We start from the raw sequence: 55,229 nt of genomic DNA on the forward strand, positions 1-55,229 counted from the left end.
TCAACGTCCTGCACGCCATCTTGCGCACCCGCAAGCCCTACGACCCCGGGCACCAGATCCGCACCGCAGCTTGACAGAAGCATTAGGCAGCCGCCGATCTCGGCGAAGACGTCCTCGCGCAGCGGCAGGTAGCGCAGGGTCCGCGCGAGGCCGACCATGCGCAGGTCGGGCCGGGTGGGCCGGACGCCTTCGATGAAGTGGTGGTCGATGCCGCGCCGGCGGAGCTGCGCGGAGAGCGTGGCGGTGGAGACCGTCCGCAGCGCCGCGATCGTCGGATCGTCCAGGGGGTACGGCGCCGCCGCCCGCCCCCGCCCGACCGCGGCGGCCCGGCTCTCCTCGTCGGCCCTCGGCTGCGCGCCCCACGCGGCAGGGGCGGCCCGGGGCTCGGCGACGACCTCGTTGCGCAGCCGTCCGGCGTCTTCGAGCTCGACCTCGACCACGTCGCCCGGCTTCACGACGGTCGAGCCGGCGGGTGTGCCGGCGAGGATGAGGTCGCCGGGCTCCAGCGTCATGTACCGCGACAGGTCGGCGATGAGCAGGTCGAAGCCGAACAGCAGTTCGCCGGTGTCGGCCTCCTGCGCGAGCTCGCCGTTGACGTAGGTCCGCAGCCGCAGGGCCCCGGGGTCCACGCCGGTGAGGATGGCGGGGCCGACGGGCGTGTAGCCGTCCTGGCCCTTGGCGCGCAGGTTGGATCCCCGGTCGGCGTGCCGGAAGTCGTACACCCCGAAGTCGTTGGCGGCGGTGTAGCCCGCGACGTGCTCCAGCGCCCGCTGCGGCGGCACGCACCGGGCGCGCGCGCCGATGACGACGGCGATCTCGCCCTCGAAGGTGAGCAGCTCGCACCCGGCCGGGCGCACGACGGGCCGGCCCGACCAGGACAGCGAGGAGGGTGGCTTGAGGAAGTAGGAGGGCGCCGAGGGGAGGCGTCCCCGTTCGGCGGCCCGGCCGCGGTAGTTGAGGTGAACGGCGATGATCTTCCCCGGCGCCAGGCCGAGCGGGTGATCCATGGCGACTCCAGATCATATACGACATCGTGGATGATAGCGGATCCGAAGGATGGAGTACTATAGACAAAGATATCTGAGTTCGTACATGATTTTGCGATGCCGGGGGGTGGAACAGGCCCCCCGCCCTTCGGCATACTCAGTGAGCCGATGCCGGGCCTGGGAGGATGCGCATGGGAGAGATCGTCCTGGCAGCCAAGATCACACACGTCCCGTCCATCTGGCTGTCCATCCAGCCGGGCAAGCACTACGGCATCCGCCGGCCGGCCGAGATGGCGCTGACGGAGATCGGCAGGCGCGCCCGCGAACTCGGCGCCGAGACCTTCCTGGTGGCCGACACCCACTGGATGAACAGCATCGGCTTCCACCTCAACGGCAAGGAGCGCCACCGCGCCTCCTACGCCAGCCACGAGCTCCCGCACTTCATCCACGACCTCAAGTACGACTACGACGGCGACCCCGAGCTGGCCGAGCTCATCGGCGAGGAGATCGTCGCCGGCGGCCAGAAGGCGCACGTGCACACCTACAAGGACCTCGGCCTGGAGTACGCCACGCTCGTGCCCATGTACTTCGTCAACGGCGACGCCGCCATCAGGGTGCTGCCGATCGGGTGCAACATCTACTCCTCCATCGACGAGAACCGCCGGATCGGCGAGGCGCTGCGCCGCGCGATCCTGCGCAGCGGGCGCAAGGTGGCCTTCCTGGCCAGTGGCTCGCTCTCGCACGCCTTCCCGCCCAACGAGATCGCCGAGACCCTGCTCAACGAGGTCAGCAGCGCGTTCAACCGCAAGACCGACATGGCGGTGCTCGACCTGTGGACCGAGGGGCGGATCGCGGAGTTCCTGGAGATGCTGCCCGACTACAACCTGCGGTGCACGGGCGAGGGCGCCATGGCCGACACCGCCATGCTCTTCGGGCTGCTCGGCTGGGACGAGTACACGGGCAAGGGCGAGCAGCTCTGCCCGTACTTCGGCAGCAGCGGCACCGGGCAGGTGGTGGTCGACTTCCCGGTGCCCTCGTGGAGTAACATCTGAAATCGTATGTGAAAGGTGCTGGAGTCATGGGAGAGCCGGCCGTACGCGTGTTCGCCGCCGAGGTGACGGCCGGTCCCCCGGTGCTGCTTCTGCACGGGTTCGCCTCCGACGGGCAGCGCGACTGGGTGGGGACCGGGATGGCGGACGCGCTGGCCGCGACCGGCCGCCGGGTCGTCGTCGCCGACCTGCCGGGGCACGGGGACAGCGCGGCGCCGGTCGGCCCGGCGGAGGCGGGGGCCCGCCGGATCGCCGAGGCGCTGGTCGCGGTGATGGACGACGGGGTGTTCGACGTCGTCGGGTACTCGCTGGGGGCCAGGATCGCCTGGGAACTGCCCGGCGCGGCGCCCGGCCGGGTGCGCAGGGCGGTGCTGGGCGGGCTCAGCCCGTCCGACCCGTTCACCGCCGTCGACGTCGAGGCGCTGCGCCGGGCCGTCGCGGGCGGTCCCGCGCCCGCCGACCCGCTCACCGCCATGATCGCTGATATGGTCCTCGCCCAGGGCCATCGGGCGGCCGGGCTGGTGACCTGCGTGGAAGGGTTGCGCGCCACCCCGTTCGAGCCGGGGGCGTGGACCGGCGCCGAGCCTCCGGTGTTCGTCGCGGGGCGGGAGGACGTGGTCGTGGCCGGAATCGAGCGTATCGTCGGGCAGGTGACGGGTGCCCGGCTGGTCACCGTCGCGGGCGACCACGTCGAGGCGTTGTCCGGTCCCGGCCTGCGCGAGGTCGTGACGACGACGCTGGCGCCTTGACAACGAGGGGGATCCCGGACATGAGAGGGATCTCGACATGAGGGGAGAGCGGTGAGTACCGCGAAGGGGTCCACGCGGGCCAATGCGTCCAAGGCCGAGATCAGCTACGAGCTGCTGCGCTCGCGCATCCTCGACGGCACCTACGGGCCCGGCTACCGGCTGGTGATGGACCAGCTCGCCCGCGAGACCGGGGTCAGCACCATCCCGCTGCGCGAAGCCGTACGGCGGTTGCAGTCCGACGGGCTCGTCGAGGTGGTGCGCAACATCGGCGCCCGGGTGGCCGTCTTCGACGCCGCCCAGGTCGAGCACGCGCTGCAGGTGCTGGCCCGGCTGGAGGGGTACGCCACGGCCATCTCGGCGCCGCTCATGACCCCGGAGCAGCTCGCGCGGGCCCGCGCGGTCAACGACCGGATGGTCGAGGCGCTGGAGGAGTTCGACCCGGTGTCGTTCACCGCGCTGAACAGGGAGTTCCACTTCGCCATCTACGCGCAGTGCCCGGACGAGCACCTGCTGGCGCTGCTGGAGGCGGAGTGGGCCAGGCTGGACCACATGAGGCGCTCCACCTTCAGCCACGTGCCGGGGCGGGCGCGCCGTTCCGTGGAGGAGCACGAGCACATGCTCGACCTGATCCAGGCGGGAGCGCAGGCCCAGGAGATCGAGCGGGTGGCCTGCGCCCACAAGATCGCCACCGCCGACGCACTCCACAAGGCCCAGGCCAAACACCTCAAGACCAGCTGAGCCACCCCACCACCGGCCGGACGCCACCGCTCAGCTCAGCGGCGACCTCATGGGCACGCGCGTGAGGCTGTCCTTCGCGTGGGAGACGACCCACGGCACCACAAGCGGAGGGCGCTCACTGGACGGCCTCGTGGCTCGCTCTGCCGGGAGGTCCTTCGCGGGAGACCGGGCGTGGTTCAGGTGAGGAGCTGCCCGCCGTCCACCTGGATGACGGTGCCGGTGATGTGGCGGGCGGCGGGCGAGGCGAGGAAGAGGACCAGCGGCGTGATGTCGCCGGTCCCGGCGATCCTGCCGAGCGGGATGCGCGACTCCCAGGCGGCGCGGGCCGCGGGGTCGGACATGAGGCCGGCGGTCATCGGGGTCAGCACCGGGCCGGGCGCGACCCCGTTGGCCCTGATCCCGTGGGGGGCCAGCTCCAGGGCGGCGGTCCTGGTCAGGGCGTCCACGGCGGCCTTGGTGGCCTCGTAGTGACCCAGGCCGGCGGTGGGCTGGCGGGCGCCGATCGAGCTGATGTTGACGACGCAGCCCCCGCGCCCGGCCGCGATCATGGCGGCGGCGACCGCCCGGGTGACGGTGAACGTGCCGCGCAGGTTGACCGCGACGACCCGGTCGAAGACCTCCAGCGGCAGCTCCACCAGCGGGCCGCCACCGGCGACGACTCCGGCGTTGTTGACCAGGACGTCGATCGTGTCCCCCACACCGGCCAGCGCGGCGTCCACCGACGCGGCGTCGGTGACGTCCATGGTCACCGACGCGGCCCCGATCTCGGCGGCGGCCTTCTCCCCCGCCTCCCCGTCCACGTCGGCGATCACCACCCGGTCCCCCGCCCGCCTGAACGCCCGCGCCACCGCCTTCCCGATCCCACTGGCCCCGCCGGTGACCAGCACCAGCCGTCCGGAGCGGCCCTGCTCACCGGAGAGGTCGTGGTCCGGCCCGCCAGATGCCGCGGGATCGGCGTGCGGGCTCATCGGGCGTACGCCACGATCACGCGGGGGCAGCCGGGCAGGCACAGGGTCGGGCCGGGTTCCCAGCCCGCCTCGGTGAGCCAGCCGCGTACCTCGTCCTCGGGATAGACCGTGGTGCCGTCGATGACCAGGTACTCGGCGGCGTGCAGGGCGTCCACGACCCGCTGCACGGGGTCGGCGTCGAGGAAGAAGTCCAGCAGGAGCAGCGTGGCGCCGGGTGAGGCGAGTTCGCGGGCGCGTTCGGCGTAGCGGATGTTCCGTTCCGGGCCGAAGCGGTGCACGACGTGCTCCAGCAGGACGAGGTCGTAGCCGGTGGTCAGGTCAGCGGTGAACGGGTCGGCGGCGGCCAGTTCGGCGCGGTCGCCGACGCCCGCCTCGTCCAGCGTCCGCTTCGCGAAGGCGGCCAGGTCGCCCTCGGCGCAGAACGTGCCGCGCAGTTCCGGAGCCACGTTCAGGGCCTGGGCCAGGAACGCCCCGGACAGTCCGCCCAGGTCCAGGGCGCGGCGGTGCGGGGTGAAGTCGTAGTGCGCGGCGAGCGTCTTGGCGTGCAGGGAGTTGTAGGTCATCACGCCGGTGAGGAACACCTCCATCCGCTCGCCTTCCAGGTCCAGCGGCGCGGGCTCCCCCGTACGGGCGCTGGCGCCGAAACCCAGCCAGTGCGGGTAGCTGACGGCCTCCAGGAAGGTGAGGAAGGGGCGCAGGTCGAGCTCCCCCGCCGCGCCGGTCAGGTGGCGGGCGGTGGCGGGCGTGTTGGTGTAGACGCCGCCGGTCCTGGTGAGCAGGCCGAGGCCGGACATGGCGTCGGCGAGGATGCGCACGGTGCGCTCCGGGAGGCCGGTGCGCCGGGCCAGGTCGGGCGCGCTCGCCGGGCCGGTGGCCAGCGCGGCGAACAGGCCGAGCTCGCCGGCCGCGAAGAGCTGTTTGGCGGCCATGTATCCGGTGGCCACCTCCACGATGCGCGCCGCGCCGCTGCTGTCCTGGTAAAGCGACATGTGACACCCCTTCAGGAGCGAACAGTATCGGGAATGCTATACGATTCTTGGGCGTGGCCGCCAGGCCCGTCGTCGCTCGGCTCAGGAGGTGTGCGGTGCGATACTCCGGTGCGGTGCCCAGGCGCAGGCTCGGCGTACGGGGGCCCTTGGTCCCCATGGCCGGGCTCGGCTCGTGGAACACCTGGGATCGGATGGAGTTCGGCGCGGCGGTCGAGCTGATCGGCGCCGCCGTACGCCATGGGGTGAGCCTGTTCGACGTCGCCCACTACAACGCCGGGCCGCACGCCGAGGACGCGACGACCGACGTGATCTTCGGCAAGGCGGTCAGGGAGGCGGGGATCGCGCGCGAGGAGTACACGCTGTGCGGGAAGCTCTGGCTCTGGGACTACCCCGCCAGCTCCTTCGCCGCGCAGATCGAGACGTCGCTGGAGCGGATCGGCACCGACCGGGCCGACCTCGTGGTCGTCGGCGACTTCCTGGGTGAGCTCGACCTGCGCGCGGTGCTGGCCGACGTGTCGGAGCTGGTGCGGGCGGGGCGGTTCGCGGCCTGGGGGGTCAACAACTGGGCGGCGCGCGATCTCGGGCGGGCGTGCGCGCTGGCGGCCGCCGAGGGGTTCACGCCGCCGTCGTTCGCCCAGCTCAAGTACAGTCTGGCCCGGCGTTCGGTGCCCGAGGGCCTGCCGTACGGCCGGCTGCTGTCGCAGGCGGGTCTCGGGCTGCAGGCCTCCGACGTGTTCGAGGGCGGCATCCTGGCGGGCCGGCTGCACCCGCGGCGCAAGATCGGCGCGGACCCGGGCGGCATCCGCGAGCGGATCCGCGCCTCGTTCCCGCTGGTCATGCGGGCCGCCGAGCGCTTCGGCGCCACCCCGGCGCAGCTGGCCGTCGCCTTCTGCTTCACGCACCCGGCGGTCGCGACCGTGCTGTTCGGGGCGAGCGGCCTGCGCCAGCTCGAGGAGAACCTGGGCGCCCTCACCCTTCTCGAACGGCACGGCCCCGAACTGCGCGAAGCCGTGGCCGAGCTGTGGCTGGACCGGGGCGTGGTCGACCCCGAGGCCTCCTGGGGAACCGCCTAGGCCTGGTGCACGACGCGCCCGTCCACCATCGTCAGCGCGACGGGCACCCCGGGCAGCGCGGCGGGCTCGACCGCGCGCAGGTCGCCGCCGAGCACGCACAGGTCGGCCACCTTGCCCGCCTCCAGCGTCCCCTTCCAGTCCTGCGCGCCGTCCTGCCGGGCCGGGACGACGGTGTACGCGCGCAGCGCCTCGTTCATGGGCAGTCCCGCCTGGGCCACGCCCACCCGCCAGTCGGGCGTGAGCACGGGCGCGTCCGAACTGAGGCAGAGCCGTACCCCCGCCGCCAGCGCCTCGCGCAGGGGCCAGGCGCCCGCGAGCGCCTCCGGCCCCAGCGCGGCGGCGAGCATGTCCCCGGTGGCCGCCGCGATGCCCGGCTGGGTGTTGAGCCCGATCCCCGAGGCGGCCATCGCCGCGAGCGTCCGCGGCGCGACCAGGTCGCCGTGGATGACGTAGTGGCGCCGGTCTCTGCCGTCGCGGGCGGCGGCGGCCCGCATGGCCTCGACCGCGGCGTGCACGGCCCTGCCGCCGGTGGCGTGCACGCCGACCTGGTACCCGGCCGCGTGCGCCGCGGCGATCATCTCGGTCAGCGCGGCCGCGCGGGCCTCGGGTGAGGAGCCTTCGACCAGGAGCCCGCCGTGGCCGCCGTGCGTGTAGGGCTGGTCCGTCCACGCGGTGCCCATCGGCGGGATGCCGTCGGCGAAGATCTTGACCCCCGCCACGTTCAGCCATCCCGGCACCTCGGCGGGCGGCCGGAAGCCGCGCAGCCCCTCCCGCAGGTCCGCCAGGGTGCTGGGCCCGTCGAGCTCCCCGAACAACATCAGCGCGGTGACCCTCGCCGTGAGCCGCCCGTCCGCGGCCAGCCGCGCGTAGTCGCGCAGCGCCGCCGACCCGAAGCAGCCGGTACGGCCGGCGTCCTCCCCCGGCCCCAGCCCCGGCTCGGTGTAGCTGGTGACGCCCAGCGAGGCCAGCAGCCGCCCGGTGCGCAGGATGGCGGCGCGGCGCTGCCGTCCGTTCTCCAGCCGGACCGGCGCGCCGTCGTGCCCGCCCGCGGCCAGCTGGTCCATGAGCAGTTCCGGCCACATCGCGCCGAGCCACACGCCGTGCAGGTGCGAGTCGTTGATGCCCGGCAGCACCGACCGGCCGCGCAGGTCGATCACCCGGGTGCCGGGTCCGATGAGCGGCGCGACCTCGCGGGCGGAGCCGGCGCGGGCGATGAGCCGGCCGCGTACCGCGAGCGCCTCGACGACACGATCTTCCTGGTCGAGCGTGTGCACCACTCCGCCCGTGAGCACCGTGTCGGCGGGCCGGGAACCGTTGCGCAACATCTTCCTCCCCACTCTGGACACCACTGCGTGGATGCCCATAACGTACACGGAATCAGATACGATTCGAGTTCTGAACCCCGGGTGCGTCTCTCACCCAGGCGAGCGGAGGTAGGCATGCCTTTGCATCCCGACGCGCAGGCGATCATCGACCGCACTCCCGCCGTAGAAGCAGGCCGGCCCGTCGTGCTGGACCCCCAGACCATGCGCGAGCAGTTCCGCACCACCTGGCGGCTGCCCGACATCCTGCCCGCTGTGCACCGGGTGCGCGACACCGCGATCCCCGGCCCGGCCGGTGAGATCCCCGTGCGCGTCTACACCCCGGAGGGCGCCGGGCCCTTTCCGGCCTTCGTGTGGTTCCACGGCGGCGGGTGGACGATCGGCAGCCTTGAGGAGAACGAGTACGCCTGCCGTACCGTCTGCGCGCAGGCGGGTGTCGTCGTGGTCTCGGTGGACTACCGGCTCGCGCCCGAGAACCCCTATCCGGCCGCGGCCGACGACTGCTTCGCGGCCGTTCGCTGGGTGCACGGGCACGGGGCGGAGATCTCGGCCGATCCGGAGAGGATCGCGGTCGGCGGGGAGAGCGCGGGCGGCAACCTGGCCGCCGTGGCCGCGCTGAAGGCCCGCGACCTGGGCGGACCGCGGCTGGGGCTGCAGGTGCTGGTCTCGCCGGTGCTCGGGCATCCCGACGACGGGCGCGCCTCCTACCGGGAGTTCGCCGAGGGCTACTTCCTGTCACGGGCGAGCATGGAGTGGTTTTTCACCCTTTATCCGCGTGATCCCACGAACCTGCGCGACCCCTACCTGCTGCCGCTGCGGGCCGATGACCTGTCGGGCCTGGCCCCGGCGCTGGTGCTGGGGGCGGAGTACGACGTGCTGCGCGACGAGGGCGAGGAGTACGCGGCCCGGCTGCGCGCGGCGGGGGTGCCGGTGGAGGTGGTCCGCTACGACGGGCTGATCCACGGCTTCTTCGGCCTGCTGGCCACCGAACTGCCCGCCGCGGGCGCTGCGCACGACCGGGTCGTCCAGGCGCTGCGGGCGGCGTTCGGCGGAGGCGGGCGGTGAGCGGCAGCACCCCCGGCCCGGACCCCGGCCCGGACACGGCCCTCAACCCGGACCCGCACGGAAACCCGGACGCGCACGGAAACCCCGACCCGCACCCCAGCCCCGGCCCGCACCTCAGCCCCGGCCCGCACCTCAGCCCGGACGCGCACCCCAGCTCGGACGCGATCCTCCGGCTGGAGGCGGTCGGCGTCAACCGGGGCGAGGCCGAGATCGTCCACGAGGTCTCGCTGGAGGTCGGGCCCGGGACGGTGACCGTCGTCCTGGGCTCGAACGGGGCCGGGAAGACCACGCTCATGGACGGCATCGCCGGCGTCGCCCGGGTGTCGTCGGGCGCCATCCGGCTCGGCGGCAGCCCGATCGAGAAGCTGCCGGCCTACCGGCGGGCCCGCGCCGGCCTCGGCTACGTCGAGCAGTCACGCACCGTCTTCCGCACGCTCACCGTCGAGCAGAACCTGCTGGTCTCGCGCAGCGGGCAGGGCGAGCTGGGCCGCGTGTTCACGCTCTTCCCCGAGCTGGAGCGCCGCAGGAACCTGCAGGCCGGGCACCTGTCGGGCGGCGAGCAGCAGATGCTCGTGCTCGGCCGCGCGCTGGTCGGCGACCCGCGGGTCATGCTCATCGACGAGATGTCCATGGGCCTGGCGCCCGTGGTGGTGCGCCGGCTGATGGGGGCGGTGGGCGACATGGTCGGCCTCGGCATCTCGGTCCTGCTCATCGAGCAGTTCGCGGCGCTGGCGCTGGAGATCGGCACCCGCGCGTACGTGCTGCGCAAGGGGCGGGTGGTCTACGCCGGCTCGTGCGCGGAGCTGAGGCGGGACCCGGACCTGCTGCACGAGTCCTACTTCGGGGTGGCGCCGGCATGAACCCGCGCTCCCTGGCGATCGGGCTCGGCCTGGCCGTGGCGGCCTGCGTCGCCGTGCCCGCCCTGTTCTCCGCCCACTGGGTCTTCCTGGCGATCACCGCCGTCGTCGTCTCGGTCATCATGCAGAGCTACGGCGTGATCGTCGGCAGGGCCGGGATGATGTCGCTGTGCCAGATGTCGTTCGCGGCCATCGGCGCCTGGGTGGTGCTGAAACTCAACCTGCACGACGCCCCCGGCGGGTTCCTGCTCTGGCTCGTGCTGGGCGGGCTCGCGGCGGTCCCGGTGGGGGTGCTGATCGGCCTGCCCGCGCTGCGCATCCGCGGCGTCAACCTGGCCGTGGTCACGTTCGGGTTCGCGGTCTCGACCGACATCGTGCTCAACGCCAACCAGTTCCCCGGCACCGGTGAGCTGAAGACGGTCGTGCGGCCGGCGCTGTTCTCGGGCGACCGGGCCTACTTCGTGCTCACGGTGATCGTCTTCTGCCTCGTGGCGATCGGGCTGGCTCTGTTCAACCGCACCCGGCTCGGCATGTCCTGGCTGGAGCTGAAGCACTCCGAGCGGGCCGCGGCCGCGCACGGGGTCTCGGTGGCGCGCAGCAAGCTGGCCGCGTTCGCCATCAGCGCGTTCGTCGCGGCCGTCGGCGGCGGGCTGATGGCCGGTCAGCTCGGCCTGGTGGTCGCGCAGAACTTCTCGATGGGACAGTCGCTGGCCTTCTTCGCGGTCGCGATCCTCATCGGGCCGCACCACGTGGACGGCGCGATCATGGGCGGCCTCTTCGGCGCGATCATGGCCACGATCCTGGAGCGGCTCCACCTGCCGCAGGACCTGGGCGGCATGCTGTTCGGCGTCTTCGCCGTGCTCGCGCTGCGCTCCGGCGTGAGCCAGACCGACTTCGTCCAGGCCCGCAGGCGCGAGCGGGCGGCGCGGCCCCTGCTCGAAGGGCGCGGCGAGGTTCACGCGGCGGTGGTGCCGGCGCCCGTGCCGCCGTCCGGGCCGCCGGGTCCCCCGCTGCTGGAGGTCAGCGGCCTCACCGTGCGCTTCGGCGAGGTCACCGCGCTGCACGAGGTGGACCTCACCGTGCCGGAGGGCGCGGTGGCGGGTCTCATCGGGCCCAATGGGGCGGGCAAGAGCACGTTCATCGCCGCCGTGACCGGTTTCCTCGGCGGCTACCGGGGCTCGATCGTGCTCGCCGGCCGGCCGCTGGACGGGCTGCGGCCCGAGGTGCGGGCCGGGCGCGGGCTGCGCCGTACCTTCCAGACCACCACGATCCCGGCCGAGCTGACCCAGTACGAGTACCTGACGATCGGGGCCGGGCGCCGCCTGGACCGGGGCGAGGCAGGGGAGCTGCTGGAGTTCTTCGGCTGCCCGCCGGCGGACGTGCCGGTGTCGCTGCTGGACGCCGGGACCCGGCGGCTGCTCGACGTGGCCGCCGCCGTCGCCGCCCGGCCCAAGGTGGCGCTGCTCGACGAGCCTGCGGCCGGCCAGTCGGGCGCGGAGTCGATGCGCTTCGCGGCGCGGCTGGCCGAGGTGCCGGCCCGCTTCGGCGTCGCCGTCCTGCTGGTCGAGCACGACATGGAACTCGTCTCCGCGGCCTGCTCGCAACTCACCGTCCTCGACTTCGGGCGGGTCATCGCCTCCGGCCCCACCAGGGACGTCATGGAGGACCCCGCCGTCGTCAACGCCTACCTCGGCATAGCGGCTGCCCCGCTGGCCTGATCTCCCTGAGGAGGAAGCACGCACATGCAGCTTTCACACAGGCTCGCCGCCGCGTCCGGGGCCGCGGCGCTCGCGCTGACCGGATGCGCCGCCGGCGGCGGCACCGACGGGCCCATCAAGGTCGGCTCGATCAACGGCGTCACGGGCCAGTTCCAGGCGCCCGAGGTGCCCAAGGCCGTGCAGGCCGTCTTCGACGAGGTCAACGCGGCGGGCGGGATCGGCGGCCGCACGATCGAGTTCATCAGCAAGGACGACGCCATGAACCCGCAGCGCTCCACCGAGGCGGCCGTGGAGCTGATCGAGTCCGAAGGCGTGGTGGCGCTCGTCGGCTCCTCCAGCGCCGTCGACTGCGGCCTGAACCGGGCCAAGTACGGCAGCGCCGGCATCGTCTCCATCCCGGCCGTCGGCGTCGACCCCGCCTGCTTCACCAGCCCGAACATCGCCCCCGTCAACCCGGGCCCCTACAAGCTGCTCACCGCCGCCCTGTACTTCCTGTCGCAGACCAAGAAGCACGAGAAGGTCTGCGCCTACCTGACGGTCCTGCCCGGCAGCGGCGACGGCATCGAGAACGCCATCAAGGAGTGGTCCACGGTCACCGGCAAGCAGCTGACCGTCAAGGAGACCTCCGTCGGCACCGGCGACCCGACCCCCTACCTGGTCAAGGCCAAGGAGGCGGGCTGCACGGGCATCGTCTACAACTCCCAGGTCGGCCCCTGGTTCGCCCAGGCCAAGACCCAGGGCATGACCGCCGTCGACTTCGCCATGCTGGCCAACAGCTACACCGACGCCAACGCCCAGGCGATCCCCGAGGGCCTCAACGTGTACTCGGCCACCGAGTGGCAGCCCTACACCGACGAGAGCCTGCCGGGCAACGACAGGTGGGCCAAGATCGTCGGCGCCAAGGGAATTCCGAAGACGGCCTTCAGCCAGGGGGCGGTCATGGCGGCCGACGTCTTCGTCCAGGTGCTCAAGGGCATCCGGGGGCCGATCACGCGCGAGTCGGTCACCAAGGCCTTCAAGGAGATGAAGCCGGTGGACTATCCCATGGTCGGCACGCCGTACGTGTTCGGGCCGGGCGAGGCGCACAACCCGGTCGAGGGCGCCAGGTTCGTGAAGGCGGAGAACCGCGCGTGGCGGGTGCTGCCCGAGGGGTTCGTCGTCCCCGGCAAGGGCTGAGCGATGCTCAACTCCCTGATCGCCGGGCTGACGAGCGGCGGCGTGTACGCGCTGCTCGGGCTGTGCGTGGTGCTGACCTACCGGCTGGTCGCCGTGGTGAACTTCGCCATGGCGGCCACGGGGGCGGTGGGCGCGTACGTGATGGTGTCGCTGATCGGCGCGGGCGTGCACGGGGCGCTCGCACTGGCCGCGGGGGTCGTGGCGGGCGCCGCGCTGTCGGCGCTCGTCGGCGCGGTGCTCGTGCGGTGGTTCGGCGAGCACAGCGAGCGGACCAAGGCGGCGGTGACCGTCGCGCTCTACGTGGCCGTCATGGCGATCGGGCTGCGCGTGTTCGGCAGCGCCACCACGGGCACCCGGCGCTTCCCCGCGCCGCTGGACGGGCCCGCGTTCGTGCTGGGCGACGTGGTGGTGCCGGTCTCCACGCTGGTCTCGCTGGCCTTCGCCGCGCTCATCACCGCCGGGGTGGGGCTGCTGTTCAGCCGGACCCTGCTGGGCCTGCGGCTGCAGGCGCTGTCGGAGCGTCCGACGACCGCGCAGGTGGTCGGCATCGCCGTGCCGCGCCTGGCCATGGCGGTGTGGGCGGTCATCGGCGGGCTCAGCACGCTCGTCATCGTCCTGGTCGCGCCCCGGCTGGGCGGCGACTTCGCCACGCTCGGCAACCTCATCACCACCGCGCTGGCCGTGGCCATGGTGGGCGCGTTCCGCAGCCTGCCCATGACGCTGGCCGGCGGGCTGATCCTCGGGCTGCTGGAAGGCGTCGCCGTGTCGCTGAGCGGCCTGCAGGCCTACCGCGGCGTGGTGCCCTTCCTGGTGATCCTGGTGCTGCTGTGGTGGCGCAGCAGGAACGAGGTCTGGGACACCGCCCACACCCGCTGAGAAAGGACCCCGATCGTGCCTGTCCCGACCGCCACCCGCGCCGCCGTGCTCCGCGAGCACGGCGAGCCGCTGGTCATCGAGGAGCTCCCGCTGCCCGGGGAGGTGGAGCCGGGCGCGGCCGTCGTCAGGATCGGCTGCGCCACCCTGTGCGCCACCGACGTGCACATCTGGTCCGGGGCGATGTCCTGGCCGGGAATGCTGCCCATGGTGCTCGGCCACGAGATGTCGGGGACGGTCGCCGCCGCCGGACCGGGCACCCTGGACGCGCTGGGCCGGCCGGTGCGGGCCGGGGACCGGATCGGCTGGTCGGAGTCGACGTGCGGGCACTGTCACGGCTGTACCGTGCTGCGCGCCCCGGTCGCCTGCGCCCAGCGGGGGTACGGGTTCACGCAGCGCGCGGACGCGTGGCCGTACTCCACCTGCGGTCTGGCCGAGTACGCCTACGTCAGGCCGGGCGCGCTGAAGCTCCTGCTGCCCGACGACGTCCCCGACACCTGGGCCGCCGCGGCGGGCTGCGCCGTCAAGACCGTCGTGCACGCGTACGGCAGAGCCGGCGGCATCCGTCCCGGCGCCGCGGTCGTCGTCCAGGGCGCCGGCGCCCTCGGCCTGGTGGCCACGGCCATGGCCGCCGCCTCGGGGGCGGGCACCGTCATCACCGTCGGCGCCCCGGCGGCCCGGCTGGAGCTGGCCCGCGGCTTCGGCGCCGACGTCGTGATCGGCCTGGACGGCACGCCGCCGGAACGCCTCGGCCAGGTCCTGGAGGCCACCGACGGGCGCGGCGCCGAACTCGTGCTCGACCTGGCCGGCGCGCCCGGCGTGGCGGCGGAGGCGGTGGACATGGCCGCCTGGGGCGGCACGTTCGTGGTCGTCGGCAGCACCGGCCCGCGCCCCGACCCGGTTCCCATGGGCACGGTCATGGGCAAGGAGCTGACCGTTCTCGGCTCGCTCAACGGCGACATCGGCGACTACCACCGCGCCCTGGAGTTCCTGCGCGCCTTCCGCACGCGCTTCGACTGGAACGCCATGTTCGGCGCCCCCGCCGGGCTGGGCGCGGCCACCGGCGCGCTCCGGTCGATGTCGAGGCTCGACGAGGTCAAAGCCGTCATCCACCCGTGGCTACCGTGACGAGGAGTCCCATGCACACCGTTCCCCGCCGCACGATCGGCACGCACGGGCCCGAGGCGTCGGTCCTGTCCCTGGGCTCCTGGCACATCTACGACCGCATGGACTTCGCCGAGGCCGTCGCCATGGTCCGCCACGCCGTCGACCTGGGCGTCAACCTGTTCGACGTCGGCGTCTACGGCATGCCGGGGCACCCGCCGGTCTTCACCGACGTCCTGTTCTCGGCCATCGTGCGCGCCGCGGGCGTGGCCAGGGAGGACTACCTGCTGTCGGAGAAGCTCTGGCTGGAGCGCTACCCCGAGCAGCCGTTGCGCGAGCAGCTGGAGCACGCCCTGTTCCGGGCCGGCGCCGACCGGGCCGACCTGGTCGTCCTCGGCGACGTCCGGCGCGCCGACCTCGATCTGGAACGGCTGGCCGGCGACCTGGCCGAACTGGAGCGCGACGGGATCATCGGCTGCTGGGGCGTCAACAACTGGTCGGCGAGCACGATCAGGACGATCCGCGGGCACGCCCAGGCCGCCGGCTCCCCCGGGCCCCAGCTCGCGCAGCTCAAGTACAGCCCGTGCCGCCGCTCGATCCCGGACGGCGGGCCGTTCGCGCCGCTGTTCGCCGAGGGCCTGTCGCTGCAGGCCTCCGACGTCATGGAGGGCGGTATCCTGGCGGGCAGGACCAGCCCCTCCCGGCAGGTCGGCCGCGACCCCGGCGGCGTGCGCGAGCAGATCGTCCGGGCCGCCCCCGGTCTCGCCGAGGCCGCCGCGGGCGTGGGGGCGACCGCGGCCCAGCTCTGCGTCGCCTTCGCGCTGTCGCACCCCGCGACCGGCACCGTGCTGTTCGGCGCCAGCAGTACCCGGCAGCTCGTGTGCAACGTCGGCGCGCTGGCCGTGCTGGAGCGCGTCGGCGCGCAGGAGATCAGGCGGCTCGTGGAGCCGTTCTGGGCCGACCGGGACGCGGTCGACCCAGAGGGTCCCTAGCCGCCTGCCCTAATGGGTGTCGCAGTACGGCCCCGGCGGCACGCCGGGGGCGTAGAACGACATGCACACCACGTCGCCAGGCACCAGTGCCGGTGTCGGGTAGTAGGTGCCCTGCAGGTAGGTGGGCGTGGTCCACGTGGAGATCGACCCGCCGCGGGGCGTTCCGTTGACCGTGGCCTGCATCGACAGGGTGGACGGCGGCGGCTTGATGGTGAAGACGAAGCGCCCGTTGTCGAGGCCCGCGCACACCGGGGCCTCGGGGATACAGATGGGCCCTGCCGCCTGGGCGGGCGCGGCGGTGAGGGCGAAGGTGAGGGACAACGACAAACCCAGAATGATCCGTACTGCGCTGATGACGCACCCCCTGCGGGTCCGCGGGATGACTTCGGGCGTGCCGTTCCGACGGTAACCCGGCCGGGCGGGCGGGTCCAGCGCCCGGCAGCGAGCCTGCTGGGAAACGGGGCGGGGCCTGCCTAGGGTTGTGCGGTGAGCGCGGATCAGGTCCTTGAGGTGGCGACCAAGCTTTTCGCCGAACTGGGTTACGACGAAACGGATGTCGGGCTCATCGCGCGGGCGGCCGGGGTCGAGCCGGGCTTCATCGGCCGGGAGTTCGGCGGCAAGGCGGACTTGTACAAGACCGTCATGCTCAAGGCCGACGAGGCGGAACACGCCGCGATCTCGGCGGCTCTCGCGCAGTTCACGGGCACGCCCGAGGCGCTGCACCGCATGGTGGACGCCTATCTCGACTTCTTCGCCGCCAATCCGATGCTGGTGCTGCTGTGGATGCACCGCTGGATGGGCGACGCGGCGGACATTCCGGAACTCGAGGAGGCCTACACCCGGCCGCTGCTGGACGAGATTCTCCGGGCGATCTCGCCTTTGCTGCCGCCCGGGGTCGAGACCCGTTACTTCGTCTGGATGATCGTGTGGTGCGTTTATGGGTTTCTCACCGGCGGCGTTCTCGAACGGCGGCGGAGCGAGCGCACGGTGAAACCCGCGGAACTGGCGCGCTTCCGCGCCTACCTGCACTGGGTGATCGGGCGGCTGGTCGCCTGAGCGAGGGGGGCCTGGCGGGTGGGGAACCCCCATAGTGCCCACGCCGCCGGCCCCAGCACAGCATAGAGTGATTGGGTGGCCACCGAGGGTGGTTTCACGCCCTGATTTCACACCCCCGGCGCAGGGGACAGAATTGGCTGAATGCGGCCATGTGCCAGATGGCCGTAAGGGGTTCGCGATCATAGCGTGGGCTCATGAGCGCTTGGTATGCGATGGACGCCGCCGAGACGGCCGAGCGGCTGCGCGTCGACCCGGCCGGCGGGCTGAGCGGGGCGGAAGCCGTACGGCGGAGGGAGGAGCACGGCGCCAACCGGCTGCCCGAGGCGCCGCGCGAGCCGCGCTGGCACGCCTACCTGCGGCAGTTCCAGGACCTGCTGATCGTGACGCTGATCGGCGCGGCCCTGGTGAGCTTCGCGGTGACCCGTGAGTGGGAGACGCCGGCGATCATCGTGCTGGTCGTGATCCTGAACGCGACGATCGGGTTCGTGCAGGAGTCGCGGGCGGAGGCGTCGCTGGAGGCGCTGCGCAAGATGCTCCACACCGAGGCGACCGTGCTGCGGGGCGGGGCGGCCATGCGGCTCGACGCGGCCGAGCTGGTGCCGGGTGACGTCGTGGACCTGGAGGCGGGCGACCGCGTACCCGCCGATGGGCGGCTGGTGTCCTCGGCGTCGCTGGAGGTGCAGGAGTCGGCGCTGACGGGCGAGGCGGAGCCGTCCGCCAAGTCCGCCGGCGCGGTCGTGGCGCCGGACGCGCCCCTGGCCGAGCGCGGCAGCGCGGTGTTCATGAACACCACGGTCACCCGCGGCCACGCCCGCATGATCGTGACCGCGACCGGCGCCTCGACCGAGATCGGGCAGATCGCCGGGCTGCTCCAGCAGACCAAGCAGGCGCCGACCCCGCTGCAGCGCCAGATCGACACGCTCGGCAAGACCCTCGCGCTGATCGCGCTCGCGGTGATCGCGGTCGTGTTCGTCCTGGGCCTGCTGCGCGGGCAGCCGATCGGCGATCTGTTCACGACCGCCGTCTCACTGGCGGTGGCCACGGTCCCGGAAGGGCTGCCCGCCGTCGTGGCCTTCACCCTCGCCATGGGTACGGCCCGCCTGGCCCGCAGAGGCGCCATCGTCAAGCGGCTGGCCTCGGTGGAGACCCTGGGCAGCACCTCCCAGATCTGCACCGACAAGACCGGCACGCTGACGCTCAACCAGATGACCGCCCGCGAGGTGTACCTGGCCGACCGCCGCTTCACCGTCTCCGGCCACGGCTACGCGGTGGAGGGACGCATCCGCAGCACCGACGACGACCCGCCCGACAGCCAGACGCTGCACGTCGCGCTCGTCGCCATGGCGCTGTGCACCGACGCCGTGGTACGCGCCGCCGACGACGTGGTCGGCGATCCCACCGAGCTGGCCATGGTCGTGCTGGCCGAGAAGGGCGGGGTCGACGTGGCCGCCCTGCGGCGCAGGCATCCGCGCATCGCCGAGGTGCCCTTCGACTCCGACGACAAGTTCATGGCCACCTTCCACGAGGAGGACGGCCGGGTGCGCTGCTTCGTCAAGGGCGCGCCGGACGTGCTGGCCGCCCGCGCCGACCGCTACCTGACCGCCGGCGGCCGGCGGCCCTTCGACGCGGCGGCCCGCGAGGACTACGCCGCCGCCAACGGCGAGCTGGCCGAGCAGGGGCTGCGCGTGCTGGCCGTCGGCGTGAAGGACTTCCCCGCCCTGCCCGAGGAGGCCGATCTCAAGGCGATGCTCGACGGCATCGTGCTGATGGCGCTGGTCGGCATCGTCGACCCGGCGCGGCCCGAGGCGGCGGCCGCCATCGAGCAGTGCCACCGGGCGGGCGTCCAGGTACGGATGATCACCGGCGACCATGCCGTCACCGCCGCGGCCATCGCCCGCGAGCTGGACATCCCCGGCAAGGCGGTGACCGGCGCCGAGCTGGACGAGCTCTCCGACGAGGAACTGGCCAGGCAGCTGCCGGACATCGGGGTCGTGGCCCGGGTCACGCCGCAGCACAAGATCCGGATCGTGCGCGCGCTGCAGGACAACGGCGCCGTGGTGGCGATGACCGGTGACGGCGTCAACGACGCCCCGGCCCTGCGCCGGGCCGACATCGGCGTCGCCATGGGCGTCACCGGGACCGAGGTGAGCAAGGAAGCCGCCACGATGATCCTCACCGACGACAACTTCGCGACCGTGGTCGACGCGGTCCGCGAGGGACGCGGCATCTACGCCAACATCGTGAAGTTCACCCGCTTCCAGCTCTCGACGGCGTTCGGGTTCGTGCTCACGTTCCTGGCGGCCTCGATCACCGGGCTGGCGGGCGGCGCGCCGTTCACCGCCGTGCAGATCCTCTTCGTGAACCTCATCATGGACGGCCCGCCCGCGCTGTCGCTCGGCGTCGACCCGGCGGGGCCCGACGTCATGTCGCGCCCGCCGCGCGCGCGGGACGAGCGCATCCTCACCACCGCGCGGCTGCTGCGGATCCTGCTGGCCGGGACGACGATGGCCGCGGGCACGCTGGCCGTGCTCGCGCTGGCTCCCCCGCCGGTCGCCGCGACGATGGCCTTCGTCACCTTCGTCTTCTTCCAGATCTTCAACCTGGTCAACGTCCGCAACGACCTGCGCAGCGCCTTCCACCGCGACACCTTCTCCAACCGCTCGACGTTCGTGGCGATCGGCGTCGTGCTCGTCCTGCTGGCGGCCATGGTGGAGTGGAAGGGGTTGCACGCCTTCTTCTCCGTCACCAACCTCACCGCGGGCCAGTGGCTGACCTGCGCGGGCGTGGGCTCGGTGATCCTGTGGCTGGGCGAGCTGGTCAAGATGATCCTGCGCCGCGCAGGCGCCCGCCCCTGAAGCCCGCCTTCGACGATCACAGCCAGTTCTCGCGGGCGGCGTGCCAGGCCAGCTGCATCCGGGTCTGGGCGCCCGCCCGCTCCATCAGGTGGGTGATGCGGCGCTGGACGGTGCGCTGCGACACCTTCAGCTGCGTGGCGATCGACTTGTCGGGCACCCCCGCCAGCAGCAGCGACAGCAGGTAGAGGTGGTCGGCGTCCAGCGGGCTGCCCGGGGTGGTGAGGTTGACGGGGGTGGCCCGCTCCCACAGGGTCTCGAACAGCGCCTTGAGCGCGTCGAGGAGGCTGCTCGGCCGTACCAGGGCGGCGGTGAGCTGGGTCAGCCCGCCGGTGTGCTGGACCAGCGGGAGCACCCCCAGCTCGCCGTCGGCGATCATCATCCGCACCGGCAGCTCGGGGAACGCGCGCGCCTCCTCCCCGAGCATGATCCCTTCGGCCAGGTTGACCAGCATGCCGGGTTCTTCGAGCAGGGCCCGCTCGTACAGCACCCGGAAGCTCACCCCGCGCCGCAGCGCGGCCAGCTCCTCGGTGTTCTCCTGCGAGGTCATCGCCACGTGCCCGGCCCTGCACAGGCTCACGACCTCGTGCCGGGCGTTGTCCTGCATCAGCCGCAGCTGCTCGCGCAGCACCGTCCTGCTGCTGATCACCTCGATCAGCTGCGCGGCCTCACGCCGCCTGGAATGGGCCAGGTACTCCCCCGTGAGCTGCTCCACGGCCTGCCGGGCCCGGTCCACTTCCTCCTGGCGCCGGTGCAGCCGCGCCGCGAGCGCGACGTCGGGGGCGACCGCGGTGAACGTGTCGCTTTCTCCGGGTACGGCACGCGCCAGCCCCTTGGCCAGCAACGACCCGAGCGCCCGGCGCGCCGCCTCGTCGGCCACGCCCAGCTCGCCCGCCAGCTCGGCGACCTCGACCTCGGCGGTCCTGACCAGGAGCCGGTAGGCCGCCTCCTCCTCGGCGCCCAGGCCCGCTGCGCTCAGCACGTCGCCGGGGAGATCCGGCCGGTGATCTCCCAGGGTCCACCACGTCGTGCTTTACGGCCATATATCGGCAACATGTGGTTCACGTGCTCATTGTAGGGATGGCCATCCAGGGAGCCGCCCGCTCCCGGGGAGGCATCCGCTAGGACGGGGTGTGGCGCTGGCGGAAGGCGCCGTACAGGCCGCCGGCCACGCACAGGCCCACGATGGCGGCGAGCCTGATCGCGTCCATGCCGCCCGACACCACCAGCTCACCGGCCGGATCGATGAGGAAACCGGTGGCCATCGTCCAGGCCAGCGCCCCGGTCGCGGCGGAGGCGATCAGGTCGGCGGTGAGGCCGGCGTAGAGGGCGGCGATCAGGCCCACGACGGCGAAGCGGATCTCGACCTGGGCGTGCGGGACCAGTAGGGCGACCAGCGCGCAGGCGGCGATCACGACGAAGAACCCGATGCCGATCAGCAGACCGGTCGGTCGCGAGGAGGGAAGGTGCGGGCTGCGGAGAAACATGGGCCTCTCAGACGGCGACGAAGGAACGGCGTTGATGTTCATCAAAGTACGCCCGAATGGCCAGGTTGGCATCCGCACCCTCCTGACTTTGGGTCTTGCGCGTTTCCTCATCGGTAGTTAACTATTAGGAAACTTTCTTAAGCATTACACCCCCCAAGGAAGTGATCACGTGCGAAAACTCCTGGCCCCGTTAGCCGCGCTGCTCATGGCGATGGGCGTGCTGGCGGTAGTCCTGCCGTCGGCCGCCAGCGCCGCGGCGTGCGCCACGGCATGGAGCTCCTCGGCCGTATACAACGGAGGCGCCGTCGTGTCGCACAACGGACGCAACTGGTCCGCCAAGTGGTGGACCCAGAACGAGAGTCCGGGCAGCGCCGCCGTCTGGGCCGACCAGGGCGCCTGCTCGGGAGGCGGCGGCGGTGGCACGCAGTGCAACTACCCGAACTGGGCCGCCGGGACGTTCTACGCGGTGGGCAGCATCGTCCGCTACACCGACGGCAACCACTACATCGCCGTCCACGAGAACCCCGGGTACGACCCGGTGATCAGCCACTGGTACTGGGACCCCTACGCCTGCGACGGCGGCCCCGGCCCGACCGACCCGCCGGACCCGTCGGGGTTCGTGGTGAGCCAGGCGCAGTTCAACCAGATGTTCCCGAGCCGGAACTCCTTCTACACCTACAGCGGCCTGACCGCCGCCCTCAGCGCCTACCCCGCCTTCGCCAAGACGGGCAGCGACACCGTCAAGAAGCAGGAGGCCGCGGCCTTCCTGGCCAACGTCAACCACGAGACCGGCGGCCTCGTCCACATCGTGGAGCAGAACACCGCCAACTACCCGCACTACTGCGACGCGAGCCAGCCGTACGGCTGCCCCGCCGGGCAGGCCGCGTACTACGGCCGCGGCCCCATCCAGCTGAGCTGGAACTTCAACTACAAGGCGGCCGGTGACGCGCTGGGCCTGCCGCTGCTGACCAACCCGTGGCTGGTGCAGCAGGACGCGTCCGTGGCCTGGAAGACCGCGATCTGGTACTGGATGACCCAGAACGGCCCCGGCACCATGACCCCGCACAACGCGATGGTCAACGGCCGCGGCTTCGGCGAGACCATCCGCAGCATCAACGGCAGCCTGGAGTGCAACGGGCGCAACCCCGCCCAGGTGCAGAGCCGGATCAACGCCTACCAGCGCTTCACCCAGATCCTCGGCGTCGCCCCCGGCGGCAACCTGTCCTGCTGAGGGACCCCTCACCCCGCCTCCGCGCCGTCCGTTCCCCCCGGTGGGACGGCGCGGAGGCTATGGCCCGGGTGAGGGTCGCGGCCTCTACTGCTCGTACGGCGCCGGCGGCTGCAACGACGCGCACCCCGCGAAGACCTGCTTCTCCGCCGCCGAGCCCGGCTTGACCTGCTTGAACCCGGCCGGCTTCGCCTCCTTGCCGAGCGGCTGCCAGACGCCGCCCTTCTGCAGGCACCTCGCCCAGGCGGCGAACTTGGCCTCCTCCTCGGGCGAGGCCGGCTCGCTGCTGCCGAGGATGACCGAGTCCCACTCCTTGCACGCCTTCATGGCGGCGTCGAGCTTGGCCTGGGTGACCTTGGAGACCGCGCCGGTGTCGAGGTCCTGGCCCTTGACCGGGTCGGGGATGTCGATGCCGTTGTCCCGCATGCAGGCCGCGAACTTCAGCGCGGTCTCGTGCCAGCTCGGCTTGGCGGACGCGGACGCGGAAGCCGCGGGGCCCTGGCTCCCGGCGTCGGCGAAGCTCTGCGCTCCGCAGGCCGCGCTCAGGGCCAGCGCGGGCAGGGCGGCCATGACGGCCAGACGTCGCCTGCTGATGATCACAATGTCCTCCTGGAGGTGGCTGCTGACTGCCCCTGAGACTCTGGCCCGGCACTGTGCACAACCGGTCCGCACGATGTCATGAACGTGTAATAGCTCTTGAGACCGGACAAAGCGCACGTCAGCGCGGCCGATACTGGGACGCATGGCTCGCGTGTTGCTGATCGAGGACGACCCGGCCGTCAGGGACGGTCTGACGCTCGCTCTGAAGGGCCGCGATCACGAGGTCGAGGCGGCGGCGTCCGGCGAGGAGGGCCTGGAGCGGCTGGCGGAGTTCGCCGCCGACGTGGTCGTGCTCGACCTCATGCTGCCCGGCATCGACGGGTTCGAGGTCTGCCGGCGGATCCGCGCGGGCGCCGCCACCTCGATCGTGATGCTGAGCGCGCGGGGCGACGACTTCGACGTGGTCGGCGGGCTGGAGGCCGGGGCCGACGACTACGTGGTCAAGCCGGTGCGCCCGCAGGTGCTGGAGGCCCGGATCAGGGCGGTGCTGCGCCGTACCGAGAGTGTGCAGTCGCCCGTCGAGACCTACGGCGCGCTGCGCGTCGACCGCGCCTCCCTCACCGTGAGCAGGGACGGGCGCGAGGTCGCGCTGCCGCCGATGGAGCTGCGGCTGCTGCTGTACCTGTCGGCGGCGCCCGGCCGGGTGTTCACCAGGCAGCAGCTGCTGGAGTCGGTGTGGGAGCACGACTACCTGGGCGACTCCCGGCTGGTGGACGCCTGCGTGCAGCGGCTGCGCGCCAAGATCGAGGACGTGCCGGCCGAGCCCCGGTACGTGCGGACCGTGCGCGGGTTCGGTTACCGGTTCGGGCCGGTATGACCTGGCTGCGGGGCTTGCGGGCCCGGCTGGTGATCACGTTCGTGCTGGTCGGCGGGGTGTGCGCGGTGGCCGCGGCCGGGCTGACCTATCTGCAGGCGCGCGAGGATCTGGTGGGCGGGGTGCAGGACCGGCTGCTCGACGACTTCAGGAACCGGGTGCTGCTGCTGTCGCGCGACGTCGCGCTGCCCGCCGACGACGGCGAGCTGGCCCTGCTCGCCGAGGACCTCGAGGTGGGCGACCGCAAGGTGTACGTGGTCAGGGACGGCGCCATCCCCAGCGACGCCCGCATCACCGCCGCCCTGCGGCGGACCGTGGCGAGCCGGCCCGAGCTGGCCTGGCAGCGGGTCAGCCGGGACGGCGTGCCGTACCTGGTGGGAGGGAGCAGGGTCATGCTGCGTGCGGGCGGCACGCCGTCCGGGATCACCGTCTACCTCGTGGAGTCGCTCGCGCAGGCCGCCGCCGACGAGGCGGCCGTGCTGCGCGCGGCGCGGACGGCGGCGGCGCCGGTCGTGCTGGTGGCGGTGCTGGCCGGGCTGCTGGCAGCGCGCGGTGTGCTGCGCCCGGTCGCCGACCTGGACCGCGCCGCGCGCCGCCTGGGCGAGGGGCGGCTGGAGACGCGGCTGCCGGTACGCGGCGGCGACGAGCTGGCGCGGCTGGCGGGACGGTTCAACGAGACCGCCGCCGCGCTCGAACGCTCGGTCGGCGAGCTGCGCGAGATGGAGGCCAGGTCGCGCCGGTTCGTCGCCGACGTCTCGCACGAGCTGCGCACCCCGCTGGCCGCCGCGACCGCCGTCACCGACGTGCTCGAAGCCGGGGCCGACCGGCTGGACACCGACGCGGGCACCGCCGCCCGCATGGTCACCGCCGAGGTCGCCCGGCTCACCCGGCTCGTGGACGACCTGATGGAGATCTCCCGGTTCGACGCGGGCGCGGCCGTGCTCAACCTCAACGAGATGGACGTGGGCAAGGCGGTCGCCGCCTGCCTGCGTACGCGCGGCTGGACCGGCGCGGTCACCGCCGACCTGCCCGAGGGCGTCCACCTCGCGCTGGACCCGCGCCGCCTGGACGTCATCGTCGCCAACCTCGTCGGCAACGCGCTGCGCCACGGCGCGCCGCCGGTCACGCTCACGCTGCGCGCCGATGAACGGGCGCTCACCCTCAAAGTGGCCGACCACGGCCCCGGCCTGCCCGAAGACGTCCTGCCGCACGTGTTCGAACGCTTCTACAAGGCCGACGCCGCCCGCGCCCGCTCCGAGGGCAGCGGGCTCGGCCTGGCCATCGCCCGCGAGAACGCCCTGCTGCACGGCGGCGACCTGTCCGTGGGCCCGGGGCCCGGCGCCGTCTTCATCCTCACGCTGCCGAGGACCCGCCCGTGACCGGCCGGTCCCTGCTCCTGCTGCTCCTGCTCGTCGCCACGGCCTGTGGCACCGGGCCCACGGACGTGGTCGGCGCCGGCGAACCGGCCCGCGGGTTCACCCAGGGCACCCGCCTGTACTTCGTGCGGAGCGGCGGCCTGGCCTCCGTCGGCCGGCCCGAGGGCCCGCTGGACGCCGCCGGGGCGGTCGAACTGCTGACCGGCGGCCCCACCGCCAAGGAACGTCAGCGCGACTTCGACACGGTCCTGCCCAGGAACCTGGCCGTCCGGGTGAGCGACGACGGCTTCGCCCTGGAGAAGGGCTCGTCGATGCTGGTCGGCGGCGCGTGGCTGCCGCCGGTCGAGCGGCTGTCGCGCATGGCCACCGGCCAGCTCGTCTGCACGATCGCCGCCGCCACCGCCGCCGGGCGGGGCGTGGACGTGGACGAGGTGCGGGTGACCGTACCGGAGAAGGGCGCGGTCCGCTGCGCGGACTACCGCTGAGACCCGCAGTGCTGGACAAATGCGGGCGTCCATGGTCATCGTTGGCCGCATGCGACAGGAAGAGATCTGGGACGAGGAGGCCGCGCGCGGCTATGACACGCCGGGCACCGGCATGTTCGCGCCCGAGGTCCTGAAGCCGGCCGTGGACCGGCTCGCGGAGCTCGCGGGCGGCGGGCGGGCGCTGGAGTTCGCGATCGGGACGGGCCGGGTCGCCCTGCCGCTGGCCGGGCTGGGGGTGCCGGTCACCGGCATCGAGCTGTCGCGGCCGATGATCGAGCGGCTGCGGACGAAGGCGGACGAGGCGGCGATCCCCGTGATCGCCGGGGACATGTCGGCCGCGACGGCCCCCGGGGAGTTCTCGCTCGTCTACCTCGTCTACAACACGATCTCCAACCTGCTCACCCAGGCCGGGCAGGTGGCGTGCTTCCGCAACGCCGCCCGCCACCTCGGGCCCGGCGGCCGGTTCGTGATCGAGCTGTGGGTGCCCGAACTGCGCACGCTGCCGCCGGGCAGGCAGGCGACCGTCTGGCACCAGGAGCCCGGCTACATCGGCCTGGACACCTACGACGTGCTGGGGCAGCAGGTCGTCTCCCACCACTTCAGGTTCGGCGAGGACGGGCAGGGCCGGGTGTTCCGCAGCCCGCACCGCTACATCTGGCCGAGCGAGCTCGACCTGATGGGGCAGCTGGCCGGGTTCGAGCTGGAGAGCAGGCACGCCGACTGGTCGGGGGCCGAGTTCACCGCCGAGTCGCGTTCGCACGTGTCGGTGTACCGCCTCCCGCCGTCGCCGTGAGCCGCGCCCGCCCGGCCGGCGGGCGCGGCCCCGGAGCCTAAGGCCGCCGCGCCACCAGGAGCAGCCTGGGACTGCCCAGCCGGTACGGCGTGCCGTCGGGCCCGCCGTACAGCTCGGCACCGGCGAACCCGGCCTCGGTGACCAGCCGGACGACCTCGGCCGTGGTGTACACGTGCTGGACTGAGGTCCCGCGGTGCACCTGCTCGCCCCTGCGGAAGGTGAACGAGGTGAGCCAGCGGCCGGCGGCCACGTCGTACTCGTTGACCGAGACCGCCTCGACGCCGCCGAACGTCATCGGCTCCTCCTCCAGGCTCAGCCCGGGAAGCAGCGACTCGGCCACGAACCCGTAGTCCAGGACGAGCGCGCCGCCGGGCACGAGGAGCGCGGCCAGCCCGGCCAGGAACTCCCGGGTGGCGGCGTGCTCCAGGTAGCCGAAGGCGTTGCCCATGCAGATGGCCGCCTCGGCCCGGACGTCGGCGGGCAGTGCCCGCATGTCGCCCTGGCGCAGGTCGAGGTCGAGCCCTTCGGCCCCGGCCGCGGCTCTGGCGTGGGCGACGGCCTCGGCCGAGACGTCGAGACCGATGACCCGGCAGCCGCGCCGGGCCAGTTCGAGCGCGTGCCGCCCGCTGCCGCAGGGCACGTCCAGCACCCGGGAGCCGGGCCGGAGCCCGGCCGCGCGGACGACGAAGGCGACCTCGTCGCCGGTCAGCTCCTCGGGTACGGCCGCGCGCCAGAAGGCGTTGGGCAGCTCGGTGAAGAAGTCCGCGTACCACGCGGACAGGGAGTCATGCGACATTTCGTGAATGCTCCAGATCAGGAGTATGCGAAGACGGGCTGCGTGACCCGGGGCATGGCGAGGACACCTGTCCGTCCGCCCCGGGATGACCGGGGGGCGACCATGGCATCGCCTTCTCGTGATCGGCCGGGCGGTACCCGGCGGGAGCATCTTCCGCCCAGGCTACAGGCCGCCGCCCTACGCTGGACAGGTGGAGACGGGTCGCTGTTACGGGTGCAAGCGGGAGTTCAGCTTCGATCCGGCGGAGGTCGAGACCTTCCTGGTCGATCCGGAGACCGGCCTGCCGCCGGGCCTCACCGTCCTGGCCTCCCTGCGCCCGGCCACCCCGGAGGCCGTCGCCAGGTCGGTGGACCTGCCCGTCTGCCCGGACTGCATCGAACGGGCCAAGCGCTTCCAGCCCTAACCCTTCTCATATCGTTTTTCGATGCTATCGTTTCTCGATAACATCGAAAATCGATATGTCCAGGAGAGCCTGATGGCCACCGCACAACCCAGCGTCCTCGGCAGGGCGCGACGCCCCGCGATCTTCGCGCTCCTCCTCGCCGCGACCGGCGCGATCACCGGCATGGTCCTCTACTCCCAGGCCGGACTCTTCGGCCTGGGCAGCCGGCTCGCCGTCGCCCGATCCCCCCACGGCTTCGGCATCAGCCTCGACGGCGACCCCGCCTTCACGCAGGGCGCCCTGCCGGGCGTCCACGTCTCCGCCGGGTCCGTCGAGTTCTTCACGGGCTCCCCGGACCTCGCCCAGTACATCTGGCAGGCCCTCACCACCCTCCCGACCTTCCTGGTGACGGCCGTGGCCTTCTTCCTGGTGTGGCGGCTGCTGTGGCGGGCCCGCCAGGGGGTCTATCTGCCGCAGGTCGTCGGCCGGGTACGCCTGCTCGGCTGGTGGCTGCTGATCGGCGGCCTGCTGGCTCCCCAGCTCGAACACGTCGCGATGATGCGACTGCTGGACACACTCGCGCGGAACGAGTCCTTCTACGGCCCGGCGAACGCCTCGCTGCTCGTCCCGCTCCTCGCCCTGGGCCTGCTGGCCGTGGCGAGCGTCCTGCGCGACGGCGTGCGCATGCGCGACGACCTCGAAGGCACGGTGTGATGTCGCCGGCCGAGGCCGACACCAACGCCATCAGCGTGCATCTCGACCGGCTGCTGACCGAGCGCGGCATGACACTCACGGACCTCGCCGACCGCGTGGGAGTGACCGTCGTCAACCTGTCCATCCTGAAGAACGGCAGAGCCAAGGCCATCAGGTTCACCACGCTCACCAAGATCTGCGAGGTCCTCGGCTGCCAGCCCGGCGACCTGCTCACCTACGCCCCGCAGAAGCGGCTCCCCCGTGAGGGGGAGGCGGATCGCCCGGCAGGGTGATCACCGGGCCGGGACGTGCGCGACAGGCTCGGGACCATGCAGAACCTCACCAGGCCGTGGGCGGGCGCGGTCGTGATCTCGCTGGCCGCGCTGGCCGTCGCCGCGTTGTGGCTGGCCGTCCCCGGCTCCTACCCCTACGGCGCCGCCGGCCGTGTCACCGTGGGCGTCAACCACTGGATCGAGCGCGGCCCCGGCGCCGCGCTGCTGCTGGGCTCCGGCGTCCTGGGGCTGCTGCTGGCCGGCGTCCGGCGATCATGGCCCAGGGTCGCGGCGGCCGGGGCGGTGGTGGAGGCGGCGTTCTTCCTGCTGGTGATGTCGGACGCGGCCGTCCTGTCCTCGCTCGGGTACGCGCTGATCCCGCTGTCGGCCGCCGCGCTGCTCGGGCTGATCGTGGTGGGGTGCCTGCGGCGGCATCCGGCGGGGTACACCGCTGCCGCCCTGGTCGCGGCGGTGGCGGCGGGGCTGGTGACCGGGCTGATCGACGCGGGGCCGGTCGCCGGCTATCTGGGGAACCTGGGCAAGGGGTTCGGCGACTTCGGGGTCAGGATCGCGTGGTCGTGGGGCATGGCGGCGGGGGCCGCCGGGTGGGCGTGGGTGGCGTTCGCGGCGCTGCTTCCCGTCTCCACCGCCGTCGCGGGGCCACGGCGGTGGGGGCGGGTGGTGACCGTGCTGGCCGCGCTCGGCGCCGCGCCGTACGCGCTGGCGCGGATCTCGTGGGCGACGCCGTGGCCGTTGCTCGGGTTCGACCCGCGCACCGACCGGATGGTGGTGCTCATCTCCGGGATGGACGCGGCGACCAGGCTGCAGGGCTTCCTGATCGGCCTGGGCTCCGTGGCGGCGGTGGTGCTGACGTTCGGGCTGATCAGCCGGTGGGGCGAGGTGTTCCCGCGGTGGCTGCCCGTGGTGGGCGGGCGCGAGGTGCCCGTGAGGCCGGCGGTCGGGGCGGGAGCGGCCGGGGCGGCGGCGCTGTGCGTGTCGGCGCCGGGGGTGCTGGCGGGCGCGGTCCAGCACAGCGCGTGGCTGGACGGGGTGCTGTTCGTGGTGCTGTTCCCCTGCCCGGTCTGGGGGCCGCTCCTGGCCGCCGCCGTCTACGCCTACTGGGTGCGCCGCCGTACCGCAACTAAACCCCTTTAGCGGCCGGGGCCGTGCTCTCGCGGACGGTCAGGCGCGGCGTCGGCGTCTTGACGTCGCGCGGCCGCGACGGCTCCTCCAGCGTCTCCAGCAGGGTCTCGGCGACCTTCTCCCCCAGCGTGAACGTGTCGCGCGAGAGCGCCGTCAGCGCGGGGTGCACGATGCGGTTGAGCACCGAGTCGTCGAAGGCCACGATGGACAGCTCCCGCGGCACCTTGACCCCCATCTCGGCGGCCACCCCGAGCCCGGCCACCGCCATCACGTCGGAGTCGTAGACGATCGCCGACGGGCGCGTGGCGCGCGACAGCAGGGAGCGGGTGGCCGCGGCGCCCTCGGCGTCGCTGAAGTCGGTGGGCACCGACAGCACCTCGGCGAGACCGAGCCGCCGGGAGGCGTCGCGCAGGGCGCGGATGCGGCGCTGGGTGTGACGGAATCCGGGCAGCCCGGCCACGTGGGCGACGCGGGTGTGACCGAGGGCGGCCAGGTAGTCGGCGATCGACAGCATGGCCTCGCGGTCGTCGGCCCACACGCTCGACAGCGTGCCGTGCCTGCCGGGGCCGCCCAGCACCACCGCGGGCACGCCCAGCTCCTCGATGACCGCGATGCGCGGGTCGGACACCTGCAGGTCGACCAGGATGAAGCCGTCGACGCGGTGCTCGCGGGCCCAGCCGCGGTAGACCTCGATCTCGGCGGCTGTGTCCTCCACGACGAGCAGGTGCAGCGCCACGCCCCGCGCCGACAGGCCCGCCTGCAGGCCTGACAGCAGGTGCGCGAAGAACGGCTCGACGCCGATGGTGCGCGCGGGCCGGGCGATGACCAGGCCGGCCGCCTGCGCCCGCGCGCCGCCGAGCGCCCTGGCGGCGCTGTGCGGGCTCCAGTTCATCTCCTCCGCCGCCGCGAGGATGCGGGCGCGGGTCTCCTCGCTGACGCCCGGGCGCCCATTGAGCGCGAACGACACCGCGCCCCTGGACACCCCGACCTTGCGCGCGATGTCGTCGATCGTCGGCCGTCCCACGGCCCCTCCCCTTGACACGATAAGTACAGCGGGTAGATAGTCCCGAAAACTGAAGCGGTTTAGCAACCCGGCAGGAGAGTGCACCATGCGCTTCCCCTTAACAGCACTGACCACGGCGACGGTCCTGATGCTCGCGGGCTGCGGGCTCGGTACCGCCGAGACCCCCGCGAACAGCCCCGCGGCGAGCGCGAGCGGCGCGGTCACGGGGAAGGTCTCGCTGCAGACCTGGTCGTTGAAGCCGAAGTTCACCGACTACGTCCAGGGTGTCATCGATTCCTTCGAGAAGAAGTATCCCGGTACCGAGGTGGAATGGCTGGACCAGCCCGGCGAAGGATACGCCGACAAGGTGCTCAGCCAGGCCGCGAGCGGCACGCTGCCCGACGTGACGAACCTGCCGCCGGACTTCGCGCTGCCGCTGGCCCGCCAGGGCATGCTGGCCGACATCGGCAGGTCCGACGCCGCCGCGCTGGCCGACTACGTCGAGGGCGGGCTGGCCGCCTACCGCTTCGCCGGGCTCGACGGCGTCTACGGCTACCCCTGGTACCTCAACACCGACGTCAACTACTGGAACGCCGAGCTGATGAAGAAGCACGGCCTCGACCCGGCCAAGCCGCCGGCGAGCCTGGACGAGCTCATCGAGCAGGCCCGCACCGTCAGGGACAAGTCCGGCGGCAAGGTGTACCTGATGAGCCGCAAGCCGGAGCTGGGCGACCTGACCAACGCCGGCGTGAAGGTCATGAGCGACGACGGCAAGAGCTTCACCTTCAACACCCCCGAGGCCGCGGCGGTGCTCGACCGCTACCGGGAGGCGTTCAAGGAGGGGCTGCTGCCCAAGGACGTGCTGACCGACGACTACGCCGGCAACGCCAAGCTGTTCACCGAGGGCAAGGTGGCCTGGACGACGGCCGGCGGCAACTTCATCTCCTCCCTGGCCGTGGACAACCCGTCGATGGCGCCCAAGGTGGTCTCCAGCAAGGCGTTCGGCACCCCGCCCCTGTACGTGCAGGGCGTGTCGGTCTCGGCCAGGAGCAAGAACCCGGCCGCGGCGACCGCGCTGGCCCGCTGGGTGACCAGCCCGGACAACCAGGCGGCCTTCGCGCACCTGACCTCCATCTTCCCGAGCACCAAGGCCTCGGCCGGCGACCCGTTCTTCAGCAAGAGCGACGGCACCAACGGCGGCGACGCCAAGGTGACGGCGTTCGCGTCGCTGCCCGAGGCGAAGATGCTGCAGCCGGTCGAGGTGGGCGAGGCGATCTCCAAGGTCGTCAAGCAGCAGTTCTCGCTGGCGATCAGCGGGGGCGCCACCTCCCAGCAGGCCCTGGACACCGCCGTGGCCAAGGCCGACGAGCTGCTCCAGCAGTGATCAGGACCTTCCAGGGCCGGTTCACCCCGTGGTTGTTCGCCGCGCCCGGCCTGGTGTGGCTGGTGGTGTTCAACCTGTGGCCGGCGGTCAACACCGTGGTCCTGGCCTTCACCAACGCCAAGCCGCTGGGCGGCGGCCACTTCACCGGGCTGGCCAACCTCGGCCGGGCGCTGAACGACGACCAGCTCGCCACCGCCCTGCTCAACAGCGTGATCTACATGCTGGTCTGCCTGCCGGTGCTGACCTTCCTGCCGTTGCTGCTGGCCGTACTGGTGGAGAAGAAGCTGCCCGGGATCACGTTCTTCCGCACGACCTTCTACACGCCGGTGGTGGCCTCGGCGGTGGTGGTGGCGCTGATCTGGGAGTGGCTGCTGGAGGACCGGGGGCTGGTCAACGGCTTCGCGCAGTGGCTCGGGGTGATCGCCGAGCCGCTGCCGTTCCTGACCGACCGGTGGCTGCTGCTGCTCAGCGCGATCAGCCTGACGATCTGGAAGGGCATGGGCTACTACATGGTCATCTACCTGTCGGCGCTGGGGAACGTGCGGCGCGAGCTGCACGAGGCCGCGGCGGTCGACGGGGCCGGCGCGGTGCGCCGCTTCTGGTCGATCACGGTGCCGGGCGTGCGCAACACGATGCTGCTGGTGTCGGTGCTGATCTCGGTCTCGGCGCTGCGGGTCTTCTCCGAGCTCTACGTGCTCTCGAACGGCACCGGCGGCCCCGGCGGCCAGGACATGTCGGTCGTGATGCTCATCCAGATGTACTCCCGCGGCTTCACCGGCCATCTGGGGTACGCCTCGATGCTCAGCCTCGTGCTGTTCGTGGTGACGGTGGGCCCGATGCTCGTGCTGCTGCGGCTCAACAGGAAGGGGGCGTAGATGCGCGGCTTCACCGGGGAGAACGTGCTGCGTTACGCGCTGCTCCTGCTGGTGCTCGTGCTGACCGTGGGCCCGTTCGCGTGGATGCTGTCCACTTCGCTCAAGGGCAGCGGGGAGGACATCTTCACCGAGATCCCGGCCTTCCTGCCGCGGCAGCCCACGCTGAACAACTACGCGCGGGTCGCCGACAGCATCCCCGTGTGGTCCTACATCGCCAACTCGCTGATCGTGGCCGCCATGGCCGTGACCGGCAACGCCGTCGGCGCCACGCTGGCCGGGTACGCGCTGGCCAGGCTGCGCTTCCGCGGCATGAAGCTGCTGCTCGGGCTCACGCTGGGCACGCTCATCCTGCCGGGCGAGGTGACGATCATCTCGCAGTACGTCACCGTGCGCGGCATGGGCCTGGCCGACACCCTGCTCGGCGTGGCGCTGCCCGGCGCGATCGCGATGCTCAACGTGCTGCTCATGCGGACCGCGTTCGCCGCGATCCCGGACGAGATGGACGAGGCGGCGATCATCGACGGCGCCGACGCGTGGCAGCGCTTCGTCCGCATCGGGCTGCCGAACGTCAAGGGCATGCTCAGCGTGGTGGTGATCTTCTCGTTCATCGGCGCCTGGGACGACTTCCTGTGGCCGCTGATCGTGCTGACCAATCCGGAGAAGTACACGCTGACGGTCGGCCTGCAGTACCTCAGCGGCGCCTTCAGCTCCGACCCGCGGCTCATCGCGGCCGGAACCATGATCGCGTTCGTGCCGATCGCGGTCGTCTTCGGCGTGACGCAGCGCTTCTTCTTCCGCGGTGTCGAGGAGGGCGCCATCAAGGGGTGAGGGTAGGTTTGCCCTGTGACGACCAAGATTCGCGTGCACGGCGAGGTCCCGGCCCGGCTGGACGAGGGGTTCGAGCGGATCAGGCGCGAGCTGAAGCTGCCGGAGGCGTTCGCGCCGGCCGCGCTCCGGGAGGCCGAGCGGGCCGCGGGCGCGGACCACGGTGAGCGCAAGGACCTCACGGACCTGCCGTTCGTCACCATCGACCCGCCCGGGTCGATGGACCTCGACCAGGCCGTCCACCTGGAGCGCCGGCGCGACGGTTTCCGCGTGTGGTACGCGATCGCCGACGTCGCCTCCTTCGTACGGCCCGGCGGCGCGCTCGACACCGAGGCCCACGCCAGGGGCGAGACCGTCTACCTGCCCGACGGCAAGGTCCCGCTGCATCCGCCGGTGCTGTCGGAGGGCGCGGCCAGCCTGCTGCCCGGCACCACCCGCCCGGCCGCGGTCTGGCAGATCGACCTGGACGCCGAGGGCCGCATGGCCGGCGCCGACGTCCAGCGGGCCCTGGTCCGCAGCCGCGAGCGCCTCGACTACGCCTACGTGCAGGCCGCCGCCGACACCGGCACCGCCGACGGCACCCTCGCGCTCCTGGAGGAGATCGGCCGGCTGCGCCTGCAACTGGAGCGCGAGCGCGGCGGCGTCACGCTGCCGACGCCCGAGCAGGAGGTCGTGGCCGACGGTGACGGCTACCGCCTGGAGTTCCGCGTCCCGCTGCCCGCCGAGGCGTGGAACGCCCAGATCTCCCTGCTGACCGGCATGGCTGCGGCCACCATGATGCTGGACGCCGAGGTCGGCGTGCTCCGGGTGCTGCCGCCGCCGCGCCCCGCCGACCTGGCCAAGGTGCGCCGGGTGGCGCGGGCGCTGGACGTGCCCTGGCCCGACGGCGCCACCTACGGCTCGGTCGTGCACGGCCTCGACCCCAAGAACCCGCAGCAGGCGGCGTTTTTGCAGGAGTCGAAGGTGCTGCTGCGCGGCTCCGGCTACGTGGCCTTCGACGGCGAGCCGCCCGCACTGGCCGAGCACTCCGCGGTGGCGGCGCCGTACGCGCACGTGACCGCGCCGCTGCGGCGCCTGGTGGACCGCTACGCCACCGAGGTGTGCCTGGCGGTGGCGGCGGGCGAGCCGATCCCCGACGCGATACGCGCGGCGCTGCCCGAGTTGCCCGAGGTCATGTCGGCGACCGGGCGGCGCGCCGGCGGGGTGGAGCGGGCCTGCGTGGACCTGGTGGAGGCCTTCCTGCTGCGCGAACGCATCGGCCAGGACTTCCCCGCGGTCGTGATCGACGTGGACGAGCGCGGCACCGGCGGTCAGGTCCAGCTCGTGGAACCCGCCGTGATCGCGCGCTGCGACGGCGCCCTGCCGCTGGGCGAGCGCGTCACGGTAGGGCTCGCCAAGGCCGACCCCGCGACCCGCGAAATCCGCTTCACCCTCCCCTGAGGCGCTGCCCGAACGCACCGAGCCGTGGCGGGGCCGCACGTCTCGATCTCCGGCCGGACCCGTCTGAGGGTCCCCGTACGGTGGCCCTTCAGCGACGTGGCCCGCCCGCCGTGGAGCGTGTCGACGGGCGGCTCCGGGTGTCAGGCGGGCGCGGGAGAGGGCGTCAAGGCGTCGCGTACCTCGGCGGCGGGGCCCGGGGGCAGCCAGGTGTGCAGCAGCTCGACCCGGTGCACCAGCCGCGGCCCCAGCAGCGGCACCCCCTCCCCCACCGACGCGGGCAGCAACGTGAGCCCGTGCCCGGCCCTGACCAGGTTGAGCACGGTGTGAACGTCGTCGCCGGCATAGGCCAGGCCCTCCCTGAAGCCTTCGCCGACCAGTTCGCGCAGCCGTTCCAGCGGGCACAGCGAGGTCTGGAGCCAGACCGCGTCCACCAGGTCGCCCAGCCGCAGCCCCGCGCGCCCGGCCAGCGGGTGCCCGCCGGGCAGCGCCACGACCAGGTCCTCCTCGGCCACGCCGAGCGCGCTCATCGGCCCGGCGTCGGGCAGCCGCAGCGGGTCGCTGGGCGCGGTGATGCCGTCGGCCAGGCCGAGTTCGGCGCGGCCGGTGGCGACCTCGACGGCCACGCCGTCCCGGCTGGCGGTCCTCAGCTCGACGTGCAGGCGGGGCTGGGCGGCGCGGGCGCGCGCCAGCCGTGCCGCGATGCCGGGGGTGACGGCCAGCGGCGTGGCGGCCACCGTGAGCCGGTGGGCGGGCGCGGCGGCGGTACGCCGCACGTCGGCACGGGCGGCGTCGATGCGCAGCAGCAGCGGCCCGGCGTGCTCCAGCAACCGCGCGCCCGCCTCGGTCAGCTCGACCGGGCGCCGGCGCAGCAGCGGCAGCCCCAGGTCGGCCTCCAGCGCGGCGATCTGCTGGGAGACGGCGGACTGGGTGTAGCCGAGCTCCTCGGCGGCGGCCGAGAACGACCCCAGGTGAGCCACGCGGACGAGGGTGCGGAGCAGGCGCGAGTCCATCAGCAATTCTTATCAGAACACCAGGAACTGTCGTTGGCCTTATCCCCGCGGACCGGGCAGGCTGATGGCCATGAGAATCGCCCTGGTCGCCGACCGTTCGTCCAGCGTGCGGGCCCACACCCGCGTACCCCGGATCCTCGAGTCCCTGCGCGAGCGCGACGGCCTCGCCCTCGACGCCTACTGGATCCCCACGCCCGAGGCCGTGTCCGGCCTGGAGGGCTTCGACGGCATCTGGGTACTGCCCGGCAGCCCGTACGCCAGCGAACAGGGCGCGGTCAACGCCGCCCGCACGGCCCGCGAGCACGGCATACCCTTCCTCGGCACGTGCGGCGGCTTCCAGCACGCGCTGCTGGAGTTCGCGCGCGGGGTGTGCGGCCTGGACGTCGCCCACGCCGAGAACGACCCGGACGGCGGGCGGTTCCTGCTGACGCCGCTGCGGTGCTCGCTGGCCGGGCACGAGAGCCTGGTCCTGCTGACGCCCGGCTCGCTGGCCGAGCGGGTGATCGGCGCGCCCTCGACCGTGGCCGCGTACAACTGCTCCTACGGGCTGGACCCCGGGCACGAGGCGCTCATGAGCGCGGGCGGGCTGGCCTTCACCGGCCGGGCCGAGGACGGGTCGGTGCGGGTGGCCGAGATCCCCGGCCACCCGTTCTTCCTGGGCACGTTGTTCCAGCCGGAGTTGTCCGGCGAGCGGTCCCGGCCGCATCCGGTCATCTCGGCCTTCGCCGCGGCGGTCGCCGTCCGGGCGGCGTCCGCGCTCAGCCGGTGAGGGCCTGGGTGATCTGGCGGGTGGTCTGCCCGGCGACCCGGGGGTTGACCGCGGCGTAGGCGTTGTAGGCGTTCAGGCCGGTGGTGAGCGCCCAGCCCCGCCCCCTCAGCCAGGTGGCCTCGTCCACGTCCAGGGCCGTGCGGAAGGCGGTGCGGCCGACGGGCGACATCAGGGTGTAGGCGATGGTCAGGTCGCAGGCCGGGTCACCGGCGCCGAGGCCGCCGAAGTCGATGACCGCGCTGAGCCGGCCGCCGACGGTCAGCAGGTTGCCGGTGTGGAAGTCGCCGTGGAACCACACCGGATCACGTCCCCACTCCGGCGCCGCCAGCGCCTCCTCCCACAGCGCGGTCATGGCCGCGCCGTCGAAGGCGCCGTCCGCTCGGGCGATCGCCGCGCGGGTGGAGTCGTCGCGGGCGGCCAGCGTCTCCCCCTGCGACTCGCTCCCCAGGGGTACGGCGAAGGCCTGGAGCGCCAGCAGGAACGCGGCCAGATCCACCGCGGCCTCGCCGGAGTCGGCCAGCGCCTCCACCGTGGCGACCTCGCCCTCCAGCCAGCGCGAGACCCCCCACGGCCACGGATAGCCGAGGTCCGGCCGGCCCACCGCGACCGGCACCGGGATGGCCAGCGGCAAGTGGGGGGCCAGGCGCGGCAGCCACTCCAGTTCCTTGGCCGCCTGCTCGATGGCGCCGGAGTGGCGCGGCAGCCGTACGGAGAGTTCCTCGCCCAGCCGGTAGATCATGTGGTCGGAGCCGCCCGGGTCCACGAGATGGAGCGGAAGCCCGGCCCACTGCGGGAACTGGCTGTCCACCAGCCGTCTGGCCAGCGCGGCGTCGATGTGGGGTCTGAGCGGCAAGAGCCCTCCTGGCGATCACGGATGCTGCCCGTGATTCTCGCCGCAAACCGGGCGAGCCGCACACCGGGACGTGTGCGGCTCGCCGTGGGAGGGCCGGGATCACTTCTTCATGGGGCTCCAGCCGGCGCCCACGCCCATGAGGTGCAGGGCGACGCAGAGCAGGCCGGCGGTGCCGAGCGTGGCGACGGTGATCACGCCGCCGACGGCCACGTCGGCGATCTCGAAGATCAGGGCGAGGAGGAACAGCAGGGCGACGACGAGGGCGAACATCTCAACCTCCTGGCAAGGAGCCGGACACCGCGTGGGGGGCGGGCCTCAGCGGATGCGTCCGAGGGGCTGACGGGCTTCGACATGGGGATGTCCGCCGAGATCGCCAAGGAAACTGGCCCGGAGGTGACGATGGGTGAACCATTGACGACAGCATCTTGACCGGGCGGTCAGTTTGCGGCGCGGGTCAGGCGAGTTCCACGTCGTGGTCGGAGAAGAGCCGCCGCTGCTCGGCGGCCTTGCGCAGCCGTACCAGCGCGACTCTGCGCACGCCGCCGTCCTCGGGCTGCTCCTGACCCAGGAGTACGGCCAGCCGTCGCAGGCACAGCAGCAGCCAGCCCCCGCACATGTGGTAGCCGTCCCTGCCCCGCGCCCGCATCCACGCGGCGGCGCAGGCGGCGGCGGCCTCGGCGTGCGCGCAGCCGGAGCGGCGGGCGCGGAAGAAGCCGAGCAGTTCCAGCAGCCGGGGCGCGTGCGGTCCCGGCAGCCCGTCCTCGCCGATCACGCGGGCCGCGGCGGCCAGGCCGTTCTCGCGGGGCGGCGGCGCGGCGGGCGGCGGCCCGAGCCAGGACAGTTCCGGCGGCACCTGCACGAAAGGGTCGGGCGGCAGGTCGTCCTCGGGCACTGCGGGCGGCAACTGGTTGTCGGCCAGCGCGCCCGCCACGGCGCTGTCGCGGCGCATCTTCTCCACGATGCCGGCGCGGTACCCCGGCCCGCCGAGCGCGCCCGCCAGCATCTCCACGGCGTCGCCCGCCAGCCGCGCCGCCAGGCAGGCCAGGCGGGCGCTGGCCGCGGCGAAGGCATGCGGGTCCTCACGCGCGGTCCGGCACAGCTCGTGGCAGAGCGCCTCCCCGATCAGCAGATCCGCATAGGCGTCGGTGAGCCGCCGCGCAAGCACCCCCTCACCCACCACACCCCCGCCCGGCCCCTCCGCGTCGTGGCCCGGCCTTTCCGCGTACGGCAGTGCCGTCCGCAGGCACGTGTCGAGCGCCCCGAGCGCCAGCGCCGCCACCAGCAGCCGCGCCACCGGCAGCGTGCGCCCGGCCGTGGTCAGCCCCTGCCCGAGCCCGCCGACCACCTGCGCGTCCCCGGCGGGCACCCCGGCCAGCGTCAGCCGGCTGAGCGCGCCGCCGCGCAGGCCGTGCGCCTCGTGCGCGGGCTGGAACCACCAGTGCTCGCCGTCCCCGCGCAGCAGCAGAAAGGTCGTGGGCCCGTCACCCGTACGGGCCAGCACCGTCGTCCCGGCGGCGTGGCTGCCGTTGTCGATCAGCGACGTACGCCCGTCCAGCCGCCACGCGTGCCGGTCGCCGAAGGCGGCGATCTCGCGGGCCAGGATGTCCACGCCCTGCTCGGCCTCGCCGACCGGCAGCCCCATCAGCTCGTGCTCGCGCAGCAGCCCGGCCACGGCCCTGCGCTGCGACTGGCTGCCGTCGCGCCAGACGGGCAGCGCCGACAGGAAGCTGGCCGCGATCGTCGTGGCGGCGGTGAGGTCGCGCCTGGCCAGCACCCTGAACAGGGCGAAGGCCTCCTCCAGCGAGGTGAGCCTGCCGCCGGAGACCGCCGGGATCAGGTACTCGGCCAGCCCCCACGCCAGCGCCGACCCGCACAGGTGCCGGGGGAAGCGGGCGTCGCGGTCGGCGCGGACGGCGGCGTGGAAGGATGCGGGGTTGCGCTCGTCCATGGGGTCGGCCAGCGCCCGGTCGAGCTGGGCGGCGACCGCCAGCGCGCGGGTGATCGCCTCGTCCATGCGCTCTCCTCCCCGTCAGGCCGGCCGCGACAGGGACAGCGCGGACCGGCCGGCGTACTCCATGGCCAGCTCCAGGAACAGGCTCTCGACGTTCTCGCCGGGCAGCGGCGTGCCGGGGCGCAGCACGGCGGTGAGCGCGGGCGCCAGCCAGTGCAGCCGCTCCCCGGCCAGGTGCCGCCTGGCCAGGCAGAGCGCGGCGAAGACCCGGGCGTAGCGCTCCCCCGCGCGCTGGCCGGCCTCGGTGCCGGGATCGGCGGGCTCGCGGGCGTCGGCGCGCAGGCGGGCGCCTTCGGCCAGCAGCAGCGCCGCCGATCCGGCCAGGGCGGGCTCGTGGGTCCGCAGCGCCGTACACACCTCGTCGAGTCCTGCCGTGACGGGGTCGATTCCGCTCGCGACGGCGAGCGCGCGCAGCCCCGAGGGGTACGGCGGCGCCACGCACACGGGCAGGAAGGCCGGATCGGCGCGGCGCGGGTCGGCCCCGGGCGCGTCCAGGCAGGACAGCTGGGCGGCGAGCGCGCCGAGCATGTCGTGGGCGGCGCCGTGCAGCAGGACGAACAGCCGCGCGTCGCGCAGGAGCTTGTCGAAGATGCCCGACCAGTGGTCCTGGCGCAGCAGGTAGCGGGGGCCGAGCACGCCGGCCAGCCGGCGCAGCCGCTGCTCGGCCAGGTGCGGGACCAGGTACTTGGCGACGGCGGAGGAGACGGGCGCGAGCGCGGGCAGGCGCTGCAGGAGGCGGGCGCAGGTGCTCGCGACGGTCTCGGCGACGCGCAGGTCGAGGTAGGCGGCGGCCAGTTCGGCGCGGACGGGCGGCAGGTCGATGGCGCGGCCGCGGTGCACGCGCTGGTGGCGCAGGAAGTCGAAGGCGCAGCGCAGGCCGGTGTCGAGGGCGCCGAGGCCGAAGGCGGGCAGGACGGTCCTGATCGTGGCGAGCGTACGGCCGGCCAGGTCGGCGCCGCCGCCGGGACGGCCGAGCACCGCCGAGGCGGGCACGAACGCGCCGTGGAAGCGGATGCCGGCCACGTCGGCGCCGCGTACGCCGTGCGTGGACACGCGGGGCAGCAGTTCGTACCCGGCGGTGGGCAGCTGCTCCAGGTCGGTGAGCAGGAGGGTGTCGGCGCCGGTCTCGGGCTCGCGGGCCTGCAGGCAGGCGAAGCGGGCCATGCGCACGTCGCTGACCATGGTCGCGGTGCCTTCGAGGCGGTAGCCGCCGTCGGCGCGGCAGGCGGTGAGCGTGTCCGTGACGCTCTCCCGCGGCCGGTGCTCCGGCTCCCGCAGGGACAGCGCCGACCATTGGCCGCGCAGGGCGGCGTCGGCGTAGGCGCGCTGCTGGGCGGGGGTGCCGGCCTGCCAGACGGGGACGCCGGCCATCCAGGGCGAGGTGGCGATCAGGGCGGCGGTGGGGTCGCGCCCGGCCACGACGCGGGCCAGCGCGAGCAGTTCCTCCAGCGAGGTGAGGCGGCCGCCGAGCGCGGCGGGCACCAGAAACGCCGGGTAGCCCCAGCCACGCAGGCGGTCCAGGGAGGCGTGTGGACGGCGTTCCGCGCGGTCACCGGCCATGGCGGCGGCGTAGGTGAGCGGGCCGTTCGGCAGGTGGGGGTCGCCGAGGGTGTGCTCAAGGGCCTCGGCGGACGGGAAGGTGTTCAATGCCGCTCTCCTGACCCGCTCGGTGTTCTCAGGCGGCCTGCTCCTGCTCGCGCAGGCACAGCCGGTGGACCTCGTCGGCCAGTTCGCTCAGCGTGGCGGTGCGGAAGAGCACCTCGTTGTCGAGCTCGATGCCGAAGGCGCGCTCGATGCGGCCGCCGATGCGCAGCAGCTTGATCGATTCGACGAGGCTGAGGTCGGTGATGCGCGAGCCGGGCATGATGCCGCCCTCCTCGACCTGGAGGACGCGGGCCACGATGCCCTTCATCGTGTTGCACACGGCCTGCTGGGTGAGCTGGTCGCCCATTTCGGGTACACCTCCGCCTTCTTTTTCCGCCTATAAAGGCAGTAAAGCCAGGCGGGCGGGGTGATCCAACCCCTGCCGTGCCGGGGCGACCCCTATCCAGAAGGGGTCGCCCCGGAGCGGGCTTACCGGAGGCCGGCGTCGAGGGCGGTGGTCAGGGTGCCGGTGTCACCGGACATCTCCCAGATCATCGCGCCCAGCAGGCCCTTGCTCTTGATCCATGCGGTCTTCTTGCCGATCGACCAGGTGTCGTCGAAGCTCCACCACTGGCCGCCTGGACCGGTGTAGCAGTAGGTGGCGACGGCGGCCTCGTCGTGCTTGACCGCGCACCCGGGCACGCCGGCGATGAGGTTGCTGTAGCCGCGGGTGCCGGCCTCCTCGGCGAACTGGCCGGGGGCGGCGCCGTTGGCCGACTGCCACTCGCCGGCCTTGCCGCCCTCGGCGACCTCCTTCCAGCCCCGGCCGTAGTAGGCCAGGCCGATGGTCAGCTTGCGCGGGTTGACTCCGGCGTTGAGGTAGACGTTGACCGCCTTCTCCACGCTGAAGTCGGGGTTGTAGGGGCTGTCGGCGTCCAGATAGAGGTTGCCCTGGTGGCCGGTGCGGAAGGGCTCCCACGAGTTGTCGCTGCCGGCGCCGTGGAAGTCGTAGCCCTGGATGTTGAAGATGTCGAGGTTGGGGGCGATGTTGGGCAGGTCCCAGCCGGCCGCGATCTTGGCCGGGTCGGCGGGGGTGAACGCGGTCAGCTGGTAGCGCTTGCCCGTGGTGGTGGTCAGGGCGTCGAGCTGGCGGCGGAACTCGGCGATGAGCAGCGTGTTGTTGGCCTTGTCGTTGGGGCTGACGTGGTTGCCGGCGTGTCCTTCGGCGCCGGGCCACTCCCAGTCGAGGTCGATGCCGTCGAAGACGCCCGCGGCCGCGCCGGGGCCGCCGGCGGCGTTGACCACCGGCAGGTTGCCCTTGATGTAGATGTCGATGCAGGAGGAGACGAACTTCTTGCGGGCGGCGTCGGTGGCGGCCACGTCGGAGAAGTACTTGGAGTAGGTCCAGCCGCCGAGCGAGATGAGCACCTTCAGGTGCGGGTGCTTGGCCTTGAGCTTCTTGATCTGGTTGAAGTTGCCGCGCAGCTTCTCCCAGCCGGTGTCGGCCACGCCGTCCACGGACTGGCCGGCGCTGAAGGGCCGGCCGTAGTCGGCCTCGGCGTCGCCGGCGCCGTCGCCCTGGTTGGGGTCCTGCGGGTTGGGCGTGGTGCCCTTGGTGACACCCTGCAGGCAGGTCAGGTTGACCGGGTCGATGTTGGCGAAGGCGTAGTTGATGTGGGTGAGCTTGGCGGCGGCGCCGGTGGTGTCCAGGTTGCGGACGAAGTACTGGCGGCCGTAGATGCCCCACTGCACGAAGTAGCCGACGCGGGCGTAACCGGTCTCGACGATGTCGAGGGTGGTCACGGCGACGGGGGCGGTGGCGGCCGAGAGGTTGTCGTACAGGTCCCGGGCGCGCACGGTGAAGTTGTAGGCGGTGGACGGCGACAGCCCGGTGACCGTCGTGGTGGTGCCGGTGACGGTGGCGGCCAGCGTCGAGCCGGCGTAGACGTCGTAGTTGGCCACGCCGGTGTTGTCGGTGGCGGCGTTCCAGGCGAGCGTCACGCTGGCGGAGGTACGCGCGGTGCTGCGCAGGTTGCCGGGCACCGTCGGCGCCTGGGTGTCGTCGGCGGGGTTGTTGGTCGTGACCGTGACCGGGGCGCTGGCCGCCGAGAGCGTGCCCTTGCGGTCCTTGGCCTTGACGGTGAAGGTGTAGGACGTGTTCGGGGTCAGGCCGGAGACGGTGGCCTCGGTGCCGGTGACGCTGGTGGCCAGGGCGCTGCCGTTGTAGACCTCGTACCCGGTGATCGGCAGGCTGCCGGGGGTGGCCGCGTCCCAGGCGAGGGAGACGGTCTTGGTGGTCTTCACCGGCGAGCGCGGGTTGCCGGGCGCGCCGGGCGGGGCGTCGGCGGAGCCGTCGCAGTTGACGTCGTTGACGCGGCAGCTCGTGGGCTCGGCGTTGGCGCTGCTGACCGTGAACGCCGGGCTGTAGGGCTCGGTCGTACGGCCGGCCGCGATGGTGGTGTTGTAGTGGGCGGGCGAGAGCGTCACCGTGCGCCCGCTCTGGCTGATGGAGCCGTGCTGGGCGTTGCTCGCGGTGACGCCGGCGGGCAGGTCGAAGACGACGCTCCAGCCGTTGAGCGCGGCGGTGCCGTTGTTGGCCACGACGATCTTGGCGGAGGTGCCGCTGACGTCATAGGTGGCGGTGACGGGCGCGGGGGCGGGTGGCTCGGGTCCGGTTCCGTCGCAGTTCGCGCCGTTGACCTTACAACTGGTCGGCTGTACGGCGGAGCTGAGCGTGACCTTGGGGCTGAACGGCTCGGTGCTCTTGCCCGGCTGGAGATTGTCGATGTAGTAGGCCGGGGTGAGCGTCACCTTGGTGCCGTTCTGGCGGATGGTGGCGTTCTGGGGATTGCTCGCGGTGACGCCCGAGGGTAACTCGAACACGATCGACCAGCCCGTGACGGCGCTCGTGCCGGGGTTGCTGACCACGAACGTGCCGGTCGTCCCCGACAGGCTGAACGCGGCCAGCAGCCGGCCGGCGGCGTTGGCGGGCAGGGTCGACAGAGCGAGAACCACGAGGACGGCGATCAGGGGGGTGAGTGATCGGCGCACGTGCCAGGCCTTTCTTTAAAGAAAGTTTCCTAAGAATTACGCGGATCGTAAGCCCGCTGGGACGGCCATGCAAGGGAATGACTGGCAATCCTCACCAGAACGGATCAGCATGGTCGTTAGGAATCTTTCCTAATAAATTCGGAAGGAGCATGGCATGGGCCGCTTATCGGTGCTTTCCTTATGCGTCCTGGTGCTGTCCCTGGTCGCGGTCCTGCCCGCCCAGGCCGCCACCACCCGCTACGAGGCCGAGAACGCCACCAGCGTCCAGGGCGTGGTCGAGGCCAACCACCCGGGCTTCTCCGGCACCGGATTCGTCAACAGTGACAACGTGGCGGGGCCGTACACGGAATGGACGGTGCGCGCGCCCGCGGCGGGAACCGCGACCCTCGCCCTGCGCTTCGCCAACGGCACGTCCACGGCCCGCACCTCCGACGTCGCCGTCAACGGCACGCTCGTCTCGTCCGGGCGCTCCTTCGGCCCGACCGGCGCGTGGAGCGCCTGGACCACCTCCACCCTGACCGCGGCGCTGCGCGCGGGCGACAACACCGTCCGCGTCACCTCCACCGGCGCGGGCGGCAACCCCAACCTCGACTTCCTCGACGTGACCACCACCGGCGCGCCGGCCACCGAGTACCAGGCGGAGAGCGCCGTCCTGTCACAGGCGAGCGTGGCCACCAACCACGCCGGTTACACCGGCTCCGGCTTCGTCGACTACGTCAACGCGCCCGGCGGGTCCATCGAGTGGAGCGTCAACGTCGCCGAGGCCGGCGTGCACACGCTGACCGTCCGCTACGCCAACGGCACCACCGCCGCCCGGCCCATGGACCTCGCCGTCAACGGCGCCACCGTCGCGGCGGGCGTGTCCTTCCCCGGCACCGGCGCCTGGAGCACCTGGAGCGAGAAGCAGGTCGCGGTGACGCTGGCCGCGGGCCTCAGCACCGTCCGGGCGACCGGGACCACCGCCACCGGCGGCCCGAACATCGACCGGATCACCGTCAGCGGCGCCAGCGGCCCCGACGGCCAGGCGCCCACCGCGCCCGCCGGCGCGCGCGTGACCGGCACCTCGGCCACCAGCATCTCGCTGGCCTGGACCGAGTCGAGCGACAACGTCGGCGTCACCGGCTACCGCGTCTACGAGGGCACCGCCGTCGTGGCCACCTCGCCGGCGCCCGCCGCCACCGTCGGCGGCCTGGCCACCGGCTCCACCCACACCTACACCGTCACCGCGCTCGACGCCGCCGGCAACGAGTCGGCCGCCAGCGCACCGGTGACCGGCCGTGCCGACACCGGGACCGGCGGGCCCACCGCCGGGCAACTGCTGTCCAAGGTCACCACCTGCCCGCAGATCTCCAACGGCCGCTACAAGACCGACGCCGACGTCGCCACGGGCACCGTCCCGGTCTGCGCCAAGACCGGCGCGGTCCACTGGACGGGCGACATGGACATCGACTGCGACGGGGTGCGCACCGCGCAGTGCAACGAGGACACCGACTGCTGCTTCCAGCCCCAGACCTTCTGCCCGGCCAGCGGCGGCGGCTACCTCAACGCGGCGCGCCTGCCGTACATGGTGGTTCCGAGTCCCGGCGGCACCTGGGACTACCGCACCAGGGGCATCGGCTGCGGCACCGTGGTCGCGATCATCTACAACGGCCAGGTGGAGTACACGGTGATGGGCGACACCGGCCCCGCGGCGATCATCGGCGAGGCCTCGTACGCGGCCGCGGCGAACCTGGGCATCAACCCCGATCCCAAGAACGGCGGTACCGACGGCCCGGTGACCTACATCGTCTTCACCGGCACCGGGACCAAGGTCCAGACCATCGACGACCACGACCAGGCGATCACACTGGGCAGGCAGCTCGCCCAGCGGTTCGTGCAGGACAACTAGGGAAGAACCCGGCCCCCGCGGCTGCGCACGCACGGGGGCCGGGGGCCTGATGCTCGAATTTACAGGAAAGTTTCCTGCAAATTCGGGAGCGTAGGGTTTCGTCATTCATCCGTCAATCCCTTGCGTCAAACCGTCCCTTCGGCGATAGTTGAACTCTTAGGAAAGTTTCCTAAAAGATACATCGGCCGCTGCGCGCTCCTCACCCCCCGTTCTCCAGGAGAGACAGTTGCGAACCCGAAACAAGGTGGCCCTCGCGACCACCGCCAGCCTGCCCCTGGCCCTGCTGGCCTCCGTCCTCACCAGCACCCCGGCCCTTGCCCACGGCACCATGTCCAACCCGCCCAGCCGCGTCTACACCTGCAAGAACGAAGGCCCCGAGACGCCCAAGTCCGACGCCTGCAAGGCGGCCGTCGCCGCCGGCGGGACCCAGGCCTTCTACGACTGGAACGAGGTCTCCCTGCTGGAGGCCGGCGGGCGCCACCGTCAGATCATCCCGGACGGCAAGCTCTGCAGCGCGGGCCGTGACAAGTACCGGGGCCTGGACCTGCAGCGCGCCGACTGGCCCGCCACGCAGTTCAGCGCAGGGCCGCGCACCATCACCTACCACGCCTCCGCGCCGCACTCGAACAGCAACTTCGAGTTCTACATCACCCGCGAAGGCTGGAACCCGACGCAGCCGCTGCGCTGGTCGGACCTGGTGCACATCAAGACGTTCAACAACTTCAACCCCACGACGTTCACGAACTGGACGATCGACATCCCGCAGCGCACCGGGCGGCACATCCTGTACTCGATCTGGCAGCGGGTCGTCGGCAGCAACGAGGCCTTCTACACCTGCTCCGACGTGCAGTTCGGCGGCTCGAACCCGACGCCGACGCCGACCCCCACGCCGACCCCGACACCGACCCCAACCCCGACGCCCACACCGACCCCCACTCCCACGCAGCCTGGCGGTACGTGGGCCTCGGGCACCGCCTACCGCCCCGGCGACCGGGTCACCTACAACGGCGTCACCTACCAGTGCCTGCAGTCGCACACCGCGCTGCCCGGCTGGGAGCCGCCGAACGTCGCCGCCCTCTGGCAGCGCGTCTAGACCGCGCCCGGGCGCGCTCCCGAGCGGAGCGCGCCCTTGACGGGCTCAGGTCAGTGACGAGTAGGCCACCACGCCGCGGCGCATCGCGTCCATCGCCTTGCCCGCGGTCGCCTTGACCTTGCTGTCCTTCGGCGCCGCCGCGCCGAGCTGGCTGAGCAGGTCCATGAGCTGCTTGACCCACCGGACGAAGTCGCCCGCGGCCAGCTCGCCGCCGTTGACGCCGTCGGCCAGCACGGCGTCCAGGCTGTGCCCCTTGGTCCAGCGGAAGGCCGCCCACGCGAAGCCCAGGTCGGGCTCGCGGATCGTCTGCAGGGCGTGGTCGTTCTCGATCGCCTCCAGCTCGCCCCACAGCCGCACCATCTTGGTCAGCGCGTCCTGGGCGCGTCCCGCCGGGATCTTGGGACGGCGGGCGTCGTCGGCCTGGCGCGACTCGAAGACCAGCGCGGACACGCACGCCGCCAGCTCGGCCGGGTCGAGCTCCTCCCACAACCCCTGGCGCAGGCACTCGGCGGTCAGCAGGTCGAGCTCGGTGTAGAGGCGGCCCAGGCGGCGGCCCTCCTCGGTGACGCTCTCGTCCTCCAGGTAACCGAGCTGCTCCAGCACCGCGCAGATGCGGTCGAAGGTGCGCGAGATGACGTGCGAGCGCCCCTCGACCCTGCGGCGCAGGCCCTCTGTCTCGCGCAGCAGCTTGTAGTAGCGCTCGGCCCAGCGCGCGTGGTCCTCGCGCTCGTCGCACCCGTGGCACGGATGCCGGCGGATACGGCGCCGCAGCTCGTTGATCTCCTCGTCCTCCACCGCGTGGTCGCGGGCGCGCTGCGGCTTGCCCAGATCGCGGTCGCCGATCTTGGCCAGCAGCGTGGAGACGAGGTTGGCACGCTCCTTGGGCGCGCGCGGGTTGAAGTTCTTGGGGATGCGCAGCTTCTCGATCGGCTCGACCGGCACCGGGAAGTCGGCCGGGTCGAGCTTCTTGACCTGCTTGCCGATCGTCAGCACCAGCGGACTCGGGCCGTGGCCGCGCGGGTTGCGCCCCGGGTCGAGCACGATCGCCAGCCCCGCCCGGCGCCCGCCGGGCACCCGGATGACGTCACCGGGCTGCAGGGCCTCCAGCGACTTGACCGCCGCCGCCCGCCGCGCCGCGCCGCGCTCCTTGGACAGCTCCGCCTCGCGGTCGGACAACCGGCGGCGCAGCGCCGCGTACTCGGGGAAGTCGCCCAGGTGGCAGGTCATGGCCTCCTGGTAGCCGTCGAGCGCCTCCTCCTGCTTGCGCAGCTGCTTGGCCAGCCCGACCACGGCCCGGTCGGCCTGGAACTGGGCGAAGGAGGCCTCCAGCAGCGTCTTGGTGCGCTCCCTGCCGAACTGGCCGACGAGGTTGACGGCCATGTTGTAGGAGGGCTGGAAGCTGGAGCGCAGCGGGTACGTGCGGGTGCCGGCCAGGCCCGCCACGGCCAGCGGGTCCATGCCGGGCTGCCACAGCACGACGGCGTGGCCCTCGACGTCGATGCCGCGCCGCCCGGCCCGGCCGGTCAGCTGCGTGTACTCGCCGGGTGTGAGGTCGGCGTGGGTCTCGCCGTTCCACTTGTCGAGCTTCTCGATGACCACGCTGCGGGCGGGCATGTTGATGCCCAGCGCCAGCGTCTCGGTGGCGAAGACCGCCTTGACCAGGCCGCGCGTGAACAGCTCCTCGACGACCTCCTTGAAGGCCGGCAGCATGCCCGCGTGGTGGGCGGCCAGGCCGCGCTCCAGGCAGTCGCGCCACTCCAGGTAGCCGAGGACGGCCAGGTCCTCGTCGGGCAGGTGGGCGGTGCGCTCGTCGACGATCTGGCGGATCTCGTGCTGCTCGCGCTCGGTCGTCAGCCGGATCCCGGCGTACAGGCACTGCATAACCGCGGCGTCGCAGCCGGCCCGGGAGAAGATGAAGCTGATCGAGGGCAGCAGGCCCTCGCCGTCGAGCTTCTCGATGACCTGGGCGCGGTCCGGCGGGCGGGAGCGCTGGGGACGGCCGTAGCCGCGCCGGCCCTTGCCCTGGGTGAGGCGCTCGGCGTCACGCGTGACCCGCATGAGCGTGGGGTTGATGCGCGGGGTGAGCTCGTCGGTGATGAACAGGTCGTAGATCCTGTTGCCGATCATCATGTGCTGCCACAGCGGCACCGGACGGTGCTCGTCGACGATCACCGTGGTGTCGCCGCGCACCTCCCCCATCCACTCGCCGAACTCCTCGGCGTTGGAGACCGTCGCCGACAGCGCCACCAGCCTGACCGACTCGGGCAGGTGGATGATGACCTCTTCCCACACCGCGCCGCGGAAGCGGTCGGCCAGGTAGTGCACCTCGTCCATGACGACGAAGCCGAGGCCGGACAGCGTGGAGGAGCCCGCGTACAGCATGTTGCGCAGGACCTCGGTGGTCATGACCACGATCGGGGCCTCGCCGTTGACGCTGTTGTCGCCGGTGAGCAGGCCCACCTTGGCGGTGCCGTACCTCTTGACCAGGTCGTTGTACTTCTGGTTGGACAGCGCCTTGATCGGGGTGGTGTAGAAGCACTTCATGCCCATTTCCAGGGCGATGTGCACGGCGAACTCGCCGACGACCGTCTTGCCCGATCCGGTGGGGGCGGCCACCAGGACCCCGTCGCCGGCCTCCAGCGCCCGGCACGCGTCGAGCTGGAACTCGTCGAGCTCGAAGTCGTACAGTCCACGGAACGACCTGAGGGCCGTACCGTCGTCCCCGAATTTCTCGCGGAAGGCCGCGTAGCGCTCCGCTGGCGTCGTCATACCGATCAGCCTACCGAAACCGCCTTTCCGGTCAGGCCAGGTAGCCGGGCGGCCGGAGTGGACTCTCCCATGGGCGGAGAGCCCATGCTGGTCCTCATGATGCTCCACGACATTTCCCCGTACGGCACCGCCCACTGCGAGACCAGCGCGCTGGGCGTGCTCCTGCGCCACCAGGGCGCGGACCTGTCCGAGCCCATGCTCTTCGGCCTGGGCTCCGGGCTCGGCTTCATCTACTGGCAGGGCTTCGTCGGCGGGCGGATCAAGCCCATGGAGCTGACCGGGAACCTGGCCAGGCGGCTCGGCCTCGACCTGGTGGTGCGCGAGAGCGCCTCGGCCCGGAAGGGATGGGAGAACGTGCGGGCGGCGCTGGAGTCCGGGCTGCCGGTGGGCCTGCAGCTCGACAGCTACCACCTGGAGTACTTCACCACCAAGGTGCGCTTCGGCGGCCACGTGGTGGCCATGTACGGCTACGACGGCGAACGCGCGTACCTGGTGGACACCGACCAGCAGGGCGGCGCGGTGACCACGAGCCTGGAAAGCCTGGCGGCGGCGCGGGCAGAGCGGGGGCCGATGACCGCCCGCCACCTGTCCTTCACCCTCACCGGCCGGCCCGGCGACCTCGCCTCCGTGATCGGCCCGGCCATCCGCGCCAACGCGGCCGACTTCCTGTCCGCGCCCATCGCCAACTTCGGCCACCGCGGGATCGCCAAGACGGCCGGCCTGGTGGAGGGGTTGCCGCCGGAGACCGGCATGCTGATGGAGCGCGCGGGCACCGGGGGCGCGTTGTTCCGCAACCTGTACCGGGACTTCCTGGCCGAGTGCCTGACGATCGCCGAGGACCCGGCGCTGCGGCGGGCGCACACGATGTACGCCGGGATCGCGCCGATGTGGAGCGCGGTGGCGGAGCTGCTGACCGGCGGCAAGGCGCGGGACGCGGCGGCGATCCTGCGGGAGCTGTCGGAGCGGGAGCGGGCCGCCATGGAGACGCTCGCCACCGTGGCGATCTGACGGCGCCTTTACAAAGTAGATCAGGTGAGGCCGTGCAGGGCGCCGGGCTCGATCCGGCAGGTGACCGGGGCCGGGCCGACGCGCTCGCCGTCGGCGTAGGCGACCACGTCCGGCGCCTCCAGCGTGACCGTGCGGACCCGGTGGATCGAGACCGCCGGATGCCGCACGTGCGTGCCCCGGTACACGCTGGGGAACACCCGCAGGAACTCCCCCTTCGACACCGCCCGCAGCACCATCACGTCCAGCAGCCCGTCGTCGGGCCGCGCGTCCGGGCAGACCCGCATGCCCGCGCCGTAGGAGCTGGTGTTGGCCACCGACACCAGCATCGCCTCCCGCTCGATCACCTCGCCGCCGTCCAGCGTCACCCGGAACGGGATCGGCCGGAACGTGCGCAGTTCCTCCACCAGCGCCACCAGGTACTTCGCCATGCCCGGCGGCCACGTCCGCCGATTGGCCCGCTCGTTCACCCGGGAGTCGAACCCGCAGCACACCACTCCCGCGAACCACTCCCCCACGCCGTCGCCGGCATCGATCCAGGCGGCGTCGGCCCGCCGGGAACGCATGCGCAGCACCACGTCCGCGGCGGCCAGCGGGTCCTTGCGCGGCAGGCCGAAGGCGGCGGCGATGTCGTTGCCCGTGCCCGCGGGGATGATGCCCAGCGGCACGCCGGTCCCCGCCACGGCCTGGACCGCCAGGTGCACCAGCCCGTCACCGCCGAAGGCGACCAGGGCGTCGGGGCGTTCGGCGGCGGCCGTACAGGCTCGGGCGAGGGCGTCGGCGGCGTCATCGCCGACGATCACCGACACGTCGGCGCCCCCGTCACGCAGGCGGCGCACCACCGGCTCCAGCAGGCGCACGGTACGGCCGCCGCGCGCGGCCGGATTCACGAGGAGGGCGAGTTGCACGGACACGCCCGGAACCTACCGGGGATTCGGGAAGGACACCAGATCAGCCTGCCCCGGGGCTTGAGGCTGCGCCCCGCCTGACCTGCGCGAAGCGGCCAGAAGTCTCCGGGCCGCGTTCAACGACAGGCTGGAGGACATGGCGAACACCCCTGATTTCCCGATGCCCCGCGACGCCCGCTGCCCCTTCGACCCGCCGCCGGGCCTGACGCTACACGGCCCGGTCGCCCGCGTACGCCTCTGGGACGGCGGCACGGCCTGGATGGTCACCCGGCACGCCGACGCGCGGGCGCTGCTGGCCGACCCGCGCGTCAGCGTCGACGTCGCCGAGCCCGGCTTCCCGCACACCAACGCCGTCAGCAAGGCCCGCGACGCCCGGATGAAGACCCTGATGCAGATGGACGCGCCCGAGCACGTCACCCACCGGCGGCTGCTGACCGCCGACTTCACGGTCAGGAGGATGGAGGCGCTGCGGCCAAGGATCCAGGAGATCGTGGACGGGCTCATCGACGCCCTGCTCGACGGCCCGAAGCCCGCCGACCTGTTCGAGGCGTTCGCGATGCCGGTGCCGTCGCTGGTGATCTGCGAGCTGCTGGGCGTGCCGTACGCCGAACGCGGCTTCTTCCAGCGTGTGGCCGGCGAGCTCGTCATGGACGAGGGCGACCCCGCACGGGCCCTGGCGGCCAGCGAGGAGCTCCACGCCTACCTGGAGCGGCTGGTGGACCACAGACGGGCCGAGCCGGGCGAGGACGTGCTCAGCAGGCTGGCCGTCGAAGGCGTGCTGAGCCGCGCCGAGATCGCGACGACGGGCCAGCTGCTGCTGGTGGCCGGGCACGACACGACCGCGAACATGATCGCCCTCGGCACCGCCGCGCTGCTGGCGAACCCCGCGCAGCTGGCCGCGGTCCGCGACGGCTCGGTCGCCCCGGCCGCCGCGGCCGAGGAACTGCTGCGCTACCTGTCGGTCACCCACACCGAGGCGCGCCGCGTCGCCCGCGAGGACATCGAGGTCGGCGGGCAGCTGATCCGCCGGGGCGAGGGGATCATCGTGGTGAAGAGCACCGCCAACCGGGACCCGTCGGCCTTTCCCGCGCCGGACGCCCTCGACGTGGGCAGGGAGAGCCGCCACCACATCGCGTTCGGCTTCGGCCCGCACCAGTGCCTGGGGCAGCCGCTGGCCCGCGTGGAGCTGCAGGTCGTGTTCGGCACGTTGTTCCGCCGCGTGCCGACGCTGGCGCCGGCCGTACCGCTGGAGCGGCTCGAGTTCAAGGAGCAGGCGGTCTTCTACGGCGTGCGCGCGCTGCCGGTCACCTGGTGAAGGCCGTGATCACCGGGTGTCGGGGCCGGTCTCCATGTCGGTGTTGTCCGCCGTGACGTCCGCGGGGGTGTCCAGCGGCGAGGCCTCGTCGTCATCCAGGCCGGAGTAGTCCTCGGTCGCGGGCAGGCGCCGCTCGCGCAGGAACATCACGAACTCGGCCAGCGCGAACAGGATCAGCATCGGCACGGTCAGGGCGAGCATGGTGAAGACGTCGCCGCCCGGCGTGATGATCGCGCTGAAGACGAAGAGCAGGAAGACGATCAGGCGGCGGTGCTTGGCCAGCGTCGCCCGGGGCAGCACCCCGATGATGTTCAGGAAGACCATGAGCAGCGGCACCTCGAAGGAGACGCCGAACACCAGCAGCATGATCACCCAGTAGCTGAGGTACTCGTTCATCTCGATGAACGGCAGCGCGCTCTCGGGCATGAACGACAGCAGGAAGCCGAGGCCGGTGTCCATCACGAGGTAGGCGAAGGCGGCGCCCACGAGGAACAGCGGGACGGCGATCGCCAGGAATGTGACGGTGTACTTCTTCTCGTTGCGGTAGAGGGCCGGCGTCACGAACCGCCAGACCTGGTACAGCCACACCGGAGAGGCGGCCACGAGCCCGAAGAGCGCGGCGACCTGCAGGTTGACGAAGAAGGACTCGAAGACGCCGCGCACGGCGAACGTGCACTCGGGCCGCAGCTGCTGGGAGATCTTCAGCGAGCAGTACGGCTCGGCCATGAACTTCCAGATCGGATCGAAGAAGATCAACCCGACGATGGTGGTCACGGCTAGGGCGAGGACGGAGATGACGATGCGGTTGCGCAGCTCACGGAGGTGATCCATGAGCGGCATGCGGCCCTCGGAGTCCTGAGGTGCCTCCGAGCCCCCGGAGCTCTCGGAGCTCGTCCGTTTGAGCAGCGCCATGTGCGGTCCTCGTCCGTGTGGTTGGGTCAGGCCTGCTTGTCGGCTTGCGCGTTGGCACGCAGCCGGGCGGCCTCCTCCTCAAGGCGGCGGGCCTGCTCCTCCGGCGTCAGCGGAGGCACGGCCGGCGGGATCTGCTGCGGGCTGACGGGCGCGGCCGGCTGCTGCACGGTCTGCCCCTGTACCACCGTGGTCTTGGAGTCGTCGTCGTCTTCCTTGCGCAGGTCGCTGGTCTCAGCCTTGAAGATGCGCAGGGACCGGCCCACACCGCGGGCGAGGTCGGGGAGCTTCTTGCCGCCGAACAGCAGGAGAAGCACCACGATGATGACGATCCACTCAGGTCCGAAGGACATGGAAAACTTCCTTTAGTGCGAGCGAGAGGCTTTCTCAGCCACGATCGTACGCTGCTCGGGGCCCAGACTCATCCCTCCACGGCCTTGTTCATCCCGATTTGACCCCGCAGGCGTTCCTCGGCGGGCGAAATCCGGGCCTCGGCGCGCGTGAGTTCCCTGCTCAGCTCGCGTGCCGCGGACAGGACCCGCACCCCCGCGGCCACCAGGACGGCGATGCCCGCGACCCCGAGCCCGATCGCCACGAAGATCCACGTCATGACCGGTGAGCGTACAGGGCCAGGGCGCGCTCGGCCTCCTCGCGCACCCGCTCCGCCATCGCCCCGGGGGCGACCACGCGGCCGGTGTCACCCAGCCGCAGCGCCAGCTTGAGCACCCAGTCCTCGTCACGGGCGCGCAACGCGATGCGCAGCCGTCCCTCGCCCAGCTCGGTCACGCCCTCGACCGGGTAGTACTCCGCCACCCACCGCCCGGCAGCGCTGACCTCCAGCTCGACCAGCTCGTCGGTCGGCGAGGGCCGGAAGACGCCCTGGGTGACGTCGATCGGCTCG

At 72.4% G+C, this 55,229-nt stretch carries 54 protein-coding genes (1 of these 54 running past the window's edge); 31 read left to right on the forward strand and 23 right to left on the reverse strand.

Features of this window, described 5'->3' with window-relative positions; all coding sequences use genetic code 11:
* Positions 1-1,007, reverse strand: a 1,007-nt coding sequence (locus ACFWY5_RS47830) for a fumarylacetoacetate hydrolase family protein (protein ID WP_379638881.1), incomplete at its 3' end; no start/stop codon positions are given.
* A gap of 170 nt (positions 1,008-1,177) precedes the next feature.
* Between ACFWY5_RS47830 and hpaD the strand changes: the two genes are divergently transcribed.
* The 3 genes from hpaD to ACFWY5_RS47845 are packed head-to-tail and all read left to right on the forward strand — an operon-like array spanning position 1,178 to position 3,522.
* Complete coding sequence (gene hpaD, locus ACFWY5_RS47835) at positions 1,178-2,038, forward strand: 3,4-dihydroxyphenylacetate 2,3-dioxygenase (RefSeq protein WP_379638882.1); 861 nt, start codon at positions 1,178-1,180, stop codon at positions 2,036-2,038.
* Between the two features lie 26 nt (positions 2,039-2,064).
* Positions 2,065-2,784 (forward strand): alpha/beta fold hydrolase, encoded by a 720-nt coding sequence (locus ACFWY5_RS47840; RefSeq protein WP_379638883.1) that lies wholly within the window; start codon positions 2,065-2,067, stop codon positions 2,782-2,784.
* 51 nt (positions 2,785-2,835) lie between these two features.
* Positions 2,836-3,522: a GntR family transcriptional regulator gene (locus tag ACFWY5_RS47845; RefSeq protein ID WP_379624530.1), complete on the forward strand. Its 687-nt coding sequence runs from the start codon at positions 2,836-2,838 to the stop codon at positions 3,520-3,522.
* Positions 3,523-3,698: 176 nt separating this feature from the next.
* Here the strand turns inward: ACFWY5_RS47845 and ACFWY5_RS47850 are convergent, their stop codons facing one another.
* Positions 3,699-4,490, reverse strand: coding sequence for an SDR family NAD(P)-dependent oxidoreductase (locus ACFWY5_RS47850; RefSeq protein ID WP_379638884.1), 792 nt, complete (start codon positions 4,488-4,490; stop codon positions 3,699-3,701).
* Positions 4,487-5,479: a methyltransferase dimerization domain-containing protein gene (locus ACFWY5_RS47855; protein WP_379638885.1), complete on the reverse strand. Its 993-nt coding sequence runs from the start codon at positions 5,477-5,479 to the stop codon at positions 4,487-4,489. The genes ACFWY5_RS47850 and ACFWY5_RS47855 overlap by 4 nt, the downstream gene beginning before the upstream one ends.
* Before the next feature lie 95 nt (positions 5,480-5,574).
* On the opposite strand from ACFWY5_RS47855, the gene ACFWY5_RS47860 reads away from it, so the two are divergent.
* On the forward strand, positions 5,575-6,552 hold the full coding sequence (locus ACFWY5_RS47860; protein WP_379624537.1) for an aldo/keto reductase: 978 nt from the start codon (positions 5,575-5,577) through the stop codon (positions 6,550-6,552).
* Here ACFWY5_RS47860 and ACFWY5_RS47865 read toward each other — a convergent pair.
* Positions 6,549-7,877 (reverse strand): amidohydrolase, encoded by a 1,329-nt coding sequence (locus ACFWY5_RS47865; protein ID WP_379638886.1) that lies wholly within the window; start codon positions 7,875-7,877, stop codon positions 6,549-6,551. The genes ACFWY5_RS47860 and ACFWY5_RS47865 overlap by 4 nt on opposite strands.
* Before the next feature lie 114 nt (positions 7,878-7,991).
* Between ACFWY5_RS47865 and ACFWY5_RS47870 the strand changes: the two genes are divergently transcribed.
* The 7 genes from ACFWY5_RS47870 to ACFWY5_RS47900 are packed head-to-tail and all read left to right on the forward strand — an operon-like array spanning position 7,992 to position 15,659.
* The gene (locus ACFWY5_RS47870; RefSeq protein ID WP_379638887.1) at positions 7,992-8,939 is read left to right on the forward strand and encodes an alpha/beta hydrolase; all 948 of its coding nucleotides are present in this window, start codon (positions 7,992-7,994) and stop codon (positions 8,937-8,939) included.
* The gene (locus ACFWY5_RS47875) at positions 8,936-9,799 is read left to right on the forward strand and encodes an ATP-binding cassette domain-containing protein (RefSeq protein ID WP_379638888.1); all 864 of its coding nucleotides are present in this window, start codon (positions 8,936-8,938) and stop codon (positions 9,797-9,799) included. Before ACFWY5_RS47870 ends, ACFWY5_RS47875 begins: the two co-directional genes overlap by 4 nt.
* Positions 9,796-11,514, forward strand: coding sequence for an ATP-binding cassette domain-containing protein (locus ACFWY5_RS47880; RefSeq protein ID WP_379638890.1), 1,719 nt, complete (start codon positions 9,796-9,798; stop codon positions 11,512-11,514). The genes ACFWY5_RS47875 and ACFWY5_RS47880 overlap by 4 nt, the downstream gene beginning before the upstream one ends.
* A gap of 24 nt (positions 11,515-11,538) precedes the next feature.
* On the forward strand, positions 11,539-12,690 hold the full coding sequence (locus ACFWY5_RS47885; RefSeq protein WP_379638891.1) for an ABC transporter substrate-binding protein: 1,152 nt from the start codon (positions 11,539-11,541) through the stop codon (positions 12,688-12,690).
* A gap of 3 nt (positions 12,691-12,693) precedes the next feature.
* A complete protein-coding gene (locus ACFWY5_RS47890) occupies positions 12,694-13,566 on the forward strand; it encodes a branched-chain amino acid ABC transporter permease (protein ID WP_379624549.1) in 873 nt (290 codons plus the stop codon).
* 15 nt (positions 13,567-13,581) lie between these two features.
* Positions 13,582-14,691, forward strand: a complete 1,110-nt coding sequence (locus tag ACFWY5_RS47895) for a zinc-binding dehydrogenase (protein ID WP_379638892.1) — start codon at positions 13,582-13,584, stop codon at positions 14,689-14,691.
* 11 nt (positions 14,692-14,702) lie between these two features.
* The gene (locus ACFWY5_RS47900) at positions 14,703-15,659 is read left to right on the forward strand and encodes an aldo/keto reductase (RefSeq protein WP_379638893.1); all 957 of its coding nucleotides are present in this window, start codon (positions 14,703-14,705) and stop codon (positions 15,657-15,659) included.
* A gap of 9 nt (positions 15,660-15,668) precedes the next feature.
* Here ACFWY5_RS47900 and ACFWY5_RS47905 read toward each other — a convergent pair whose 3' ends face one another.
* Positions 15,669-15,986: a hypothetical protein gene (locus tag ACFWY5_RS47905; protein WP_379623626.1), complete on the reverse strand. Its 318-nt coding sequence runs from the start codon at positions 15,984-15,986 to the stop codon at positions 15,669-15,671.
* Between the two features lie 159 nt (positions 15,987-16,145).
* Between ACFWY5_RS47905 and ACFWY5_RS47910 the strand changes: the two genes are divergently transcribed.
* A complete protein-coding gene (locus tag ACFWY5_RS47910; RefSeq protein ID WP_379623624.1) occupies positions 16,146-16,715 on the forward strand; it encodes a TetR/AcrR family transcriptional regulator in 570 nt (189 codons plus the stop codon).
* A gap of 194 nt (positions 16,716-16,909) precedes the next feature.
* Entirely contained in the window at positions 16,910-19,570 is a 2,661-nt protein-coding gene (locus ACFWY5_RS47915; RefSeq protein WP_379638894.1) for a cation-translocating P-type ATPase, read from the forward strand.
* Between the two features lie 16 nt (positions 19,571-19,586).
* On the opposite strand, the gene ACFWY5_RS47920 is transcribed toward ACFWY5_RS47915, so the two are convergent.
* Both ACFWY5_RS47920 and ACFWY5_RS47925 read right to left on the reverse strand, forming a co-directional pair.
* On the reverse strand, positions 19,587-20,549 hold the full coding sequence (locus ACFWY5_RS47920) for a helix-turn-helix domain-containing protein (protein ID WP_379623620.1): 963 nt from the start codon (positions 20,547-20,549) through the stop codon (positions 19,587-19,589).
* 139 nt (positions 20,550-20,688) lie between these two features.
* Complete coding sequence (locus ACFWY5_RS47925) at positions 20,689-21,054, reverse strand: hypothetical protein (protein WP_379623618.1); 366 nt, start codon at positions 21,052-21,054, stop codon at positions 20,689-20,691.
* Positions 21,055-21,223: 169 nt separating this feature from the next.
* On the opposite strand from ACFWY5_RS47925, the gene ACFWY5_RS47930 reads away from it, so the two are divergent.
* On the forward strand, positions 21,224-22,285 hold the full coding sequence (locus ACFWY5_RS47930; protein WP_379623616.1) for a glycoside hydrolase family 19 protein: 1,062 nt from the start codon (positions 21,224-21,226) through the stop codon (positions 22,283-22,285).
* Between the two features lie 84 nt (positions 22,286-22,369).
* On the opposite strand, the gene ACFWY5_RS47935 is transcribed toward ACFWY5_RS47930, so the two are convergent.
* On the reverse strand, positions 22,370-22,882 hold the full coding sequence (locus tag ACFWY5_RS47935; protein WP_379638895.1) for a hypothetical protein: 513 nt from the start codon (positions 22,880-22,882) through the stop codon (positions 22,370-22,372).
* A 142-nt stretch (positions 22,883-23,024) separates the two neighbouring features.
* Between ACFWY5_RS47935 and ACFWY5_RS47940 the strand changes: the two genes are divergently transcribed.
* The 4 genes from ACFWY5_RS47940 to ACFWY5_RS47955 are packed head-to-tail and all read left to right on the forward strand — an operon-like array spanning position 23,025 to position 26,350.
* Positions 23,025-23,699 (forward strand): response regulator, encoded by a 675-nt coding sequence (locus tag ACFWY5_RS47940; RefSeq protein WP_379623612.1) that lies wholly within the window; start codon positions 23,025-23,027, stop codon positions 23,697-23,699.
* A complete protein-coding gene (locus ACFWY5_RS47945; protein WP_379638896.1) occupies positions 23,696-25,075 on the forward strand; it encodes an ATP-binding protein in 1,380 nt (459 codons plus the stop codon). Before ACFWY5_RS47940 ends, ACFWY5_RS47945 begins: the two co-directional genes overlap by 4 nt.
* Positions 25,072-25,557 (forward strand): hypothetical protein, encoded by a 486-nt coding sequence (locus tag ACFWY5_RS47950; protein WP_379623607.1) that lies wholly within the window; start codon positions 25,072-25,074, stop codon positions 25,555-25,557. Before ACFWY5_RS47945 ends, ACFWY5_RS47950 begins: the two co-directional genes overlap by 4 nt.
* Positions 25,558-25,606: 49 nt before the next feature.
* Positions 25,607-26,350, forward strand: coding sequence for a class I SAM-dependent methyltransferase (locus tag ACFWY5_RS47955; RefSeq protein WP_379638897.1), 744 nt, complete (start codon positions 25,607-25,609; stop codon positions 26,348-26,350).
* 37 nt (positions 26,351-26,387) lie between these two features.
* Here ACFWY5_RS47955 and ACFWY5_RS47960 read toward each other — a convergent pair whose 3' ends face one another.
* On the reverse strand, positions 26,388-27,146 hold the full coding sequence (locus ACFWY5_RS47960; RefSeq protein WP_379638899.1) for an SAM-dependent methyltransferase: 759 nt from the start codon (positions 27,144-27,146) through the stop codon (positions 26,388-26,390).
* Between the two features lie 190 nt (positions 27,147-27,336).
* Here ACFWY5_RS47960 and ACFWY5_RS47965 point away from each other — a divergent pair, with 190 nt between their 5' ends.
* The 4 genes from ACFWY5_RS47965 (at position 27,337) to ACFWY5_RS47980 (ending at position 29,648) form a co-directional block, all read left to right on the forward strand.
* Entirely contained in the window at positions 27,337-27,549 is a 213-nt protein-coding gene (locus ACFWY5_RS47965) for a hypothetical protein (RefSeq protein ID WP_379638900.1), read from the forward strand.
* Positions 27,550-27,621: 72 nt separating this feature from the next.
* The gene (locus ACFWY5_RS47970) at positions 27,622-28,242 is read left to right on the forward strand and encodes a hypothetical protein (protein ID WP_379638901.1); all 621 of its coding nucleotides are present in this window, start codon (positions 27,622-27,624) and stop codon (positions 28,240-28,242) included.
* Positions 28,242-28,514 carry a helix-turn-helix domain-containing protein gene (locus tag ACFWY5_RS47975; RefSeq protein ID WP_379623597.1) on the forward strand — a complete coding sequence of 91 codons (273 nt, stop codon included), beginning with the start codon at positions 28,242-28,244 and terminating at the stop codon, positions 28,512-28,514. The genes ACFWY5_RS47970 and ACFWY5_RS47975 overlap by 1 nt, the downstream gene beginning before the upstream one ends.
* Positions 28,515-28,550: 36 nt before the next feature.
* The gene (locus tag ACFWY5_RS47980; protein ID WP_379638902.1) at positions 28,551-29,648 is read left to right on the forward strand and encodes a hypothetical protein; all 1,098 of its coding nucleotides are present in this window, start codon (positions 28,551-28,553) and stop codon (positions 29,646-29,648) included.
* On the opposite strand, the gene ACFWY5_RS47985 is transcribed toward ACFWY5_RS47980, so the two are convergent.
* Positions 29,635-30,660: a LacI family DNA-binding transcriptional regulator gene (locus tag ACFWY5_RS47985; protein ID WP_379623593.1), complete on the reverse strand. Its 1,026-nt coding sequence runs from the start codon at positions 30,658-30,660 to the stop codon at positions 29,635-29,637. The genes ACFWY5_RS47980 and ACFWY5_RS47985 overlap by 14 nt on opposite strands.
* Before the next feature lie 85 nt (positions 30,661-30,745).
* Between ACFWY5_RS47985 and ACFWY5_RS47990 the strand changes: the two genes are divergently transcribed.
* From ACFWY5_RS47990 to ACFWY5_RS48005, 4 genes are read left to right on the forward strand one after another with little or no spacing between them, the layout of a single operon-like run.
* On the forward strand, positions 30,746-32,023 hold the full coding sequence (locus ACFWY5_RS47990; RefSeq protein ID WP_379638903.1) for an ABC transporter substrate-binding protein: 1,278 nt from the start codon (positions 30,746-30,748) through the stop codon (positions 32,021-32,023).
* Complete coding sequence (locus tag ACFWY5_RS47995) at positions 32,020-32,898, forward strand: carbohydrate ABC transporter permease (RefSeq protein WP_379638904.1); 879 nt, start codon at positions 32,020-32,022, stop codon at positions 32,896-32,898. The genes ACFWY5_RS47990 and ACFWY5_RS47995 overlap by 4 nt, the downstream gene beginning before the upstream one ends.
* Positions 32,899-33,726 (forward strand): carbohydrate ABC transporter permease, encoded by an 828-nt coding sequence (locus tag ACFWY5_RS48000; protein WP_379623587.1) that lies wholly within the window; start codon positions 32,899-32,901, stop codon positions 33,724-33,726. It abuts the gene before it with no gap.
* A gap of 15 nt (positions 33,727-33,741) precedes the next feature.
* On the forward strand, positions 33,742-35,163 hold the full coding sequence (locus ACFWY5_RS48005) for an RNB domain-containing ribonuclease (protein WP_379638905.1): 1,422 nt from the start codon (positions 33,742-33,744) through the stop codon (positions 35,161-35,163).
* Between the two features lie 140 nt (positions 35,164-35,303).
* Here ACFWY5_RS48005 and ACFWY5_RS48010 read toward each other — a convergent pair whose 3' ends face one another.
* Positions 35,304-36,173, reverse strand: coding sequence for a LysR family transcriptional regulator (locus tag ACFWY5_RS48010; protein WP_379638906.1), 870 nt, complete (start codon positions 36,171-36,173; stop codon positions 35,304-35,306).
* Positions 36,174-36,243: 70 nt separating this feature from the next.
* On the opposite strand from ACFWY5_RS48010, the gene ACFWY5_RS48015 reads away from it, so the two are divergent.
* A complete protein-coding gene (locus ACFWY5_RS48015) occupies positions 36,244-36,942 on the forward strand; it encodes a hypothetical protein (protein WP_379638907.1) in 699 nt (232 codons plus the stop codon).
* Here ACFWY5_RS48015 and ACFWY5_RS48020 read toward each other — a convergent pair.
* The 6 genes from ACFWY5_RS48020 to ACFWY5_RS48045 all read right to left on the reverse strand — a co-directional run bounded on the left by ACFWY5_RS48020 (position 36,932) and on the right by ACFWY5_RS48045 (position 44,441).
* Positions 36,932-37,795: an aminoglycoside phosphotransferase family protein gene (locus ACFWY5_RS48020; protein ID WP_379638908.1), complete on the reverse strand. Its 864-nt coding sequence runs from the start codon at positions 37,793-37,795 to the stop codon at positions 36,932-36,934. The two genes, ACFWY5_RS48015 and ACFWY5_RS48020, sit on opposite strands and share 11 nt — an antisense overlap.
* Positions 37,796-37,894: 99 nt before the next feature.
* On the reverse strand, positions 37,895-38,065 hold the full coding sequence (locus ACFWY5_RS48025; RefSeq protein WP_379638909.1) for a hypothetical protein: 171 nt from the start codon (positions 38,063-38,065) through the stop codon (positions 37,895-37,897).
* Positions 38,066-38,249: 184 nt separating this feature from the next.
* A complete protein-coding gene (locus tag ACFWY5_RS48030; RefSeq protein WP_379638910.1) occupies positions 38,250-39,809 on the reverse strand; it encodes an acyl-CoA dehydrogenase family protein in 1,560 nt (519 codons plus the stop codon).
* A gap of 15 nt (positions 39,810-39,824) precedes the next feature.
* Entirely contained in the window at positions 39,825-41,453 is a 1,629-nt protein-coding gene (locus ACFWY5_RS48035) for an acyl-CoA dehydrogenase family protein (protein ID WP_379638911.1), read from the reverse strand.
* Between the two features lie 28 nt (positions 41,454-41,481).
* Complete coding sequence (locus ACFWY5_RS48040; protein WP_379623571.1) at positions 41,482-41,757, reverse strand: acyl carrier protein; 276 nt, start codon at positions 41,755-41,757, stop codon at positions 41,482-41,484.
* A 122-nt stretch (positions 41,758-41,879) separates the two neighbouring features.
* Entirely contained in the window at positions 41,880-44,441 is a 2,562-nt protein-coding gene (locus tag ACFWY5_RS48045) for a glycosyl hydrolase family 18 protein (RefSeq protein ID WP_379638913.1), read from the reverse strand.
* Between the two features lie 154 nt (positions 44,442-44,595).
* Here ACFWY5_RS48045 and ACFWY5_RS48050 point away from each other — a divergent pair, with 154 nt between their 5' ends.
* A complete protein-coding gene (locus tag ACFWY5_RS48050; RefSeq protein ID WP_379638914.1) occupies positions 44,596-46,329 on the forward strand; it encodes a CBM35 domain-containing protein in 1,734 nt (577 codons plus the stop codon).
* Positions 46,330-46,555: 226 nt separating this feature from the next.
* Positions 46,556-47,422 carry a lytic polysaccharide monooxygenase gene (locus ACFWY5_RS48055; protein ID WP_379623565.1) on the forward strand — a complete coding sequence of 289 codons (867 nt, stop codon included), beginning with the start codon at positions 46,556-46,558 and terminating at the stop codon, positions 47,420-47,422.
* Positions 47,423-47,467: 45 nt separating this feature from the next.
* Here the strand turns inward: ACFWY5_RS48055 and ACFWY5_RS48060 are convergent, their stop codons facing one another.
* The gene (locus ACFWY5_RS48060; RefSeq protein WP_379623563.1) at positions 47,468-50,191 is read right to left on the reverse strand and encodes a DEAD/DEAH box helicase; all 2,724 of its coding nucleotides are present in this window, start codon (positions 50,189-50,191) and stop codon (positions 47,468-47,470) included.
* A gap of 69 nt (positions 50,192-50,260) precedes the next feature.
* Here ACFWY5_RS48060 and ACFWY5_RS48065 point away from each other — a divergent pair, with 69 nt between their 5' ends.
* Positions 50,261-51,199, forward strand: a complete 939-nt coding sequence (locus ACFWY5_RS48065) for a BtrH N-terminal domain-containing protein (RefSeq protein ID WP_379638915.1) — start codon at positions 50,261-50,263, stop codon at positions 51,197-51,199.
* Between the two features lie 20 nt (positions 51,200-51,219).
* On the opposite strand, the gene ACFWY5_RS48070 is transcribed toward ACFWY5_RS48065, so the two are convergent.
* Positions 51,220-52,110: a diacylglycerol kinase gene (locus tag ACFWY5_RS48070; RefSeq protein WP_379638916.1), complete on the reverse strand. Its 891-nt coding sequence runs from the start codon at positions 52,108-52,110 to the stop codon at positions 51,220-51,222.
* Between the two features lie 130 nt (positions 52,111-52,240).
* On the opposite strand from ACFWY5_RS48070, the gene ACFWY5_RS48075 reads away from it, so the two are divergent.
* The gene (locus tag ACFWY5_RS48075) at positions 52,241-53,419 is read left to right on the forward strand and encodes a cytochrome P450 (protein WP_379638917.1); all 1,179 of its coding nucleotides are present in this window, start codon (positions 52,241-52,243) and stop codon (positions 53,417-53,419) included.
* A gap of 9 nt (positions 53,420-53,428) precedes the next feature.
* Here ACFWY5_RS48075 and tatC read toward each other — a convergent pair whose 3' ends face one another.
* The 4 genes from tatC to ACFWY5_RS48095 all read right to left on the reverse strand — a co-directional run.
* On the reverse strand, positions 53,429-54,250 hold the full coding sequence (gene tatC / locus ACFWY5_RS48080; protein ID WP_379638918.1) for a twin-arginine translocase subunit TatC: 822 nt from the start codon (positions 54,248-54,250) through the stop codon (positions 53,429-53,431).
* 107 nt (positions 54,251-54,357) lie between these two features.
* Positions 54,358-54,681, reverse strand: coding sequence for a Sec-independent protein translocase subunit TatA (gene tatA, locus ACFWY5_RS48085; RefSeq protein WP_379623553.1), 324 nt, complete (start codon positions 54,679-54,681; stop codon positions 54,358-54,360).
* Positions 54,682-54,749: 68 nt separating this feature from the next.
* On the reverse strand, positions 54,750-54,938 hold the full coding sequence (locus ACFWY5_RS48090) for a hypothetical protein (RefSeq protein ID WP_379623551.1): 189 nt from the start codon (positions 54,936-54,938) through the stop codon (positions 54,750-54,752).
* A protein-coding gene (locus ACFWY5_RS48095; protein WP_379623549.1) for a helix-turn-helix transcriptional regulator crosses the window boundary here: on the reverse strand, positions 54,935-55,229 show its final stretch. The gene runs 671 nt beyond the window's last position; only the last 295 of its 966 coding nucleotides appear in the window; its start codon lies beyond the right edge, outside the window; it ends in the stop codon at positions 54,935-54,937. The genes ACFWY5_RS48090 and ACFWY5_RS48095 overlap by 4 nt, the downstream gene beginning before the upstream one ends.

The sequence above is a fragment of the Nonomuraea sp. NPDC059007 genome (assembly GCF_042740555.1).
Classification (GTDB): Bacteria; Actinomycetota; Actinomycetes; order Streptosporangiales; family Streptosporangiaceae; genus Nonomuraea.

Bases quoted from the DNA above. Each gene is read 5' to 3' on its own strand.
- hpaD (WP_379638882.1), top strand. From the start codon at position 1,178: ATGGGAGAGATCGTCCTGGCAGCCAAGATCACACACGTCCCGTCCATC.
- ACFWY5_RS47840 (WP_379638883.1), top strand. From the start codon at position 2,065: ATGGGAGAGCCGGCCGTACGCGTGTTCGCCGCCGAGGTGACGGCCGGT.
- ACFWY5_RS47850 (WP_379638884.1), bottom strand. From the start codon at position 4,490: ATGAGCCCGCACGCCGATCCCGCGGCATCTGGCGGGCCGGACCACGAC.
- ACFWY5_RS47855 (WP_379638885.1), bottom strand. From the start codon at position 5,479: ATGTCGCTTTACCAGGACAGCAGCGGCGCGGCGCGCATCGTGGAGGTG.
- ACFWY5_RS47865 (WP_379638886.1), bottom strand. From the start codon at position 7,877: ATGTTGCGCAACGGTTCCCGGCCCGCCGACACGGTGCTCACGGGCGGA.
- ACFWY5_RS47870 (WP_379638887.1), top strand. From the start codon at position 7,992: ATGCCTTTGCATCCCGACGCGCAGGCGATCATCGACCGCACTCCCGCC.
- ACFWY5_RS47880 (WP_379638890.1), top strand. From the start codon at position 9,796: ATGAACCCGCGCTCCCTGGCGATCGGGCTCGGCCTGGCCGTGGCGGCC.
- ACFWY5_RS47885 (WP_379638891.1), top strand. From the start codon at position 11,539: ATGCAGCTTTCACACAGGCTCGCCGCCGCGTCCGGGGCCGCGGCGCTC.
- ACFWY5_RS47890 (WP_379624549.1), top strand. From the start codon at position 12,694: ATGCTCAACTCCCTGATCGCCGGGCTGACGAGCGGCGGCGTGTACGCG.
- ACFWY5_RS47900 (WP_379638893.1), top strand. From the start codon at position 14,703: ATGCACACCGTTCCCCGCCGCACGATCGGCACGCACGGGCCCGAGGCG.
- ACFWY5_RS47915 (WP_379638894.1), top strand. From the start codon at position 16,910: ATGAGCGCTTGGTATGCGATGGACGCCGCCGAGACGGCCGAGCGGCTG.
- ACFWY5_RS47925 (WP_379623618.1), bottom strand. From the start codon at position 21,054: ATGTTTCTCCGCAGCCCGCACCTTCCCTCCTCGCGACCGACCGGTCTG.
- ACFWY5_RS47940 (WP_379623612.1), top strand. From the start codon at position 23,025: ATGGCTCGCGTGTTGCTGATCGAGGACGACCCGGCCGTCAGGGACGGT.
- ACFWY5_RS47945 (WP_379638896.1), top strand. From the start codon at position 23,696: ATGACCTGGCTGCGGGGCTTGCGGGCCCGGCTGGTGATCACGTTCGTG.
- ACFWY5_RS47955 (WP_379638897.1), top strand. From the start codon at position 25,607: ATGCGACAGGAAGAGATCTGGGACGAGGAGGCCGCGCGCGGCTATGAC.
- ACFWY5_RS47960 (WP_379638899.1), bottom strand. From the start codon at position 27,146: ATGTCGCATGACTCCCTGTCCGCGTGGTACGCGGACTTCTTCACCGAG.
- ACFWY5_RS47970 (WP_379638901.1), top strand. From the start codon at position 27,622: ATGGCCACCGCACAACCCAGCGTCCTCGGCAGGGCGCGACGCCCCGCG.
- ACFWY5_RS47975 (WP_379623597.1), top strand. From the start codon at position 28,242: ATGTCGCCGGCCGAGGCCGACACCAACGCCATCAGCGTGCATCTCGAC.
- ACFWY5_RS47980 (WP_379638902.1), top strand. From the start codon at position 28,551: ATGCAGAACCTCACCAGGCCGTGGGCGGGCGCGGTCGTGATCTCGCTG.
- ACFWY5_RS47990 (WP_379638903.1), top strand. From the start codon at position 30,746: ATGCGCTTCCCCTTAACAGCACTGACCACGGCGACGGTCCTGATGCTC.
- ACFWY5_RS48000 (WP_379623587.1), top strand. From the start codon at position 32,899: ATGCGCGGCTTCACCGGGGAGAACGTGCTGCGTTACGCGCTGCTCCTG.
- ACFWY5_RS48010 (WP_379638906.1), bottom strand. From the start codon at position 36,173: ATGGACTCGCGCCTGCTCCGCACCCTCGTCCGCGTGGCTCACCTGGGG.
- ACFWY5_RS48015 (WP_379638907.1), top strand. From the start codon at position 36,244: ATGAGAATCGCCCTGGTCGCCGACCGTTCGTCCAGCGTGCGGGCCCAC.
- ACFWY5_RS48025 (WP_379638909.1), bottom strand. From the start codon at position 38,065: ATGTTCGCCCTCGTCGTCGCCCTGCTGTTCCTCCTCGCCCTGATCTTC.
- ACFWY5_RS48030 (WP_379638910.1), bottom strand. From the start codon at position 39,809: ATGGACGAGGCGATCACCCGCGCGCTGGCGGTCGCCGCCCAGCTCGAC.
- ACFWY5_RS48040 (WP_379623571.1), bottom strand. From the start codon at position 41,757: ATGGGCGACCAGCTCACCCAGCAGGCCGTGTGCAACACGATGAAGGGC.
- ACFWY5_RS48050 (WP_379638914.1), top strand. From the start codon at position 44,596: ATGGGCCGCTTATCGGTGCTTTCCTTATGCGTCCTGGTGCTGTCCCTG.
- ACFWY5_RS48060 (WP_379623563.1), bottom strand. From the start codon at position 50,191: ATGACGACGCCAGCGGAGCGCTACGCGGCCTTCCGCGAGAAATTCGGG.
- ACFWY5_RS48065 (WP_379638915.1), top strand. From the start codon at position 50,261: ATGGGCGGAGAGCCCATGCTGGTCCTCATGATGCTCCACGACATTTCC.
- ACFWY5_RS48075 (WP_379638917.1), top strand. From the start codon at position 52,241: ATGGCGAACACCCCTGATTTCCCGATGCCCCGCGACGCCCGCTGCCCC.
- tatC (WP_379638918.1), bottom strand. From the start codon at position 54,250: ATGGATCACCTCCGTGAGCTGCGCAACCGCATCGTCATCTCCGTCCTC.
- tatA (WP_379623553.1), bottom strand. From the start codon at position 54,681: ATGTCCTTCGGACCTGAGTGGATCGTCATCATCGTGGTGCTTCTCCTG.
- ACFWY5_RS48090 (WP_379623551.1), bottom strand. From the start codon at position 54,938: ATGACGTGGATCTTCGTGGCGATCGGGCTCGGGGTCGCGGGCATCGCC.